This is a genomic window from Streptomyces sp. NPDC005775, from assembly GCF_042871565.1.
In the GTDB taxonomy this organism is placed as follows: domain Bacteria; phylum Actinomycetota; class Actinomycetes; order Streptomycetales; family Streptomycetaceae; genus Streptomyces.
In genome coordinates this window covers 302,158-356,148 of sequence record NZ_JBIAIU010000009.1, presented here as the reverse complement: position 1 = coordinate 356,148, position 53,991 = coordinate 302,158, and the positions used below count along the sequence as shown (strand labels likewise).

59 protein-coding genes and 1 pseudogene (1 of these 60 only partly in view) are annotated in these 53,991 nt (G+C 71.6%); 41 read left to right on the top strand and 19 right to left on the bottom strand.

Annotated features, from left to right (window positions below):
• Nucleotides 1–245 carry the 5' end (the start) of an enoyl-CoA hydratase gene (locus tag ACFYPA_RS22580; RefSeq protein ID WP_359083668.1) on the bottom strand. 604 nt of this gene lie to the left of the window's left edge, so 245 of the gene's 849 nt are visible here — the first part of the coding sequence; it begins with the start codon at nt 243–245; its stop codon lies beyond the left edge, outside the window.
• 46 nt (nt 246–291) lie between these two features.
• Here ACFYPA_RS22580 and ACFYPA_RS22575 point away from each other — a divergent pair, with 46 nt between their 5' ends.
• Genes ACFYPA_RS22575 through ACFYPA_RS22560 form a run of 4 tightly spaced genes read left to right on the top strand, consistent with a single transcriptional unit; the run spans nt 292 to nt 4,029 of the window.
• Nucleotides 292–1,458, top strand: coding sequence for an acyl-CoA dehydrogenase family protein (locus tag ACFYPA_RS22575; RefSeq protein WP_389133799.1), 1,167 nt, complete (start codon nt 292–294; stop codon nt 1,456–1,458).
• Nucleotides 1,455–2,240 carry an SDR family oxidoreductase gene (locus ACFYPA_RS22570; RefSeq protein ID WP_359083665.1) on the top strand — a complete coding sequence of 262 codons (786 nt, stop codon included), beginning with the start codon at nt 1,455–1,457 and terminating at the stop codon, nt 2,238–2,240. The genes ACFYPA_RS22575 and ACFYPA_RS22570 overlap by 4 nt, the downstream gene beginning before the upstream one ends.
• Nucleotides 2,237–2,839, top strand: coding sequence for a TetR/AcrR family transcriptional regulator (locus ACFYPA_RS22565; protein ID WP_359315577.1), 603 nt, complete (start codon nt 2,237–2,239; stop codon nt 2,837–2,839). The genes ACFYPA_RS22570 and ACFYPA_RS22565 overlap by 4 nt, the downstream gene beginning before the upstream one ends.
• Nucleotides 2,840–2,871: 32 nt before the next feature.
• Nucleotides 2,872–4,029 (top strand): acetyl-CoA C-acetyltransferase, encoded by a 1,158-nt coding sequence (locus ACFYPA_RS22560; protein ID WP_389133795.1) that lies wholly within the window; start codon nt 2,872–2,874, stop codon nt 4,027–4,029.
• Nucleotides 4,030–4,194: 165 nt separating this feature from the next.
• Here ACFYPA_RS22560 and ACFYPA_RS22555 read toward each other — a convergent pair whose 3' ends face one another.
• Nucleotides 4,195–4,977 (bottom strand): oxidoreductase, encoded by a 783-nt coding sequence (locus ACFYPA_RS22555; protein ID WP_389133792.1) that lies wholly within the window; start codon nt 4,975–4,977, stop codon nt 4,195–4,197.
• A 79-nt stretch (nt 4,978–5,056) separates the two neighbouring features.
• Entirely contained in the window at nt 5,057–5,635 is a 579-nt protein-coding gene (locus ACFYPA_RS22550; protein ID WP_359083661.1) for a TetR/AcrR family transcriptional regulator, read from the bottom strand.
• Between the two features lie 103 nt (nt 5,636–5,738).
• Between ACFYPA_RS22550 and ACFYPA_RS22545 the strand changes: the two genes are divergently transcribed.
• The 6 genes from ACFYPA_RS22545 to ACFYPA_RS22520 all read left to right on the top strand — a co-directional run bounded on the left by ACFYPA_RS22545 (nt 5,739) and on the right by ACFYPA_RS22520 (nt 10,900).
• A complete protein-coding gene (locus ACFYPA_RS22545) occupies nt 5,739–6,680 on the top strand; it encodes a DUF4862 family protein (RefSeq protein ID WP_389133789.1) in 942 nt (313 codons plus the stop codon).
• Between the two features lie 275 nt (nt 6,681–6,955).
• Nucleotides 6,956–7,132 (top strand): hypothetical protein, encoded by a 177-nt coding sequence (locus ACFYPA_RS22540; protein WP_219569054.1) that lies wholly within the window; start codon nt 6,956–6,958, stop codon nt 7,130–7,132.
• Between the two features lie 10 nt (nt 7,133–7,142).
• Entirely contained in the window at nt 7,143–7,862 is a 720-nt protein-coding gene (locus ACFYPA_RS22535; RefSeq protein ID WP_359315591.1) for a hypothetical protein, read from the top strand.
• Nucleotides 7,859–8,878, top strand: a complete 1,020-nt coding sequence (locus ACFYPA_RS22530) for a DUF6895 family protein (RefSeq protein WP_389133786.1) — start codon at nt 7,859–7,861, stop codon at nt 8,876–8,878. Before ACFYPA_RS22535 ends, ACFYPA_RS22530 begins: the two co-directional genes overlap by 4 nt.
• Nucleotides 8,879–8,921: 43 nt before the next feature.
• Entirely contained in the window at nt 8,922–9,845 is a 924-nt protein-coding gene (locus tag ACFYPA_RS22525) for a DUF6895 family protein (RefSeq protein ID WP_359083655.1), read from the top strand.
• Nucleotides 9,842–10,900, top strand: a complete 1,059-nt coding sequence (locus tag ACFYPA_RS22520; RefSeq protein WP_389133784.1) for a serine hydrolase domain-containing protein — start codon at nt 9,842–9,844, stop codon at nt 10,898–10,900. The genes ACFYPA_RS22525 and ACFYPA_RS22520 overlap by 4 nt, the downstream gene beginning before the upstream one ends.
• 79 nt (nt 10,901–10,979) lie before the next feature.
• On the opposite strand, the gene ACFYPA_RS22515 is transcribed toward ACFYPA_RS22520, so the two are convergent.
• Nucleotides 10,980–11,546, bottom strand: coding sequence for a TetR/AcrR family transcriptional regulator (locus ACFYPA_RS22515; RefSeq protein ID WP_359315596.1), 567 nt, complete (start codon nt 11,544–11,546; stop codon nt 10,980–10,982).
• A gap of 87 nt (nt 11,547–11,633) precedes the next feature.
• Between ACFYPA_RS22515 and ACFYPA_RS22510 the strand changes: the two genes are divergently transcribed.
• Nucleotides 11,634–12,095 carry a nuclear transport factor 2 family protein gene (locus ACFYPA_RS22510; RefSeq protein WP_359083651.1) on the top strand — a complete coding sequence of 154 codons (462 nt, stop codon included), beginning with the start codon at nt 11,634–11,636 and terminating at the stop codon, nt 12,093–12,095.
• 22 nt (nt 12,096–12,117) lie between these two features.
• Here the strand turns inward: ACFYPA_RS22510 and ACFYPA_RS22505 are convergent, their stop codons facing one another.
• Both ACFYPA_RS22505 and ACFYPA_RS22500 read right to left on the bottom strand, forming a co-directional pair.
• Nucleotides 12,118–13,080, bottom strand: coding sequence for a DUF6215 domain-containing protein (locus tag ACFYPA_RS22505; protein ID WP_389133780.1), 963 nt, complete (start codon nt 13,078–13,080; stop codon nt 12,118–12,120).
• A 177-nt stretch (nt 13,081–13,257) separates the two neighbouring features.
• A complete protein-coding gene (locus ACFYPA_RS22500; RefSeq protein ID WP_389133778.1) occupies nt 13,258–14,625 on the bottom strand; it encodes a M64 family metallopeptidase in 1,368 nt (455 codons plus the stop codon).
• 215 nt (nt 14,626–14,840) lie between these two features.
• On the opposite strand from ACFYPA_RS22500, the gene ACFYPA_RS22495 reads away from it, so the two are divergent.
• Entirely contained in the window at nt 14,841–16,277 is a 1,437-nt protein-coding gene (locus ACFYPA_RS22495) for a helix-turn-helix domain-containing protein (protein WP_359315605.1), read from the top strand.
• Nucleotides 16,278–16,376: 99 nt separating this feature from the next.
• Here ACFYPA_RS22495 and ACFYPA_RS22490 read toward each other — a convergent pair whose 3' ends face one another.
• From ACFYPA_RS22490 to ACFYPA_RS22475, 4 genes are read right to left on the bottom strand one after another with little or no spacing between them, the layout of a single operon-like run.
• The gene (locus ACFYPA_RS22490) at nt 16,377–17,444 is read right to left on the bottom strand and encodes an NAD(P)H-dependent flavin oxidoreductase (RefSeq protein WP_389133775.1); all 1,068 of its coding nucleotides are present in this window, start codon (nt 17,442–17,444) and stop codon (nt 16,377–16,379) included.
• The gene (locus ACFYPA_RS22485; protein WP_359083645.1) at nt 17,441–18,220 is read right to left on the bottom strand and encodes a CoA-transferase; all 780 of its coding nucleotides are present in this window, start codon (nt 18,218–18,220) and stop codon (nt 17,441–17,443) included. The genes ACFYPA_RS22490 and ACFYPA_RS22485 overlap by 4 nt, the downstream gene beginning before the upstream one ends.
• The gene (locus tag ACFYPA_RS22480) at nt 18,217–19,065 is read right to left on the bottom strand and encodes a CoA-transferase (protein WP_359315809.1); all 849 of its coding nucleotides are present in this window, start codon (nt 19,063–19,065) and stop codon (nt 18,217–18,219) included. Before ACFYPA_RS22480 ends, ACFYPA_RS22485 begins: the two co-directional genes overlap by 4 nt.
• Before the next feature lie 14 nt (nt 19,066–19,079).
• Entirely contained in the window at nt 19,080–19,835 is a 756-nt protein-coding gene (locus ACFYPA_RS22475) for an enoyl-CoA hydratase family protein (RefSeq protein WP_389133772.1), read from the bottom strand.
• Between the two features lie 148 nt (nt 19,836–19,983).
• Between ACFYPA_RS22475 and ACFYPA_RS22470 the strand changes: the two genes are divergently transcribed.
• A complete protein-coding gene (locus ACFYPA_RS22470) occupies nt 19,984–20,904 on the top strand; it encodes an SDR family oxidoreductase (RefSeq protein WP_389133770.1) in 921 nt (306 codons plus the stop codon).
• Between the two features lie 58 nt (nt 20,905–20,962).
• Here ACFYPA_RS22470 and ACFYPA_RS22465 read toward each other — a convergent pair whose 3' ends face one another.
• Nucleotides 20,963–21,454 (bottom strand): nuclear transport factor 2 family protein, encoded by a 492-nt coding sequence (locus tag ACFYPA_RS22465; RefSeq protein WP_359083641.1) that lies wholly within the window; start codon nt 21,452–21,454, stop codon nt 20,963–20,965.
• Entirely contained in the window at nt 21,451–22,326 is an 876-nt protein-coding gene (locus tag ACFYPA_RS22460; protein WP_389133767.1) for a TIGR03619 family F420-dependent LLM class oxidoreductase, read from the bottom strand. The genes ACFYPA_RS22465 and ACFYPA_RS22460 overlap by 4 nt, the downstream gene beginning before the upstream one ends.
• A 217-nt stretch (nt 22,327–22,543) precedes the next feature.
• On the opposite strand from ACFYPA_RS22460, the gene ACFYPA_RS22455 reads away from it, so the two are divergent.
• Complete coding sequence (locus tag ACFYPA_RS22455; protein WP_359083639.1) at nt 22,544–23,152, top strand: TetR family transcriptional regulator; 609 nt, start codon at nt 22,544–22,546, stop codon at nt 23,150–23,152.
• Nucleotides 23,153–23,270: 118 nt separating this feature from the next.
• Nucleotides 23,271–24,047 carry an SDR family oxidoreductase gene (locus ACFYPA_RS22450; protein ID WP_359083638.1) on the top strand — a complete coding sequence of 259 codons (777 nt, stop codon included), beginning with the start codon at nt 23,271–23,273 and terminating at the stop codon, nt 24,045–24,047.
• Between the two features lie 77 nt (nt 24,048–24,124).
• Here the strand turns inward: ACFYPA_RS22450 and ACFYPA_RS22445 are convergent, their stop codons facing one another.
• Entirely contained in the window at nt 24,125–25,780 is a 1,656-nt protein-coding gene (locus tag ACFYPA_RS22445; RefSeq protein WP_389133764.1) for a class I adenylate-forming enzyme family protein, read from the bottom strand.
• Nucleotides 25,781–26,114: 334 nt separating this feature from the next.
• Between ACFYPA_RS22445 and ACFYPA_RS22440 the strand changes: the two genes are divergently transcribed.
• From ACFYPA_RS22440 to ACFYPA_RS22395, 10 genes are all read left to right on the top strand, one after another.
• Nucleotides 26,115–27,734, top strand: a complete 1,620-nt coding sequence (locus ACFYPA_RS22440) for an ABC transporter substrate-binding protein (RefSeq protein WP_389133761.1) — start codon at nt 26,115–26,117, stop codon at nt 27,732–27,734.
• A gap of 145 nt (nt 27,735–27,879) precedes the next feature.
• Complete coding sequence (locus tag ACFYPA_RS22435) at nt 27,880–28,848, top strand: ABC transporter permease (RefSeq protein WP_359083634.1); 969 nt, start codon at nt 27,880–27,882, stop codon at nt 28,846–28,848.
• Nucleotides 28,841–29,875: an ABC transporter permease gene (locus ACFYPA_RS22430; protein WP_359083633.1), complete on the top strand. Its 1,035-nt coding sequence runs from the start codon at nt 28,841–28,843 to the stop codon at nt 29,873–29,875. Before ACFYPA_RS22435 ends, ACFYPA_RS22430 begins: the two co-directional genes overlap by 8 nt.
• Nucleotides 29,872–30,930, top strand: a complete 1,059-nt coding sequence (locus ACFYPA_RS22425; protein WP_359315624.1) for an ABC transporter ATP-binding protein — start codon at nt 29,872–29,874, stop codon at nt 30,928–30,930. The genes ACFYPA_RS22430 and ACFYPA_RS22425 overlap by 4 nt, the downstream gene beginning before the upstream one ends.
• Nucleotides 30,927–31,922 carry an oligopeptide/dipeptide ABC transporter ATP-binding protein gene (locus ACFYPA_RS22420; RefSeq protein WP_389133757.1) on the top strand — a complete coding sequence of 332 codons (996 nt, stop codon included), beginning with the start codon at nt 30,927–30,929 and terminating at the stop codon, nt 31,920–31,922. Before ACFYPA_RS22425 ends, ACFYPA_RS22420 begins: the two co-directional genes overlap by 4 nt.
• A 16-nt stretch (nt 31,923–31,938) precedes the next feature.
• Entirely contained in the window at nt 31,939–33,165 is a 1,227-nt protein-coding gene (locus ACFYPA_RS22415; protein ID WP_359083630.1) for an NADH:flavin oxidoreductase, read from the top strand.
• Nucleotides 33,162–34,562, top strand: coding sequence for an amidase (locus ACFYPA_RS22410; protein ID WP_389133754.1), 1,401 nt, complete (start codon nt 33,162–33,164; stop codon nt 34,560–34,562). The genes ACFYPA_RS22415 and ACFYPA_RS22410 overlap by 4 nt, the downstream gene beginning before the upstream one ends.
• 81 nt (nt 34,563–34,643) lie before the next feature.
• On the top strand, nt 34,644–35,690 hold the full coding sequence (locus ACFYPA_RS22405; protein WP_359083628.1) for a Gfo/Idh/MocA family oxidoreductase: 1,047 nt from the start codon (nt 34,644–34,646) through the stop codon (nt 35,688–35,690).
• Nucleotide 35,691: 1 nt separating this feature from the next.
• Complete coding sequence (locus tag ACFYPA_RS22400; RefSeq protein ID WP_359083627.1) at nt 35,692–36,747, top strand: Gfo/Idh/MocA family oxidoreductase; 1,056 nt, start codon at nt 35,692–35,694, stop codon at nt 36,745–36,747.
• A gap of 230 nt (nt 36,748–36,977) precedes the next feature.
• On the top strand, nt 36,978–37,466 hold the full coding sequence (locus ACFYPA_RS22395; protein WP_359083626.1) for a DinB family protein: 489 nt from the start codon (nt 36,978–36,980) through the stop codon (nt 37,464–37,466).
• Nucleotides 37,467–37,568: 102 nt separating this feature from the next.
• Here ACFYPA_RS22395 and ACFYPA_RS22390 read toward each other — a convergent pair whose 3' ends face one another.
• Nucleotides 37,569–38,102, bottom strand: coding sequence for a CGNR zinc finger domain-containing protein (locus ACFYPA_RS22390; protein ID WP_389133751.1), 534 nt, complete (start codon nt 38,100–38,102; stop codon nt 37,569–37,571).
• A 134-nt stretch (nt 38,103–38,236) separates the two neighbouring features.
• On the opposite strand from ACFYPA_RS22390, the gene ACFYPA_RS22385 reads away from it, so the two are divergent.
• From ACFYPA_RS22385 to ACFYPA_RS22350, 8 genes are all read left to right on the top strand, one after another.
• Nucleotides 38,237–38,878, top strand: coding sequence for a LysE family translocator (locus ACFYPA_RS22385; protein WP_389133748.1), 642 nt, complete (start codon nt 38,237–38,239; stop codon nt 38,876–38,878).
• Between the two features lie 234 nt (nt 38,879–39,112).
• Nucleotides 39,113–39,964: a HipA family kinase gene (locus ACFYPA_RS22380; protein WP_359083623.1), complete on the top strand. Its 852-nt coding sequence runs from the start codon at nt 39,113–39,115 to the stop codon at nt 39,962–39,964.
• Complete coding sequence (locus ACFYPA_RS22375; protein ID WP_350993657.1) at nt 39,961–40,344, top strand: DUF3037 domain-containing protein; 384 nt, start codon at nt 39,961–39,963, stop codon at nt 40,342–40,344. Before ACFYPA_RS22380 ends, ACFYPA_RS22375 begins: the two co-directional genes overlap by 4 nt.
• A 216-nt stretch (nt 40,345–40,560) precedes the next feature.
• Nucleotides 40,561–41,322: a 3-oxoacyl-ACP reductase FabG gene (gene fabG, locus ACFYPA_RS22370; protein WP_219567929.1), complete on the top strand. Its 762-nt coding sequence runs from the start codon at nt 40,561–40,563 to the stop codon at nt 41,320–41,322.
• Between the two features lie 20 nt (nt 41,323–41,342).
• Nucleotides 41,343–42,098, top strand: a complete 756-nt coding sequence (locus ACFYPA_RS22365) for an SDR family oxidoreductase (protein WP_359083621.1) — start codon at nt 41,343–41,345, stop codon at nt 42,096–42,098.
• 118 nt (nt 42,099–42,216) lie between these two features.
• Entirely contained in the window at nt 42,217–43,797 is a 1,581-nt protein-coding gene (locus ACFYPA_RS22360) for an ABC transporter substrate-binding protein (RefSeq protein WP_359083620.1), read from the top strand.
• 128 nt (nt 43,798–43,925) lie between these two features.
• On the top strand, nt 43,926–44,609 hold the full coding sequence (locus ACFYPA_RS22355; RefSeq protein ID WP_359083619.1) for a uracil-DNA glycosylase: 684 nt from the start codon (nt 43,926–43,928) through the stop codon (nt 44,607–44,609).
• A 163-nt stretch (nt 44,610–44,772) separates the two neighbouring features.
• Nucleotides 44,773–45,258: a hypothetical protein gene (locus ACFYPA_RS22350; RefSeq protein WP_359315644.1), complete on the top strand. Its 486-nt coding sequence runs from the start codon at nt 44,773–44,775 to the stop codon at nt 45,256–45,258.
• A gap of 61 nt (nt 45,259–45,319) precedes the next feature.
• Here ACFYPA_RS22350 and ACFYPA_RS22345 read toward each other — a convergent pair whose 3' ends face one another.
• Nucleotides 45,320–45,748 carry a hypothetical protein gene (locus ACFYPA_RS22345; protein ID WP_359083617.1) on the bottom strand — a complete coding sequence of 143 codons (429 nt, stop codon included), beginning with the start codon at nt 45,746–45,748 and terminating at the stop codon, nt 45,320–45,322.
• A 280-nt stretch (nt 45,749–46,028) separates the two neighbouring features.
• Here ACFYPA_RS22345 and ACFYPA_RS22340 point away from each other — a divergent pair, with 280 nt between their 5' ends.
• Together ACFYPA_RS22340 and ACFYPA_RS22335 are read left to right on the top strand one after the other, a co-directional pair.
• Complete coding sequence (locus ACFYPA_RS22340) at nt 46,029–46,928, top strand: Gfo/Idh/MocA family protein (protein ID WP_389133745.1); 900 nt, start codon at nt 46,029–46,031, stop codon at nt 46,926–46,928.
• 101 nt (nt 46,929–47,029) lie between these two features.
• Nucleotides 47,030–47,386, top strand: a complete 357-nt coding sequence (locus ACFYPA_RS22335) for a hypothetical protein (protein WP_359083614.1) — start codon at nt 47,030–47,032, stop codon at nt 47,384–47,386.
• Nucleotides 47,387–47,398: 12 nt separating this feature from the next.
• Here the strand turns inward: ACFYPA_RS22335 and lnt are convergent, their stop codons facing one another.
• The 3 genes and pseudogenes from lnt to ACFYPA_RS22320 all read right to left on the bottom strand — a co-directional run.
• On the bottom strand, nt 47,399–49,051 hold the full coding sequence (gene lnt / locus ACFYPA_RS22330; RefSeq protein ID WP_359315646.1) for an apolipoprotein N-acyltransferase: 1,653 nt from the start codon (nt 49,049–49,051) through the stop codon (nt 47,399–47,401).
• A gap of 114 nt (nt 49,052–49,165) precedes the next feature.
• Nucleotides 49,166–49,675: a nuclear transport factor 2 family protein gene (locus tag ACFYPA_RS22325; RefSeq protein ID WP_359352895.1), complete on the bottom strand. Its 510-nt coding sequence runs from the start codon at nt 49,673–49,675 to the stop codon at nt 49,166–49,168.
• 47 nt (nt 49,676–49,722) lie between these two features.
• Nucleotides 49,723–49,830, bottom strand: a pseudogene (locus ACFYPA_RS22320) (universal stress protein); the annotation flags it as partial.
• An 83-nt stretch (nt 49,831–49,913) separates the two neighbouring features.
• Here ACFYPA_RS22320 and ACFYPA_RS22315 point away from each other — a divergent pair.
• From ACFYPA_RS22315 to ACFYPA_RS22305, 3 genes are all read left to right on the top strand, one after another.
• Nucleotides 49,914–50,300 carry a hypothetical protein gene (locus tag ACFYPA_RS22315; RefSeq protein WP_359315649.1) on the top strand — a complete coding sequence of 129 codons (387 nt, stop codon included), beginning with the start codon at nt 49,914–49,916 and terminating at the stop codon, nt 50,298–50,300.
• A 36-nt stretch (nt 50,301–50,336) separates the two neighbouring features.
• Nucleotides 50,337–50,957 (top strand): flavin reductase family protein, encoded by a 621-nt coding sequence (locus tag ACFYPA_RS22310; protein ID WP_359083610.1) that lies wholly within the window; start codon nt 50,337–50,339, stop codon nt 50,955–50,957.
• Nucleotides 50,958–51,169: 212 nt separating this feature from the next.
• A complete protein-coding gene (locus tag ACFYPA_RS22305; RefSeq protein WP_359083609.1) occupies nt 51,170–51,328 on the top strand; it encodes a hypothetical protein in 159 nt (52 codons plus the stop codon).
• A 202-nt stretch (nt 51,329–51,530) separates the two neighbouring features.
• Here the strand turns inward: ACFYPA_RS22305 and ACFYPA_RS22300 are convergent, their stop codons facing one another.
• Nucleotides 51,531–51,755, bottom strand: coding sequence for a hypothetical protein (locus ACFYPA_RS22300; RefSeq protein ID WP_359083608.1), 225 nt, complete (start codon nt 51,753–51,755; stop codon nt 51,531–51,533).
• 213 nt (nt 51,756–51,968) lie between these two features.
• Between ACFYPA_RS22300 and ACFYPA_RS22295 the strand changes: the two genes are divergently transcribed.
• The 3 genes from ACFYPA_RS22295 to ACFYPA_RS22285 all read left to right on the top strand — a co-directional run bounded on the left by ACFYPA_RS22295 (nt 51,969) and on the right by ACFYPA_RS22285 (nt 53,884).
• The gene (locus ACFYPA_RS22295) at nt 51,969–52,346 is read left to right on the top strand and encodes a VOC family protein (protein ID WP_359083607.1); all 378 of its coding nucleotides are present in this window, start codon (nt 51,969–51,971) and stop codon (nt 52,344–52,346) included.
• Between the two features lie 58 nt (nt 52,347–52,404).
• Nucleotides 52,405–52,590 (top strand): hypothetical protein, encoded by a 186-nt coding sequence (locus ACFYPA_RS22290; RefSeq protein WP_359083606.1) that lies wholly within the window; start codon nt 52,405–52,407, stop codon nt 52,588–52,590.
• Nucleotides 52,591–53,059: 469 nt separating this feature from the next.
• Nucleotides 53,060–53,884 (top strand): hypothetical protein, encoded by an 825-nt coding sequence (locus ACFYPA_RS22285; RefSeq protein WP_389133740.1) that lies wholly within the window; start codon nt 53,060–53,062, stop codon nt 53,882–53,884.
• Nucleotides 53,885–53,991 lie beyond the last annotated feature (107 nt).

Here is a 53,991-nt window from a genome sequence, read left to right as displayed (position 1 = left end):
TCGAACGGCAGATGCGCGTCCCGCTCGGGGGTCCCGATGTCGTGGCCGGCGGAGAAGTGCTTCCCCGCCCCGGCCAGCACGACCGTCTTCACCTCGCCGTCGTCGGCCGCGCGGTAGAACGCCCGGTCCAGGGCGTAGGTCATCGCGGAGTTCTGCGCGTTGCGGTAGTCGGGCCGGTTCATGGTCACGGTCGCGACCGGGCCCCGCTTCTCGTAGCGCACCGGTTCGTCATGGGCAGCGGACATCGGCCCCTCCTTCCCTAACAAGTGTTTGGTAGATTAACGTACCCGCATGAGCAGCGTCGAGGAGTTCCGCACCGAGATCCGTGGCTGGCTGGCCACCAACCTCACCGGCGCCTTCGCGGGTCTCCGGGGCCGCGGCGGACCCGGCCGTGAGCACGAGGCCTTCGCCGAACGGCTCGCCTGGGAAAGGCACATGGCGGCTGAGGGCTGGACCTGCGTGGGCTGGCCGAAGGAGCACGGGGGCCGGGGCGCGACCATCGAGCAGCAGGTCGCCTTCCACGAGGAGTACGCCCTGGCCGACGCCCCCGCACGGGTCAACCACATCGGCGAACAACTCCTCGGCCCGACCCTGGTGGCGTTCGGCACACCCGAGCAGCAGGCCCGATTCCTGCCGCCGATCGTCGCCGCCGAGGAGCTGTGGTGCCAGGGTTACAGCGAGCCGGACGCCGGCTCCGACCTGGCGAACGTACGGACCCGGGCCGAGCGTGACGGCGAGGACTGGGTGGTCACCGGGCAGAAGATCTGGACCTCACTCGCCCACGACGCCCAGTGGTGCTTCGTCATCGCCCGCACCGAACCGGGCTCCACCCGCCATGCGGGCCTGTCCTACCTCCTGGTCCCGCTCGACCGGCCCGGTGTGGAGATCCGGCCGATCCAGCAGCTGACCGGCACCTCCGAGTTCAACGAGGTCTTCTTCGACGGCGCCCGCACCCGCGCCGAGCACATCGTCGGCGAACCCGGCGACGGGTGGAAGGTGGCGATGGCCACCCTCGGCTTCGAACGCGGTGTCTCCACCCTCGGCCAGCAGGTCGGCTTCAGGCGCGAACTGGAAAGCCTCATCGACCTGGCCCGCCGCAACGGCGCCGCCAACGACCCGCTGATCCGCGACCGCCTCGCCCGTGCGTGGACGGGCCTGGAGACCATCCGGTGCAACGCCCTGCGCATGCTCGACGGCGTGGCGGCCGGCGCACCCGGCCCCGAGGCGTCCATCGGGAAGATCTTCTGGGCCACCTGGCACCGGGAACTCGGCGAACTCGCCATGAGCGTCCTCGGCGCCGGAGGCATGGCCGCCCCCGAAGCGCCCTACGAACTCGACGACTGGCAGCGGCTGTTCCTCTTCTCCCGCTCCGACACCATCTACGCCGGATCCAACGAGATCCAGCGCAACATCATCGCCGAGCGCGTCCTCGGCCTCCCCAAGGAGATCCGCCCGTGACCTCGCAGCCGCCCTACGTACCGGGCCACTCCCTCCTCGACGGACGCACCGCGGTGATCACCGCGGCGGCGGGCGCCGGAATCGGCGGAGCGACCGCCCGCAAGTTCCTGGAGGAGGGCGCCCGCATCGTCATCGGCGACGCCCACGAACGCCGCCTGAAGGAGAGCGCCGCCGCCCTCGCCGGGGAATTCGGCGCGGACCGGGTCGCCGCGCTGGCCTGCGACGTCACCGACCAGCACCAGGTCGACGCCCTCTTCGCGCTCGCCGCCGAACGCCACGGCGGCCTCGACATCGTCGTCAACAACGCCGGCCTCGGCGGCACCGCCGACCTCGTCGACATGACCGACGACCAGTGGGCGAAGGTCCTCGACGTCACCCTGAACGGCACCTTCCGCTGCACCCGCGCCGCCCTGCGCCACTTCAAGGACAGCGCCGCCGGAGGCATCGTCGTCAACAACGCCTCCGTCGTCGGCTGGCGGGCCCAGCGCGGCCAGGCCCACTACGCCGCCGCGAAGGCCGGAGTCATGGCCCTCACCCGGTGCGCCGCCCTGGAAGCGGCCGACTTCGGCGTACGCGTCAACGCCGTCGCCCCGAGCCTGGCCATGCACCCGCACCTGGTGAAGGTCACCACCCCCGAACTCCTCACCGAACTCACCGAACGCGAGGCCTTCGGCCGGTACGCGGAGCCCTGGGAGATCGCCAACGTCATCGTCTTCCTGGCCAGCGGCTACTCCTCGTACATGACGGGGGAGACCATCTCCGTCAGCAGCCAGAGGGCGTGAACGCGATCCCCGGGCCGGCGAACGCCGTACGCCGCGCCGAACTCCTGGCGACCGCCGCCGAGGTGTTCGCCGCCCAGGGCTACGACGCCACCACCGTCCGCCGCATCGCGGACGAGGCGGGAATGCTCGCGGGCAGCCTCTACTACCACTTCGACTCCAAGGAGTCGATGCTCGACGAGATCCTCTCGGCCTTCCTGGACGAGCTGTGGACGGGCTACGACACCGTCCTCGCCGCCGGACTCCGCCCACGGGAGGCCATCGGCGCCCTCGTCACCCAGTCCTTCCGGCAGATAGACCGGCACGGACCGGCGGTCTCCATCTACCAGCGGGAGTCCAGGCAACTCTCCGCCCAGCCACGCTTCGCCTACCTCTCCGACTCCCAGCTGAAGTTCGAGAACGCCTGGCTGCGCACGCTGGAACGCGGGGTCGCCGAGCAGGCCTTCCGCAGTGACCTGGACGTGCGCCTCGTCTACCGCTTCGTCCGCGACACCGTCTGGGTGGCCGCCTCCTGGTACCGCCCCGGCGGCACCCACAGCCCGGAGGAGATCGCCCGCCAGTACCTGTCGATGGTCCTCGCGGGCATCACCACGAACACCTGATCAGCCCTCACATCCCTCATGAAGGAGCAGTCATGGCCGAGGCCTACATCGTCGAAGCGGTACGCACCCCGGTCGGCCGGCGCAAGGGCGGGCTGTCCGCCGTCCACCCCGCCGACCTCGGGGCCCACGTCATCAAGGCGCTGGTCGAGCGCAGCGGGATCGACCCGGCCGCGGTGGAGGACGTCGTCTTCGGCTGCCTGGACACCGTCGGCCCGCAGGCCGGGGACATCGCCCGCACCGCCTGGCTCGCCGCCGGCCTGCCCGAGGAGGTGCCCGGCACCACCGTCGACCGGCAGTGCGGCTCCTCCCAGCAGGCCGTCCACTTCGCCGCCCAGGGCGTCATGTCCGGCACCCAGGACCTGGTCGTCGCCGGTGGCACGCAGAACATGTCGATGATCCCCATCGCCTACGCCAGCCGCCAGGCCGCCGAACCGCTGGGGCTCACCGAGGGCCCGTACGCCGGCTCCGAGGGCTGGCGCGCCCGCTACGGCGACGCGCCCGTCAACCAGTTCCACGGCGCCGAACTCATCGCGGAGAAGTGGGGCATCACCCGCGAGGACATGGAGCACTTCGCACTCCGCTCCCATCAGCGGGCCCTGCGCGCCATCGACGAGGGCCGGTTCGCCCGGGAGACCGTCGCGTACGGCGAGGTGACGGTGGACGAGGGGCCGCGCCGTGACACGTCGCTGGAGAAGATGGCCGGCCTCAAGACGGTCGTCGAGGGCGGCCGGCTGACCGCCGGCGTCTCCTCGCAGGTCTCCGACGGCGCCTCGGCCATGCTCATCGCCTCCGAACGGGCCGTGGCCGAGCACGGCCTCACCCCCCGGGCGCGCATCCACCATCTCTCGGTGCGCGGCGAGGACCCGATCCGCATGCTGTCGGCCCCGATCCCGGCGACGGCGTACGCGCTGAAGAAGGCCGGGATGTCCATCGACGACATGGACCTGGTCGAGATCAACGAGGCGTTCGCCCCGGTCGTCCTCGCCTGGCTGAAGGAGACCGGCGCCGACCCGGACAAGGTCAACGTCAACGGCGGCGCCATCGCGCTCGGCCACCCGCTGGGCGCCACCGGCACCAAGCTGATGACGACGCTGCTGCACGAACTGGAGCGCACCGGCGGCCGCTACGGCCTCCAGACCATGTGTGAGGGCGGCGGCCAGGCCAACGTCACCATCATCGAGCGCCTCTGATTCCTCCGGATCTGCCTGCCCCCGAACGCTTGGGCCGGGCAGGCGGATCCGGGATCGGTGCGCGATGCCGGGGCCACCTCCACCGGGGCCGTCCCGTCCCTCCGGATGCCACGCCGACGCAGGCGGGGTGGCTCCGGCTTACGCGGGGTTGCTCCGGCGCACGCCTCACACCGTCTTGATGCCGCCGCCCTCGACGACGTAGTCGGCGCCGGTGACGCCCGCGGCGCGGTCCGACACGAGGAAGGCGACGACGGCCGCGACCTCGTCGGGTTCGACCAGGCGGCCGATGGTCATGCCCATCGCCGCCGGCACCCCCGACACGAAAGCGTGGTGCTCGACTCCGTTCGCCCGGGCGAGGAGGGAGCCGAAGCCGCCGTCGTCCTCCCAGATGCCGGTACGTGTCGGGCCGGGGGAGACCGTGTTCACGCGGACGCCCCGCGGTCCGAACTCTTCGGACAGAGCCTTGCCGAACGCGTTGAGACCGGCCTTCGCGGCGCCGTACTCGATCGGGCCCGTGGCCGGAAGGCGCGCGGTCATCGACGAGATGTTCACCACGGAGCCGCGGCGTTCCAGGATGCTCGGCAGCAGTCGGCGCGTGACCCGGACCGTGCCGAACAGGTTCACCTCGAAGCTCTGCGCCCACAGGGCGTCATCGGTCGCGAGGAACCCGTCCAGGCTGAACGTGTCCCCGCCGCCCAGGTTGTTGACCAGGATGTCCACACCACCGAGTTCCGTGAGCGTCTGCGCCCCCAACTCCTCGGCGCCCTCCGGCGTGCTCAGGTCGACCGCGACCGGATGGGCTCCGGCCTCCTTCAGCTCGGCGGTGATCGTGCGGGCGGCACCGACCACGCGGACCCCCTCGGCGACGAGCTCACGCACGATCGCGAGGCCGATACCCCGACTGGCGCCGGTGACGACCGCGGTCTTTCCCGCGAGATCGAGTTGCATCCCAGACTCCTCGTAGATTCTTGAACTTCAGGTACAGAACTAGCCCACAAAAAAGAGGCCACCGATCGGTGGTGCCGAACTACAGCGACGCCATCACCGCGTCGACGACCCGCGTCAACTGCGTGGCGTCCTCGGCGGTCTTCGCGAGCACCCGCATGCCGATCACCGTCGCGAGCAGCGAGGCGGCCAGTGCCGCCGCGTCACGATCACCGTCGATCTCGCCGGCGCGCTGGCCTTCCTCGACGGTTGCCCGGAACGCACTCTCCGTGCGCGCGAACATCCTGCGCACGGTGTCGGTCGTCCCGTTGTCCGCGGGGGCCGACTCGGCGGCGGTGTTGACCGCCATGCAGCCGCGCCGGTCCGGATCGCCCAAGTCGAGCTCCACCAGTGCCTCCAGTGCGCCCCGCAGCCGGTCCTTCGCCGAACCGGGATGGTCGAGGAGTGCCGCCAGCCACGCGGCTTGTGATGCGCGGTACCGGGTGAGCGCCCGCTCGAACAACGCGTGCTTGCTGCCGAAGGCGTTGTACAGGCTGCCTTTGCCGATGCCGATCTCGTCGACGAGGTCCTGAGGTGTCGTCCCCGCATACCCCTTGCGCCAGAACACGTTCATCGCGCGCTCCACCGCCACGTCCGGATCGAACTGCTTCGGCCTGCCCATGTCGCCAACGTAGCAGCATTGTTGACCCGGAGGTCAAATATCGCCGCGGGCGCGCGGGCGACTCTAGACATATGACGTCTTACCTTCGGTAGAGTGCGGCACCATGACAACCGAACGGCCCGCCGCTCTCGTGGGCGCTTACGCGGCCCTGCCCTCTCTGCGCACCGACCAGGAACACTTCTACGAGGGGCTCGCCGACGCGGGCATCGCCGACGGGCTGGAGATCCCGTTCCGCGACGGCCTCGGTGAGGACGCCCGTTGGCTGGCGGCGCGGATGCGCGGCCGTTTCACGCGTTCGGTGATCACGCTGATCCCCGGGACGATGGCGCGCGTGGGCGCCTCGGGCACCTTCGGGCTCGCTTCCGGGGATGAGGACGGCCGGCGGGCGGCGCTCGCGTTCCTGCGCCAGGCCCGCGTCGCCGCCGAGGAGTTGAACCAGCTCACCGGCGAGCAGTCGGTCTCCGTCCTCCACGTCCACACCGCACCCTCGGTGACCGCCGTCGCGGCGATGTTCGCTCGCTCGCTCGACGAGATGACGGCGAGCGAACCCGCCACGGGCGCCTGGTCCACCCGCCTCGTCCTGGAGCACTGCGACGCGTACACGCCGGCCGTCCCGGGTGAGAAGCGGTTCCTGTCGCTGGAGGACGAGATCCCCCTCGCGCGTGATGCGGGGATCGGCGTCGCCGTCAACTGGGGCCGTTCGGCCATCGAGGCGCAGGACGCCGGCCGTCCCCTCGCGCAGATCACCCGGCTCGCCTCCGAGGGCCTGCTGGCCGGCGTCATGTTCTCCGGCGCCGGCCCGACCGCCAACGAGTACGGGGGCCCGTGGGCGGACGCGCACCTGCCCCTCGCCGAGGACGAACCCACCTCCCTCATGGACGCCGACGAAGTGCGCCGTTGTCTCCGCGCGGCCGAAGGTGCGATCTCCTACGCGGGGGCGAAGATCCAGGTTCCCGGCGATGCCGCGGTCGACGCGAGGCTCGCGATGCTGGGCCGCGTCATGCGGCTTCTTTCCGGGAGCGGGGCCGTCCCGGCGTCCGAGTAGAGCGCATTCGCTGTATTCGTTCCTGCGTCCGGTACCTGATTGATGGTCCGGATGTACGCCCCCAGACGCTGGATGCGCCCCGCGCACTACCCCCCATTCGATGAGCGAAATCAGCGTTGCCCCAGTTCAGCGCCGTGCGGCGAGGTCTTGAATTAATCATTCAATTGAATGGAAAAACGCCCTGACCGGCCTCCTTGGTTTGCGGATTCGCATTCCATGCATTCCACTCGAGACGTACGGCAACCCCCCATTTCCCACAGGACGGGGCAACACCCATGTACACCACAGAGACCACTGCCACCGACATCGAGCTGGACCTCGACGAGGCGCTCAACCCGGGCGAGGCCGAAGGCTTCTACCGCGACTCCCGCGAGTGCGCGTACCTCGCCCTCCTTGGAGGCGGCTCCGCACTTCTGCTCTCGCCTCCGACCCCGCGCCCGAAGAAGGGCTAGTCGGTAGCACATGGACCAGTCACATGCTCCGTCCCCCCTCGCGGGTGCCGTGCATGACCTGGCAACAGAGGTGGTCCTCGCTCTTCGGAGCGGGGACCACCTCGCCACGGTTTGCGGCGCGGCCGGAATCGACGAGGACAACCGGACGGGAATCGCCGCGGTACGCGTCATCGGAGCCGATCTGCTTCTGCCCAGTGTGCTGTACGGGCGCAATCCGCATCCGGGTGACATCGCCGTGCTCCACCGTGCCGTGCGGGAGTTCCCGCCCCGGCCCGACGCCTCCGACGCCGCGGTCTGGAGCCACTGGGGCATGATGTCCGCCCTGCACCGGACGGCATCCGCCCCCGCCACTCCCGGGCAGCCGCCGGCCACCGCACCCGGTGCCGGCGAGCCGAATGCGGCGTGGCTCGAAGGGGCCCCCTGGCAGGCCTTCACCCATCAGCTCTCCGTGCTGGCTCCGCTCGCCGTCCCCGCCGCTTCGTCGGCCGTGCACCGGGCCGCCGCCCACCGGGTCGTGGATCTGTCCCGGGGGTTCGTCCGAGCGGTGCGGCGGCGCAACTGGCTCCAGGCGGCGGGCACCGGCCGCTGGCTGGCCGCGCTGGACGGCCGGCCCGACAGCCTGGGCCTGGACCGCGGACTCGACTTCGTCGAGCTCATGGGCGGCGCGGACCCCCGGGTCGCCCTGCATGTACGGGCAGCCCGGATGATGGCCGAGGGGCGGGCGCGGTGACGGCATCGGTGGCCACCGCACCCGGCGTCACGGCGGGCGCGGCGTTGTCCGTCCTGCCCGCCGTACTGCGCAAGGCACTCGGCTGGGCCGACGCCCACCGTTCCGGATTCGTCCTCCCCCCGGACGTGCTGGAGCCGCACGCCAAGGTCAACCACACCCTCAAACCCCTTGGCGAACTGGCCCAGCTGTGCACCACCATTCACCGCAGCACCGCCCCGGGCACCCCGGAACACCGGACGGCCGGGGAACTCCTCACGTTCGCGTGGGACCAGGTGCACGCGGGCGACCTGCTCCTGGAACTGCTGCGCGGGGAGCCCTTCGCCGCGTACCCGTACGAGATCTACGCCGCCTTCGCCGGGAACGGACTGCGCCACGAGGGCTTCGAGTCCCTGGCCGGCACACTCTCCGCGACCAGGGGCTGGGCCCACACCGAGCAGCACGCCAACCGGGAGCTGGGGCTCATCAACTCGGAGCGCCGGGTCGGCGCCGCCCCGCACGCCGACGCCGGTGAGGTGCTCGCGCGCACCTGGCTGGGCGGGCTCTGCGAACCATGGATGTTCGAGGGGCCTTCCGGGTACGCGCTGACCCACACCGTCTTCCACATCACCGACTGGTGCTGTCTCCCCGAGCGGATGCCCGCCGACATCGACGCCTATCTGCGGGCCTGGCTGCCGCCCTGGATCGACGGCTGTCTGGAGAGCCGGCAATGGGACCTGACGGGCGAACTCCTCGCGGTCGCCGCAGCCCTGCCGGGGCCGCCGCCCACGGACCTGCTGGACGCGGCCTGGCCCGCGCTCGCCACCGCGCAGGCCCCGAGCGGTGCGGTACCGGAGACGGGCCCGGCCATCGCCCCGGCACAGACCCCTCGGGGCGCGGAGCCGGACCCGTACCCCTTTCTCGCCTGTTACCACTCCACCCTGGTGACCGCCTTCGCCGCCGCGCTGTGCCTCAACCGGCTCACCGCCCACCGGGCGGACGCCGACGCGGCGGACGGCACGACCGGGGCCGCCGTATGAACCGCACCGGCCTTCGGACCAGCCGCACGAGGGGAGTTGCCGCATGAACGGCATCCAGCAGATCCATGACGTCGGCGCGCGGGCCCTGGGATGGCTGTACGAGCACCGGTCGGGGTTCCGGCTGGACGACGACCCGCCTCCCGAGGTGGGGGTCCTGGACCGGTTCAAGCCGCTCGGTGAACTGGCACTCATCAGCAAGGTCATCTTCCGCGAGGGGGTCGCCGGTTCCCGGCAGGCCGACCTGGCACGCAAGCTCCTCGACCACGCCTGGCACGAACTGCTGGGATCCGGGGCCCGCCTCCTCGACGGCCAGCGGCGCGAACCGCTCTGTCCCGTACCGATGGAGGTCTACGTACCGTTCCAGGAGCTCGGGTTCCGGGAGCCGTCCCTGGAGGCGGCTGTCCGGCTCAACCACCGGCTGGGCAGCTGGGCCGCGCTGGAGGTCGTGCCGGTGCGCCGGCTCGGACTCAGCGCCATGGAACGCCGCTTCGGGCTGGAGCCGAGCATGCCGCTCGACGAGGCGTACCGGCGCACCTGGCTGTCCCGGCGGCCAGAGCCCTGGACGGTCGAGGGGAACATCGGTTACGACATCACCCACACGGTCTTCCATCTGACCGACTGGGGCGCCAACCCGGCCGGGCTGCCCGCCGACGTGGCGGACTACCTCGCCCTCTGGCTGCCGGTGTGGCTCGACGACTGGCTCGACCTCGGGCGCTGGGACCTGCTGGGCGAACTGCTCGTCGTGGACGCCTGCCTCCCGGAACCGACCCTCGACCCGGCCGCCTGGGAGGGCTTCGCCGCGGCCCAGCAGCCGGACGGAGCGATGCCGGTGATGGGCGGAATGCCGGAAGGTGACGAGGAATCCGTCTTCGACCTCGTCTACCACCCCACGCTGGTGGCGGCGTTCGCTTCGGCGCTGGCCCTGTCCCGCGCCCTGTCGGACCTCGCCGCCCCGGCCCCCGCGTGACGGCCCCGCAGGAGGCCCGCCGGACCTCGCCCGGCCCGCCGCCCCAGGACTACGGCGAGCGGGCCCGGTTGCTGGCCGATGCCGCCCGGACCATCGGCGCACCCGGCCTCGTGATCGCGCTCAGCCACCGGGCCCGGCGCACCTACCGGCTCGACGCGGGCGCGCGGCCGGGCGACGCACCCCGCTACGAACTCGGTTCCGCGTCCAAGCCCTTCACCGGGCTGCTCCTGGCCGCACTCGTGGCGGCGGGACGCGTGCGGTACGAGGACCCCGCGGCCGAACTGCTCGCTCCCGGGCATCCGGTGCACCCCGCCGTCCGCGCGATCACCCTGCGCCATCTGATCACCCACACCTCCGGCCTCCCCGCGCTGCCGGCCGACTTCTATCCGCAGGCGCTGCCCCGGTGGTCGACGGCGCCGTACAGCCGCTACCCGGCCGACCGCCTCGTCCGGGCGTTCCTGCGTGCCCGCCCGCGCCACCGGCCGGGCACCCGCTGGCACTACTCGAACTTCGCCGTCTCCGTACTCGGCCACACGCTGGCCGCCGCCACCGGTACGCCCTGGGAGACGCTGCTCCAGCAGGAGGTGCTGGACCCGCTCGGCCTGCACGGCACACGACTGCGGCCGGGGCCGCCGGCCGGCGACGCGGTGGGGCACCGGCGCGACGGCACACCGCTGCCCGCGCTGGACGTCGGCGGTTTCCTCGCGGCCGGAGCGGTCCGGGCGACGCCCCCGGACCTGCTCACCTTCCTGGAGGCGCACCTCCCGGCAGCCGCCGCGCCCACGCCCTCGCTGACCGCCGCGTTCGCGGACGTACGGCGCCCCCTGCTGCGGCGCGGACTGGGGCACGCGCACACGCACACGCTCACCTGGTTCCGCCATCCGTCACCGCGCGGACCGGTCTGCTTCCACGCGGGAGCCACGCTCGGACAGCAGATGTTCCTCGGCTTCCGCCCGGACACCGGTACCGCGGTGGCGGCGATGTGCACCCGGCGGGTGCACCGGACGGACCCGTTCATCGCGACGATGCACGCGCTGCTGACGGAGAAGCTCTGACACTCCGCTCCGTCGTCCCCGGGGGCCCGTGCGCACGCCTGCCGGGACCGAGCCGGGCAGCATCATCCTCGGCGGGGCCTCAGGGCGCCCCGAGGAGGGTCGCGGCGGCTGCCCGTGCGTGGTGGGCCGGGGCCGGGTCGCCGCTGATGCCCGCCGTCACGACGGCTCCTTCGGCGAGGAGGAAGACCGGATCGGCCACCGACGCCCCGGTGGCGTCGACCCATGCGGTGATCTGGGCGTGGAACGCCCACTTGTGCGACCGGACTTCGCTGAGCACCGCCTCGGACGACGTGCCGAGTTCACCGTAGGCGTTGACCCAGGCGCATCCGCGGAAACCGGGCTCGGAAAACCACTCGGCAAGCCAGTCGAAGACCGCGAGTACGCGCTCCCGGGGGTCCTGGACCTGCTCCACGTGGGCGGCGAGGTCCCCCCTCCACCGCTGGTCACGACGCTGGAGCACGGCCACGACGAGATCCTCCTTCGCCGGGAAGAACCGGTAGATCCGCTTCAGCGGCAGACCGGATGCCGTGCGCACGGCATCCATTCCGACGGCTTGGATGCCCCGCTCGTAATAGAGCTTCTCGGCCGCGTCGAGCAGCGCTTCGCGGTCCAGGCGGCTGCGCTCCTGGGTGAGGGGGGCCGGCATCCGAGGCTCCTTGACATCGAGAACGTACGTTCCCTACCTTAAGCGGCATCGATGGAGAACGAACGTTCTCAACGCGAGGAGGCAGCAATGTCGGAGGATCGACCGCCCTACCCGCCGTTCACGCGGGAGACGGCCCTGCGGAAGGTCCAGGCCGCCGAGGACGCGTGGAACACCCGTGATCCCCGACGGGTGGCACTGGCCTACACGCCGGACTCGATCTGGCGGAACCGGGACACCTTCGTCACCGGGCGCGAGGAGATCGTCGAGTTCCTGACGCGGAAGTGGGAGCGCGAACTGGACTACGCGCTCCGCAAGAGCCTCTGGGCGTTCCACGAGAACCGCATCGCCGTCCGTTTCCAGTACGAGTGGCGCGACGCGGAAGGCCGGTGGTGGCGCAGCTACGGCAACGAGCTGTGGGAGTTCGACGAGCACGGGCTGATGCGGCGCCGCGAGGCGAGCATCAACGACATCGGCATCGCGGAAGCCGACCGGCGCCTCGACGGCCCCCGGCCCCCGCACGAACACGGGGCCGACATCCCCCTCCAGTAGCAGGCCAAGGCGCGGTGACGTCTCATCGGGCAGACCGGTCCGGGACCGCCGGGAGAACCTCCTCCGCGATCTCGACGAGCATGCTGTCGGGGGGGAGCGAAGTGAAGCTGCTCCATACGGTGATGTCGTAATAGCCGCCCCCGTCCTCCCGGTCGAAAGCGACGGACAGCGTCCTGGTCGGCGGGCCGTCCTCGACCGGGCCGCTTTTGCGGCTGAGGTCGATCTGCATGGTGTGATCCGAGGAGAAGACCGCGGGCCGCCCCAGAACCTCGTGGGTCCTGACCTCCTCGCCTCCGGTCTTCAGCATCTTCACGTACTGGGCAATCGACAGATGGTTGTACGTCGCCGAGAAGTGCACCGTGTACGAGTCGAACTGGACCTGCGCTTCCGGCTGGGCGACCTTTCCCCCGGTCAAGGGCGCGGTGCCGCTGGTGCCGTAGGCCGTGGTCGCCAACTCGTCAGGCCTTCCGAGGATGTCCGGCAGGTCGGGCCGGTTGAGCGCCGTGCACAGTTCGTCACCGGTGAGGGCCTTCGGTGTCCTGGCATACGCCTGCGACAGCTTTTCGTGTTCGCTGTCCGAGCAGGAGGCGGGCTCCGGGATGCCGCTGTCGTCCGACGTCATGTGGGGGGCCACCCACAGAGCGGCTGCGAGTGCCCCGAACAAGGCCACGGCCGCGAAGGCCTGCCCCCAGGCGTTGGGCTCCTTCCTCAACGGCCCCGGCCCGACTCCGGGCTGCTGCGGCACCGCGTCGGCCGGTGCGTCGACCGCGGCAACCGTCCGGTTCCGGCGTGCGCGCAGCGTACGGACCACCGTGTGGATGCGAAACGCGGCGCCCACGAGGAGGGCCAGGCCGATGCCGGCCGCGACCCAGGAGTGATCATGGAAGGCGAGATACATGATGCGTGCCCCGAAGACGGACCCGACCAGGATGAACACGGGCTCGCGGACCCAGAAGGGCAGGCGGCGAAGGAGGAGACCGAGCATCCGCTGATCTGACCAGAGAGTGTGTGCGGACGCTGTGATGGAAGCCATAATTCCGGGCAGGTGCAGGCCTTTTCGGCCAACCGCTTACCTGGATCACGCTGCGGACGCCTTTCGCCCCGGCGCCGCACCCGCCCCGGGCTGTGAGGGAGAGCGGGTGCGCCGCCGGCCGGCCGGCCGTCAGTGGTGCTTGGGGGCCTTGCGCCCGGAGGCCTTGACCGTCCAGGTCAGGCGCTCCGTGGCCTCGGCCCGGACCAGCGGGTCGCGGATCGAATCGGTCCGGTCCCGGGACTCGACCGTGACCGTGTGCGTCCTGCCGTCCGCGCGAACACCCAGCGCGGCGGGGAGGACACTGGTGAGACCCTGCGCCCGCTCGGCCTGGACGCCGTCGACGTACCAGCGCAGCTCCGGCGCGGCCAGGCCGGTCAGCTCGGCCTGGGAGACCTGGATGCGGCTGGTCCTGAGGACCGCGCTGCTCGTGCCGACCTTGCTGCTCAGCGCGTTGGCCTCGCGGTAGAAGCCGGCGATCATGGCCTCGCGTCCGGGCAGGTTGAACTCGCTGACGTTCAGGGCGCGCATGAGGGAGTTGGACGTCGGGCGGTAGATCCCGAACGGGTAGTAGCTGCTGCCTTCGTACGTACCGACGGTGCCGCCCGTGGGGTCGGTCTCGCCCAGCCAGCGGTACCACTTGCTCCGGTTGGCGGCCATCCGGTCCGCGGTGAAGGTACTGGAGTTGATGTCGGGGAGCTCGCCACCGGTCCAGGTGCCGTAGCTGTCGTAGGTGTACTCGTCCGCCAGCAGGCCCACCGAATGGGCGATCTCGTGGGCGGCGATCATGCTCGACTGCGCGTTGTCCGAGGAGAGGGTCGATACGCCGTCGAACGGGTAGCCCTCCGCTTCGAGACCCGAGTAGCCGGCGCCGCCGTACTTGGTGGAATGGGAGACGACGATGACCAGGTCGGCCTCGGGGGCCTTGGCGGCGTACGAGGCGACCTTGTCGATGTCGGCGCAGATCAGGCGCTCGGTCTCCGAGCACCAGAAATAGCTGCCGAGGGCGGTGTCCTTGGTGACGTCGGCGGTGGGGTCGCCCGTGATGCCGGACTCGGCCGACACCGCGTCGACGGTCCACACGTTCATCAGGCCCCGGTAGCTCGAGTAGGGCTCGATGCCGGTGATGTCCGCCCACTTCGAGGCCGCCGCGGTGTGGAAGGCGTCCTGCTGGCCGGCGGTGTAGCCGTCGCCCACGATCACCACGTCGAGCCGGTCGGCCGAAGGGCCGGTCACCGACAGCTTCCCGACCTCTCCGTCCGTCGTCTCCGCGGAGGGTGCCAGGCTCCGGGCGGCGGAACGGCCGCTCGTCACGGGTGTGTTGACCGGTACCTCGGTCTGTCGGCCCTCGCCGCCGGGCTCGGGGAAGTACTCCACGGCGACACGCGGTTCCTGGGCGGGCTCCGGGTCCACGGCGACCGCGGGAGTGGCGAGAGCCGCCCCCATGACCGCTGTGAGCGCGACGCCCACGGATATGGCGGCTGCTCTGGATGTGCGCATGCCAAGCCTCGCTCTGCTGTCCAGCCGGAATGAAGTAAAGCGGTCATGTAAATATGCTTAACTGCCCGCACAACCTAGGCTGGAGACGACCCGTTGGCAACAGTCCCGCAGGCCTCGGGGGAGTGGGGGCGCGGCCCCGCGGTGTCCGCGACGGTCTACCGAACGCAGAATGATCCAGCCGGTGACCACCGGCAGACGCAGGACGAGGGGCGGCCATGGCGGGAATCAGCAGGGCGACCGGCGAACCGCAGCGCACGGCCGGCGGCGAGACTCCCGACCCGCCGTACCGGGAACAGTCACTGGAGCAGGAGACGGCGGCTGCGATCGGCCGCCGGGTGAAGCGGCTCCGCAAGGCACGCGAACTGACGCAGCGGCAACTCGCCGAGCCCGCTTACACCGCCGCCTACGTCTCCACCCTGGAAGCCGGCAAGGTGCGGCCCTCCGAAGCCGCCCTCCGTCACCTCGCCGAGCGGCTCGGCGTCGGCCACGAGGAGCTCGCCACCGGCAGGCCCACGCACATCATCACGGTGCTCCGGATGGAACTGGCCGACGCCCAGCGGATACTGGCCGCCGAGGATGCCTCCGACGCCCGGACCGCCTATGAACGGATCCTCGGCCGGGCCGACGAGCACGGGCTCACCCAGGAACGGGCGGCGGCGCTCGTGGGCCTCGGGGAATGCGCGCTCGAGACGGGCGAACCGGCGGAGGCCCTGGCCCGTTTCGAGGCGGCCGAACACGCTCTGGCCGACGAGCCGCTCCCCGCCCGGGCGCGGGCGGTGCGGGGCAGGTCGGTCGCCCACTACCTGGCCGGTGAACTCCGTTACGCGTGCTACCTGCTGGAGAGCGCGATCGACGAGCTGAACACGTCCGGACTGCACGACCCGGGCGCCTTGCTCCAGCTCTACACGGCCTCGATCGCCCCGTACATGGACATGGGAGCCCACGCCCGCGCCGCGCAGGCCGCCGAACTCGCCCTCGCCCTGGTGTCGCAGGTGTCCGACCCCGCCCTGGTCGCCAAGATGCACCGGACCGTGGCCCGTACGCTGCTCGCCGAAGGCAAGGCCGACGCCGCGCAGGCGTCCCTGGCGCGGGCCACCGAGCTGTATCAGCAGCTCCAGATCCGTACCGAACTCGCCCACTGTCACTGGATGCGGGGATACGTCTGCGCCCAGCACGACGACCTGCCGCAGGCGGAGGCGGAACTGCGCACCGCGCGTTCGATGCTGGTGTCCAGGCGGGCGGCCCTGTACGTCTCACAGGTGGAGGTCGAGCTCGCCGACGTCCTTCGCAGGAGTGGGAAGTCGGCGGAGGCGGCGGAGCTGCTGGAGAGCCTGCTGGCCGGGCTCAAGCCGGGCCGCGGAGCGTTGCACGCCGGTGGCGCGCGCCGGCTTCTGGGGCTGATCGCCGAGGAGGCCGGCGACGTCGAGGCGGCCGAACTGCACTACGCCACCGCGCTCTCCCTGCTCGAACAGACGGGAGCCGCCGGAGACCTCGCCGACATCTGCCGGCTGCTCGGGGACCTGCTGCGCAGCGAGGGCCGCACGGAAGCGGCACTGAACGCCTACCGGACCGGACTCGGACACCGCGCCGAACCGGGCACCACCACCCTTGGGCCCGCCCCCGCCCGGCCGCCGTTCGCACCCTGGGCCTGACGCCGAAGGCGTCGCGGAAGCCCGGGGCCCGGCCGCCGCTCCCCGTGCGTGGGCGTCCGCTCGCGGTGAGGGAGCGGCCCGCGGATCCCGACAGGCCCCTCAGTCCGCCCCCGGCAGCGACTTCAGGGCCGCCCGCGCCTCGTCCATGATCCGCTCGACCAGCTCCGTGCAGGACGGCAGATCGTCGATCAGGCCCGCCACCTGCCCCGAGGCCATCACCCCGATGTCCGTACGCCCCTCGACCATCGAGGCCCTCAGGAGCATCGGGGTGTTCGCGGCCAGCAGCGTCTGGCTCCAGGTCAGTTCCCTGCCGTGCTTCATCGCCAGTCCGTCGCGGACCAGTTGGGGCCAGCTCGCACCGGACTCCTTGCGGAAGGCCGAGGCATGGCGCAGTGCCCGCAGGGTCGAGGTGACGCGTCCCGAACGCTCCAGCGAGTCGACCATGGTGGTACGCAGCATGCGGTGCGGCAGGCCGTCCACCTGGTCCGTCACCGTGACGTCCTTGACCGTGGCGGCCAGGTACTTCGCCTTCACCGCCTCGGGGACGGTGCTGTCGGAGGTGAGCAGGAACCGCGTGCCCATGCCGATCCCGGCCGCCCCGTAGGCGAGCGCCGCGACGAGGCCGCGGCCGTCGTGGAAGCCGCCCGCCGCGATCACCGGGATGCCGACGGCGTCCACCACCTGCGGCAGCAGCACGGTGGTGGCCACGTCGCCCGTGTGGCCGCCGCCCTCGCCGCCCTGCACCATGACCGCGTCGGCTCCCCAGGCGGCGACCTTCTCCGCGTGCCGCCGGGCGCCGATGGAGGGGATCACGACCACACCGGCGTCCTTGAGCCGGGCGATCAGGTCCTTGGAGGGGGCGAGCGCGAAGGACGCCACCCGGACCCCTTCGTCGATGATGATCCGGACCCGCTCGCCCGCGTCGCCCGCGTCCGCCCGGAGGTTGACGCCGAACGGCGCGTCCGTACGGGACTTGACCGCGCGGACCGCCGCGCGGAGCTGCTCGACGGTCATCGTCGCGGAGGCCAGGATGCCGAGCGCCCCCGCGTTCGCCGAGGCCGACACCAGCCGGGGGCCGGCCACCCACCCCATGCCGGTCTGGACGATCGGGTACCGCACCCCGGTCAGCGCGGTGAGCGCGGTCGGGAACGGCGCGGGCCCGGTCATGCCGGAACCTCGCGCTCGCGGAGCTTCCTGGGGTCGATGACCTCGCGGATGAGGCGGAGTTCGTCCTCCGTGGGGTCCCGGGTGAACGGCACCTCGTCGGGCACGGTGAGGGCGAAACCGGTGGCCTCGGTGACCTGTCCGACGCTCACGCCGGGGTGCAGGGAGCGCAGCCGCATGGTGCGGTCGGGGGTCTCGAAGTCGAAGACGCCCAGATCGCTGACGACTTCGGGGATGCGGTGGTAGCGGGTGGCCGAGGGGCCGGCCGCTTCCGCACGGTCGTACCCGACGCCACTGACCATGTCGACGTGTTCCACGAACACCCGCGCCGAGTGCTTGGGCACCCAGTAACTCGTAGGGTTGTTGAGGGTGTTGACGGGAGCGCCGCGCACCCCGAGCAGCTGGCGGGTGGGCCTGGCCCAGTCGCCGATGCAGGAGATGTTCTGGTTGCCGTGCCGGTCGATCTGGCTGGCGCCCATCATCACGTGCCGGCGGCCCGTGGCGGTGAGCGTCAGGTGCTGGCGGAACGGCAGCCAGCCCTCGATGCTCCCCGGCTGCACCCCCACCGCCGGGGTGTCGCTCATCAGCAGCGCCTCCCCGTCGGTCAGCAGCAGTTCGGGGGAGAAGGTGAGCCTCGCCAGGCGTGCCCCGATGGCGGGGACGGTGCCCATGGGGCTGGCGAGGATCTCGCCCGCGCCCCTCCAGGCCTCGGCGCACGCCACCACGCAGTACTCGGCGCGGCTCGCCGTCTCGATGCCGGTGGTCTCGGTGCCGCTCATGCTTCCTCCTGGTGGAACGCGGTGACGGCGGCCTGGTAGGCGGCCTCGTCCCCGGACAGGAACCGGTCGACGAAGGCGGGCCAGGCCTCGGGGTCGCGGGCGGCCTTGACGTAGGCCCGCTGGAAGGCCTCGTCCCGGTCGTGGTCGGGCACGCAGGAGGTGAAGTGCGCGCCGTTGGGCGTCTCGACGACCCCGTCCACGAACATCCGCTTGATCAGCAACGTCTGCGGCCCGTGCTCCTTGAGCAGGTCCGCCGTCTCCACGATCCGCTCGCAGGAGACGAACCCCTGGTCGGCGGCCTCGCAGAACAGGTCGTCGAAGTACGGGTCGGGGCCCAGGTACTGCCCGTTGCCCTGTACGTCGGAACGGTTGAGGTGGACCAGGGCGGCGTCCAGGCGCAGCGCGGGAGCCGCGACCAGCTTCTCCCCGTCCTCGTACGGCGACGTGACCGTACGCAGGGCGGGGTTGACCTCCATCAGGTCCGAGCCCATGCCGGCGCGCACCGGCATGAACGGCAGTCGCTGCGCGCCCGCCGTCAGGCCCCACATCATCATGGCCTCGTCCATCTCGACCATCTCGAAGGCGCCGCGCTGCCGGGCCGCCGTGAAGTGCGGCTCCAGCGGAATCGAGTCGAGCGTCCCGAAGGCCGCGACCAGCTTGCGGATCTTCCCGGCCGCCGCGAGCAGCCCCACGTCGGGGCCGCCGTACGACACCACGGTCAGGTCGGTGATGTCGGACCGCAGCAGAGCCCGCACCAGAGCCATCGGCTTGCGGCGCGAGCCCCAGCCGCCGATGCCGATCGTCATGCCGCTCTCCAGCCGGCCGACGACGTCGTCGGCCGTCATCGTCTTGTCCTGTGTCACGTCTGCTGCTCCTTGTCCGTGCCGAAGGTGTCGCGCACACGGTCGGCGACGCCACTGAGGTTGGCCTCGAAGGTGAAGCCCTGCTCGAAGCGGTAGCTGCGGCGTACGTCGACGGGGTCGATGCCGTTGATTGCGGCCTTGGCCAGCCGGATCAGATAGCCGTCCTTCGCGGCGATCTCCCCGGCCAGTTCCAGGGCGGCCCCGGTCAGCTGCTCACGGGGCACGACCCTGAACACCGAGCCGTGCCGGTGCAGTTCCTCGGCCGTCACGGTGCGCGAGGTGTAGTACAGGGTCCGCATCAGGTGCTGCGGCACCAGCCGGGCCAGGTGTGTGGCCGCGCCGAGCGCGCCCCGGTCCAGTTCCGGCAGGCCGAAGGACGCGTCGTCGGACGCCACGATCACGTCGGCGTTGCCCACCAGGCCGATGCCGCCGCCGAGGCAGAAGCCGTGCACGGCGGCGACGACCGGGACCTCGCACTCGTAGACCGCCGCGAACGCCTCGAAGCAGCCCCGGTTGGCGCCGATCAGCGCCTCGGGTCCGTCGGCGCGCTGCATCTCCTTGATGTCCACGCCCGCGTTGAAGCCCCGCCCCTCGGCGGTGAGCACCACGCAGCGGATGTCCGGATCGGCCCCGGCGGCGCGTACCGCGGCGGCCAGGTCGTACCAGCCCCGCACGGGCAGGGCGTTGACCGGAGGGAAGTCCACGGTGACGACGGCGACGCCCTCGCGTGGGACGGAGGTGGAGACACCCATGAGCAGATCAGCTACCTTTCCACCAAACGTTTGTTAGGCCCAAAAGGTAGCAGCGATACGAACGCCGCGGGAGGGTGTCATGCCACTCAGTGGTACCCGGCGCCCCGATCCCGCCGATCGCCCGTCGCCCGTCGAAAGGACACCCGTCATGACCTCACCGACCGCCCTGTGTGCCGGACGCGTCGCCGTCGTCACCGGCGCAGGCCGTGGACTCGGCCGTGCGCACGCCCTGGCGCTCGCCGCCGAGGGCGCGAAAGTCGTCGTCAACGACCTGGGCGTGGGCCTCGACGGCTCCGGCTCGGGCACCGGCCCCGCCCAGCAGGTCGTGAAGGAGATCCGGGTGGCCGGGGGAGAGGCGGTCGCCCACAACGGCGACATCGCCACGTCGGAGGGCGCGGCCTCCCTCGTCGCCGCCGCGCTCGACTCCTTCGGCCGGCTCGACACGCTCGTCAACAACGCCGGATTCCTCCGTGACCGGATGCTGGTCAACCTGGACGAGGACGACTGGGACGCGGTGATGCGCGTCCACCTCAAGGGGCACTTCCTGCCGCTCAAGCACGCGGCGGCGCACTGGCGCGCCGAGGCGAAGGCCGGCCGGACGCCCGAGGCCCGGGTCGTCAACACCAGTTCCGGGGCGGGCCTGTTGGGCAGCGTCGGCCAGGGCAACTACGCGGCAGCCAAGGCCGGCATCGTCGGCCTGACCCTGGTGGCCGCCGCCGAGATGGGCCGTTACGGGGTCCAGGTCAACGCGATCGCCCCGGCCGCCCGGACCCGGATGACCGAGGCCACCTTCGCCGAGACGATGGCGGCCCCCGGGGAGGGCGCCTTCGACGCGATGGCCCCGGAGAACGTCTCGCCGCTCGTGGTCTGGCTGGGCTCCGCCGCGTCCGCCGGGGTGAGCGGCCGGGTCTTCGAGACCGAGGCCGGACGGATCACCGTGATGGAGGGCTGGCGGCCCGGCCCCACCGCCGACAAGGGGGTCCGCTGGACCCCGGCCGGGGCCGGGGAGGCGGTGACCCGTCTGCTGGCCGCGGCACAGACCCCGCAGCCGGTGTACGGCGCCTCCTGACGCACCGCCGCGCGGGGCGGTGGCCGGGGCGCCACCACCCCGCGGGGGGCAGGGGTGTTCAGGAGGCGGCCGGCTCGCCCCGTACCCCGGCGACCAGCAGGGCGGGGGACTCCGTGCGGCCGTCCAGGATGCGATTCGTCCGGGTCACGACCTCCCAACCCGACGGCATGCGGCGCAGCCGCCAGTGGTTGGCCGTCGCCCGGCGCACCACGTACCGGCCCGACTCGTTCACCACCATCAGGGAATGGCACACCGCCACGGCCTCGTCGCCGTCCACCGTGATGTGCGGCGGACCCACGATGTGGGCGCAGCCCTGCCGTATCCAGCCCTGGTGCGCGGGGGAGCGGACCATCTCACGGATCCGCTCCCTGCCCGCGAGGAAGATCTCGTCGATGTCGTACACCCCGTCCGGCGCCCAGAGCGAGGCGACCCCGTCCGCGTCGCCTCCGTCCACCAGTGGCCCGTACGAGGCCATCGCGCGCGCGATGTCGCGCTCGTCCTCCAACGCCCTGAGCCGGGCCTCCATCGCGGCGAGCCGGTCCTCGCTCATGCCCGTGCCTCCTCGATCGTGGTGAGGCCCGCGATGACGGCGAGGGCCTCCAGCTGTTCGACGTAATGACTCGCGGACCCGGCCGTCAGCGAAGCGCTGACCAGAGTGGCTCCGGCCTCGGACACCTTCCGCAACGCCTCGGAGGTACGGTCCGGGTCACCCGAGGGATCGAGCGGGCGGCCCGCGCTCAGGACCACCTCGAAGCCGTCCGGGAGCGAGACCGCGCCGAGCATCTCGCGCAGCCGCTCCAGCGGCAGCCCGAACGGCACCCATCCGTCCCCGTACGCCACCGCCCGGCGCAGCGACCGCGGGGTGCGGCCACCGATCCACAGCGGCACCCGGTCCTGCGCCGCGTGCGGTTCCACCACCAGCCCCTCGTAGTGGAAGTGAGCGCCGTGGTAGGCGGGTTCGCGGCGGGACAGGGAGGCCCGCAGGGCCGCGAGGGCGTCGTCGGCGATCGCGCCCCGGCCCTCGAAGGCGGCGCCGAGCAGCCGGAACTCCTCCTCCAGACTGCCCACACCGAGCCCCAGGACGAGCCGGCCACCGGAGACGCGGTCCAGCGTGCCGTAGCGCTTGGCTATCTCCAGCGGATGGTGGTAGCCCAGCACCAGGACCTGGGTGGCGAAGCGGAGCCGGGCAGTCCAGGCCGCCAGGTACCCGAAGGTGGACAGCGGATCCCAGTACGTGCCGCCGCGCTGTTCCGCGATGTCCGCGGGCACCGCCACGTGCTCCGAACACGTCATGTGGTCGAAGCCGAGCCGGTCCGCGGCTTCGGCGACCGCCCCCAGCTCCTCGATGCCGGCCGTGCGCTCCCACGGGGAATGGACACCGGGGACGGCCGTGACGACGGGACTGTTGATGCCGAGCCGCATAGGGGCACCTCTCTGGAGCAGAACGTGACGGGACGGAACGCTGGAGTTCATCCAAGTCCGGCGCCCCGAGGCGTGCGGGCCCCGTCCCGGTGGGCGGGAAGCGCCTCCGGAGCGCGGGCCCCGGCCCGGTCCCACTCAACGGAACGACGCCCACCGGCCCCGGGCGGCACACGGGAACATCGGCGGCCGGCGGAAGGACGTCAGCACCGTGCCCCGAATGAACTGCGAGAGAACCCCCGCGCACCCCAGCTCGCCCAACCAGCACCGGCGCTACGCCGGAATCCTGCGGTCCGCGGCGCACCTCGGAGCCGTACACGGTCTCGAAGGCGTGCAGATGCACGACGTGGCCCGGCGGTCCGGCGTCGCGATCGCCACCCTGTACCGCTACTTCCCGTCCAAGACCCATCTGTTCGCCGCCGTGCTGCACGACCAGGTGCGGCGCCTCGACGACGGCACCCCGCCACCGCCGCCCGGTACCGGTCCGGTCGAGGCGGTGAGCGAACTGCTCACCCGGGCGAGCCGGCAGCTCTTCGAACAGCCGCTGCTGGCCCTGGCGATGATCCAGTCCAACAACGTCTCCCACCGCGCCGACGGCGGCACCGGCCGCCACACGGACGAGATCATCGCGGACCTCGTCCTGCGCACGGCGGGGGTGTCCGACCCCTGCGACCAGGACCGGCGCGTGGTCCGCATCCTGGAGCAGGCCTGGTACGGCCTGCTCAGCACCGTCCTGTACGAGCGCTCCTCGGCGGAGGCGGCGCAGGACGGCATCCGGCTGGCCTGCCGCCTCCTCCTCGGCCCGGTCCTCGCCGAGCGGCGCGCCTGACGCCCGGCGCCGGTCCGGTCAGCGGGTGCGTCCGGTCAGCGGGACGGCAGGCGCTGTCCGCGCACCGAAGCTCCTACCGTGCCGGGGCCAGCAGTACCGGCCCACCCGAGGAGTACCCATGCCGCGCAACGTCGTCGTCACCGGATCCGGTTCCGGGATCGGTGCCGCCCTCACCGCTCTGTTCCGCGACCGGGGAGACCGGGTGATCGGCGTGGACCTCCACGGCGGTGACATCGAGGCCGACCTGTCCACGCCCGACGGACGCGCCGCAGCCGCGTCGGCGGCCGCCGACGCGGCAGGCGGGGTGGTGGACGCGATCGTCACCTGCGCCGGAACCTCCGTACCGGGCACCGCGATGATCACCGTCAACTACTTCGGCACCACCGAGTTCCTGACGGCGATGCGACCCGCCCTGGCCGCTGCCGAGCAGCCCCGCGTCGTGGCCATCGGCTCGATCTCCGGCACCCGGACGCATGACCCGGAGGTCGTCGCTGCCTGTCTGGCCGGCGACGAGACCACGGCCCTGCACCACGCGGAGCTGGCCGTGGCCGACGGCCGCGCGCGGCAGCTCTATCCCTCGTCCAAGGCGGCCCTCGCCCAGTGGGCGCGGCGCACCGCGGTCGCCGAGGGCTGGGCGGACGCCGGCATCCCCGTGAACGTCGTCGCCCCCGGCATCGTCCTCACCCCGATGAGCGCGGGACTCTTCGACGACCCGCAGATGAGGAAGGTCATGGACGCGGCGGTCCCCATGCCGCTCAACGGCTATCTGCGCCCCGAGGACGTCGCACGGGCCGTGCTCTTCCTGGCCTCCGAGGACAACAGCCACATCACCGGGCAGGTGGTGTACGTCGACGGAGGCGCCGAGGTCACCCTGCGGGGGCCCGCCGACTTCTGAGCCGCCGCGCGGCTGTCGCGAAGGTGCCCCGGCCGTGTCACACGGCCGGGGCACCTTCGCGTGCGCGGGAGGGGGCGTCAGATGTGCACCTGGGGCCGCAGTACCTTGCCGGTCGCGTTGCGGGGCAGCGCCTCGGTGGTCAGCCGCCACTGCTTGGGCACCTTGAAGTACGCCAGTTCGGCCGCCACGTGCTCCCGCAGCGTCTCCTCCGTCGCCGTCGAGCCCGCCGCGAGCACCACGACCGCGGCGACCTCCTGGCCGAGGTCGGGATGCGGCACTCCCATCACCAGGCACTCACGGACGTCCGGGTGCTCGACGAGCACCGTCTCGATCTCGGCCGGGTAGACGTTCTCGCCGCCGCGAATGATCAGGTCCGAACGGCGGCTGCTGAGATACAGCCGGCCCTCGCGCAACTGCCCGAGATCCCCGGTGCGCAGCCAGCGGTCCGCGTCGATGGCACCGGCGGTGGCCTCGGGGTTGCGCCAGTACCCCAGCATGTTGAACTGGCTGCGGACCCAGACGTCGCCCTCCTCGCCCTCGCCGAGCACCTCGCCGAAGGGGTCGCGAATCTCCAGCCGTACGCCGGCGACCGGCCGGCCGAGCGTGCCGGGCGCCGCCGCCAGCTCCTGCGGGCTCGCCGCGGCCACGGCCGTGCAGGTCTCGGTCAGCCCGTAGCTGTCCACCAGCGAGTCCTTCGCGAACGGCAGGTTCTGGCGCAGCCGCTCCTTGAACGCGGTCGACGAAGGGGCGGAGGCCAGGGCGAACGCCGTGAGCGACGAGGTGTCGTAGCGGTGCGCCCCGCCGTGTTCGAGCATCCGGTGAGCCATCGTCGGCACCGCGCCCCAGTTGGTGATCCGTTCGCGCTCGACCATGCCCAGCACGGCGTCCACGTCGAACGCCCCCTGGTGCAGGGCGATCTTGCTGCCGGTGGCCAGCCGCGGTACGGCCAGGTTGTGCAGGCTCGCGATGTGGAACAGCGGCAGGGTCAGCAGGTAGACGCGGTCCTGCGGGGGCAGCGGGTCGCCGAACTCGTGGAGCAGCGCGTCGTTCATACGGTGGTACTCGACGACCGCCAGCAGGTTGCGGTGCGTGTGCACGACGCCCTTGGAGCGACCCGAGGTCCCCGACGTGTAGAGGATCACGGCCGGGTCGTCCTCGGCGACATCGGCGGACGGCAGAGGCGCCTCGGGGTGCGCCGTGACGAGGCGGCGGATGTCGTTCTCCATGGACAGCACCGGTACCGCGCAGTCGGCCGGCATCGCCAGCCGTTTCGCGTCGGCCACCACCAGCGCCGGTTCCGCGTTCTCGATGCCGTACGCCATCTCCCGCGCCGACCACCAGGCGTTGAAACCGACGACCACCGCGCCGATCGACACGGTGGCCCAGAACGTCTGGATCCACTCGGGGGAGTTGGCGGCGGCGATGGCCACCCGGTCGCCCTCGGCGATGCCGTACTCCTCCCGCAGCACCTGTGCCAGCGAGGCGACCTGGGCGGCGTGCTCGGCGAAGGTGATCCGCCGGTCCGCGGTGACGATGTACTCACGGTCGGCATGGGCGACGGACGTGTGCAGCACCTCGTGCAGTGCTCGCTGCCGGTGGGTGAACACCGGCAGCCGGGCCCCCAGCACGTCGGCTTCCGACAGCTCGAAACGGCCGCCCGGGCCGATGAGCCGACCGATGATCTCGGCCGGTCCGGCGGGAGCGGCCGAGCGGTGATCCGTATCGCTGGACATCAGGTGACTCCTGGTGCGTCTCGAACTCCATGGGGATCGCGGTCGAGGCTCAGTGTCGGCAGTGCCGGGCCCCGGCTCCATGGCTGATTCCGGTCACTGGGACACCGTCGCACGGCGCCGACCCGGCGACAACGGCGACGACCGGCGTGCGGACGGGGCGGCACAGGGCTCCCGGTGAGTGGGATAGGCCACGTCGGCCGGATTTCGGCGGCCGTAGCGTCCCCCCACCTGCTCCGGCCCCGGGCCTCCGCGCCCGGGTGCCACCTGCCTTCAGGCACCCGTTTTTCCCACCTTCCGGCACCGGTCCGACCGGCCCGGGCTCATGGAGGAAGAAATGAAGCGAGCACCACGGCCGAGAGCCCGTCTCGCCGCCACCCTGGCCGTCGCGGCGATGCTCACCTCCGCGTGCGTGGCGTCCGACGCCGGCGAATCCGACAGCGGGAAGACGCAGAAGACCGAACGCGGCCGCTACACCTTCGGTCTCGTCGGCGCCCGGCCCGACGGGGGCGAGCCCGTCGAGGGCGGCACCCTGCGCATCGCCGACTACGCCGAGGCCCGCAGCCTCAGCCCCGCCGTCACCTACGCCACCGGAGCCTCCGGCGGCTCCGCGCTCGCCGCCGTGTACGACGTACTGATGCGGTACGACACCGCGGCGAAGAAGTACGAACCCCAGCTCGCCAAGTCGCTGCGCGGCAGCGCGGACCTGAAGACCTGGACGCTGAAGCTGCGCGACGGCGTGAAGTTCTCCGACGGAACCCCGCTCGACGCCGACGCCGTGACCGCCTCGATCGCCTGGTACCAGAAGAACAAGGGCGCCGACACCGCGCTGCTCGCCCCGAACGTGGCGAAGACCGAGGCCACCGACGAGAACACCGTCGTCTTCACCCTCCGCACCCCCTGGGCGACGTTCCCCGCGATGCTCGCCCAGGCTCCCGGCATGATCGTGGCCCCCGCCGCGTACGCCGGGAAGACGTTCGAGCCCATCGGGGCCGGCCCCTTCGTCCTGGACAGGTACGCACCCCAGGAGGAGATGGTCCTCAAGGCCAACAAGAACTACTTCAAGGGCAAGCCCCACCTCGACGCACTCCGCTTCACCTGGCCGCAGTCAGACCGCACCAAGCTGGAGTCGTTGGAGGACGGCACCGCCGACGTGACGTACATGCGCAGCCCCGACGTCGTCGACGAGGCCGTGAAGGCGGGCCACCCCGGGGAACTGACCCTCACCGGTCTCGGCAACATGGTCGTCATCAACACCCGCGAGGGCCGGCCCGGCGCCGACCTGCGCGTCCGCAAGGCGATGGCCCTGGCCCTCGACCCCGAGCTCGACACCGAACGCGCCTACAAAGGCAAGGGCCTGCCCGGCAAGGAGATCTTCCCCCCGGAGTCACGCCTGCACTCCGACGTGAAGCCCCTGGGCGTCGACCTCGACCAGGCGAAGAAGCTGCTCGCCGAGGCCAAGAAGGACGGCTACGACGGCGCTGTCACCTACATGGACGGCACCGACCCCGTCGCCAGGGCCAAGGGCGTCGTCACCAAGGCCATGCTGGAACGCGTCGGATTCACCGTGAAGCTCGACCTGGTCTCCTCGATCGCCGACCGGACGTCGAAGACCTACGTGGAGCACGACTTCGACATCAGCCGAGGCGCGGCGAGCATCTCCGAGAGCGACCCGTACCACCGCCTCCAGAGCGTCCTGAACTCCACGAGCTACGGCAACCCCGGCGGGTACGCCAACCCCAGGATGGACGCCCTGCTGGTCAGGCTCCAGGCGGCGGAGAGCGACGCCGCGGCCCAGAAGATCCTCGACGAGGTCCAGACCCTCTTCAACGAGGACGTCCCGCTGGTGAACCTGGGCGCGAGCGCCGCCTTCACCGCCTGGGGCGAGAAGGTGCACGGCGTCGTGCCCACCGACGAGTACATGACCCTCTTCGGTGAGGCGTGGATCAGCAAGTGACATTTCGTGGGCCGGCCGCCCCCCGGGCTCCCGCCGACCGGGACACCGTTCCGCGCCGGCCGGCCCGCCCGTCCGTAGCTTCACCGCACCGCGACGCGCATCCCGTAGACCCGAGTGCCGCCACCGGGCAGATCTGGAGGAACCCATGAGTTTCGCTGCGCTGCGCCGACCGGCCATCAAGATCCTGGAACTGGTGGGCGTACTCCTTATCGCGAGCATCGGGGTGTTCTCCCTGGTGGTCCTGCTCCCCGGCGACCCCGCCGTCGACATCCTCGGGGGCGGCCGGTCGCCCGCCGAGTACGCCGAGCTCCGCACCGAACTCGGCCTCGACCAGTCGCTGGTCAGCCGCTACCTCGACTGGCTGGGCGGCGTCCTCACCGGGGACCTCGGCCAGTCCGTCGTACCGCCGCAGAGCGACGTCACCGACCGCGTCCTGTCCGCGCTCCCCGTCAGCTTCGAGATCGCCGCCCTCGGACTGCTCATCGCCCTGCTGCTCGCGGTGCCGCTGGCCATGTGGTCGGCTTACCGGGAGAACTCGGCCGCCGACCGGATCATCGGCGCCGGCACCTTCGGGGTGCTGTCCGTGCCGAGCTTCCTGGCCGGGCTGCTGCTGATCCTGCTCCTGGTCAACTCAGCCGGCTGGTTCCCGCGTTCCGAATGGATCCGGTTCGGCGACGGCGACCTGTGGGGCAACCTGCACCATGCGTTCCTGCCGGCGCTGACCGTGGCACTGGCCGAACTCGCCATGTTCACCCGGGTACTTCGCGGCGATCTCATCGTGACGCTGCGGGAGGACTACATCCTCGCCGCCCGCGCCAAGGGCATGCACCCGCTGCGCATCCTGTTCACCGACGCCCTGCGCCCCTCCTCCTTCTCCCTGGTCACCCTGCTCGGCCTCAGTCTCGGCCGGCTCATCGGCAGCACCGTCGTCGTCGAGTACCTCTTCGGACTGCCCGGCATGGGAACCGTCGTCGTCAACGCCGCGGGCCAGGGCGACTACCCGATGGTCCAGGGCGCCGTGCTCACCATCGCCTTGATCTACGTGGTGATCAACGCCGCCATCGACCTCTCCTACGGCTACCTCGACCCGAGGACGCGACGTGTCCATGTCTGACATCGTTCCGCGCACGCGGACCGCCATCCCGCCGCCCCTGCTCACCGCCCTGGCGCTCACCGTCGTCGGCCTCGTCCTGCTCGGCTTCGGCGCGACCTCGCCCCAACTCGTGACGCCCGCCAAGGCGGCCCTCGCCCTCCTCGGTCTCGGCCTGACGTTCGCCGGCGCCTCCCGGCTCGGCAAGCGCTGGGCCGGACCCGGCTTCGACCTGGTGTTCTGGTTCGGCGCGGGCTGGCTCATCCTGCTCGGCCTCGCGATCCTGCTCGCCCCGTGGCTGCCGATCGGCGAGGACCGCGACGTCGCGAGCACCGTCCTCGAACCGGTCTTCGCCCCACCGACGTTCACCGGAGCCAACCCGCTGGGCACCAACGCCTTCGGCCTCGACCTGCTCGCCCGCTCCCTGTACGGCGCCCGGTCCTCGCTGATCATCTCGCTGTCCGCGGTCGCCGTCGGCACCGTCGTCGGCGGTGCGATCGGCATGGTGGCCGGCTACTTCCGAAAGGGCGTGGACCGGGCGGTGGGCATCGCCACCAACTCGCTGCTCGCCGTGCCCCCGCTGATCCTGCTCATCGCACTCGCCACCGTGCTGGAGCCGCGTCTGCGCAACGTCGCCCTCTCCCTGGCGCTCCTCACGATCCCCGGCATGGTGCGGCTCGCCCGCGCCACCACCATGGCCTACGCCAACCGGGAGTTCGTCGTCGCGGCCCGGGCCATGGGCGCCACCCGCTCCCGCATCCTGCTGCGCGAACTGCTGCCCAACGTCCTGCTCCCGCTGCTGTCCCTGGCGGTGGTGATGATCTCGGTCCTCATCGTCGCCGAGGCCTCGCTCAGCTTCCTCGGACTCGGTATCCAGCCGCCCGAGCCCACCTGGGGAAACATGATCGCGGAGGGGGAGGGGCGGGTCTTCGAGGACCACCCGCACATCGTGCTCGTACCCGGCGCGTTCCTCTTCCTCACCGTCTTCGCCTTCAACATCGTCGGCGAGAAGGCTCGCGGGCGATGGGACTCCCGGAGCGTGAAACTGTGACCACCACCCCGCTGCCCACCGACGACACGGCAGCCGCCGCCGGAGCCGACGCCTCCGAGGTGCTGTCCGCCACGGGCGTGCACACCGCCTTCCACACACCGCGCGGGCCCGTGCGGGCCGTCGACGGCGTCAGCCTGTCACTGTCCGAGGGCGAGACCCTCGGCATCGTCGGCGAGTCCGGCTCGGGCAAGTCGGTGCTGGGCCGCACCCTCATGGGCCTGATCACCGACGGCCCCGGCACCACCGTGTCCGGCACCGTCCTGCTCGGCGGCAAGGACGTCCACGCTCTCAGCCCGTCGGGCCGCAGATCCCTGTGGGGCACCGAGGCCGCCATGGTCTTCCAGGACCCGATGACCTCCCTGAACCCGGTGAAGAAGGTCGGTACGCACCTGTCGGAGAGCGTTCGCGCGCACCTGGGCCTGAGCCGCGCCGACGCCCGGGAACGCGCCGTCGACCTTCTCCGGCAGGTCGGCATCCCCGAACCCGCGCGGCGGGCCGCCCAGTACCCGCACGAGCTCTCCGGCGGCATGCGCCAGCGCGTCGTCATCGCCATGGCCCTGGCGTGCGGCCCGCGCCTGCTCATCGCCGACGAGCCGACCACCGCGCTCGACGTCACCGTGCAGAAGCAGATCCTGGACCTCATCCAGTCCCTGGCGCGGGACCTGCGGATGGCCACCATCCTCATCAGCCACGACCTCGCCACCGTCGCCGGACGCACGGACCGGGTCGCGGTCATGTACGCGGGCCGCCTCGTCGAGTACGCGACCACCGAGGCCGTGTTCGCACGTCCCCGGCACCCGTACAGCAGCGCCCTGATCGCTTCCGTACCCCGCATCGACCTGCCCCCGCACACCCTGCTGCCCACCATCGAGGGCCGTCCGCCCAACCTGCTCCACCCGCCCCCCGGCTGCCGGTTCGCCCCGCGCTGCACGACGGCCACCGACCACTGCACCACCGAGCCGCCCCCGCTCACCGGCTACGCGGGTGACCGCGACGCGGGCGGCCTTGTCGCCTGCCACCACCCGCTCGGCGCCGTCGAGGAGGCCGCCGTATGACCACCACCAGCACCCCGCGCTCAGCGCGGGCGCCCGCGCTGAGCGCGGAGAACCTCGTCGTGGAGTTCCCGGCAGGCCGGGGCCGCAAGGTGCACGCCGTCTCCGGAGTCGGCCTGGACGTCGCGGCCGGAGAGACCCTGGGCATCCTCGGCGAGTCCGGCTGCGGGAAGTCCACCGTCGGCCGGTCCCTGATCCAGCTGCCGCCCCCGGACTCGGGGACCGTACGCCTGGGCGAGGTGACCCTCACCGGTCTCGCCCCCGGCGAACTGCGGCGGGCCCGCGCCCGGATGCAGATCATCATGCAGGACCCGGTCTCCGCCCTGAACCCGCGCCGCAAGGTCAAGGACCTGGTGTGGGAGGGCCTGTCGATCTGGGGGAGCGGCGACGACGCCCGCGACAAGGACGCCCGGATCGACGCGGCCCTGCGCGACGTCGGCCTCGACCCGGCGACCGTACGCGACCGCAGACCGCACGAACTCTCGGGCGGCCAGTGCCAGCGCGTCTGCATCGCCCGCGCCCTGCTCCTGGACCCCGAGGTGCTGATCTGCGACGAACCCGTCTCCAGCCTCGACGTGTCCGTACAGGCGCAGATCCTCAACCTCCTGGAGACGGCGACGCGGCGGCGCGGGCTGAGCATGGTCTTCATCGCGCACGACGTGTCCGTGGTGAAGAACATCAGCGACCGCGTGATGGTGATGTACCTCGGCAAGGTCTGCGAGGTGCTGCCCAGCGACGGGATGCAGGACGAGGCCGTCCACCCCTACACGCGGCTGCTGCTCGCCTCGCTCCCCGAGGCCCAGCGCGGCCCCGGCGCCGTCGAGGACACGGCCGCGCCCGACGGCGCGGCCGGCGAACTCCCCTCGCCCCTGGATCCGCCGTCGGGCTGCCGCTTCCGCACCCGCTGCCCGCTGGCCACCGGCCTGTGCTCCGAGGCGGAGCCACCGCTCAGGGACATCCGGCCCGGCCACCGGGTCGCCTGCCATCACGTATAACCGAGAGGAACCACGCGTGACCACCACCGAGACGCCCGATGTACTGGCCCCCGCCCAGCTGGGCCCGCTCAAGCTCCGCAACCGCATCATCAAGGCGGCCACCTACGAAGGGCTCAGCCACAAGTCGCTGGTGACCCAGGACCTCGTCGACTTCCACGTCGCCTACGCGCGGGGCGGCGTCGGCATGACGACGGTCGCGTACCTCGCCGTCGCGAAGGAGGGGCGGACCGACCGGCACCAGATCCACTGGACCGACGAGTCGATGCCCGGCCTGCGCGTCCTCACCGACGCCGTGCACGCCGAGGGCGCCGCGGTCTCGGCACAGATCGGCCACGGCGGACCCGTCGCCAACCCCAAGGGCAACGGCGCCCCGGCCCTCTCCCCGTCCAAGCACTTCCACGCCACCACCATCAGCTGGGCCCAGGAGGCGTCCCTCGACGACCTCCGGCGCATCACCGAGGCGCACGCCGAGGCCGCCCGCCGTGCCATCGAGGCGGGCTTCGACGCCGTCGAGGTGCACCTCGGCCACAACTACCTGGCCAGTTCCTTCCTCAGCCCCAAGGTCAACCACCGCACCGACGCGTACGGCGGCAGCCTGGAGAACCGGGCCAGGTTCGCCCGGGAGATCATGCGGGCCGTCCACGACGCGGTCGGCGGCCGGATCGCCGTCATCGCCAAGATGAACATGGACGACGGGGTACCCGGCGGCTTCTGGCTCGACGAGGCCATCCCCGTCGCGCAGTGGCTCGAACAGGACGGCACCGTCGACGCCCTGGAGATGACCGCGGGCAGCTCGCTGCTCAACCCGATGTACCTCTTCAAGGGCGACGCCCCGCTCGCCGACTTCTCCGCGATCATGCCGCAGCCGATCAAGCTCGGGGTGAAGCTGGTCGGCAAGCGGTTCCTGCGCAGCTACCCGTACCGGGACGCCTACCTCCTGGAGGACGCGCGGCAGATACGCGCCGCCGTGAAGCTGCCGATGATCCTGCTCGGCGGCATCACCGACAAGCCGGCCATGGACCTCGCCATGCGCGAGGGATTCGAGTACGTGGCCATGGCCAGGTCCCTGCTGCGCGAGCCCGACCTCGTGAACCGGATCAGCAAGGACGCCACCACCCCGTCCCTGTGCATCCACTGCAACAAGTGCATGCCGACCAACTTCACCGGCACCCGCTGCGTGCTCGTCGACCGGGGCACCACCCGCCGCGAGACCTGGGGCAAGCCCGACGGGTACGTGGGATGAGGGGCCGGGACGCCGTCGCCACGGCCGAGGCGGTCAGGAGCGGCGACACCGACGCCCGTACCGTCACCGAGCAGGCGATCGCCCGCATCGAGCAGCACAACCCACGCCTCAACGCCGTGATCCACACCTGTTTCGAGGCCGCGCTGGCGGAGGTGGCGGCCGGTCTGCCGGACGGCCCGCTGCGCGGAGTCCCCGTGCTGGTCAAGGACCTCGGCACCGAGGTGGAAGGGCTGCCGGCGACGGGCGGCAGCCGCCTCTTCGCCGACGCGCCCGCCCGGCGCGACAGCGAACTGGTGGCCCGCTACCGGCGCGCCGGAGCCGTCGTCCTCGGCACCACCAACACCCCCGAACTGGGCCTCAACGCCTCCACGGAGCCGGTCCTCTTCGGCCCCACCCGCAATCCCTGGAGCACCGACCGCTCACCGGGCGGCTCCAGCGGCGGCTCGGCTGCCGCGGTGGCGGCCGGCATGGTCCCGGTCGCGCACGCCAGCGACGGCGGCGGCTCGATCCGCATCCCGGCCGCCGCCTGCGGCCTGTTCGGCCTCAAGCCCAGCCGGGGACGCGTCTCGCCCGCGCCCCGCCCCACCACCCTGTCGGGCCTGGTCTCGGGTCACCACGCCGTCACCACGACCGTCCGCGACAGCGCCCTGCTCCTCGACGTCGTCGCCGGACCCATGCCCGGGGACGCGTACGCCGCTCCGGCTCCGGCGGCGTCCTTCGCCGAACTGGCCCGCCGCGTCCCGGGACGGCTGCGGATCGGTCTGCTCACCGCACTCCCGGACGGCCCCGACGTGCACCCGGACTGTGCGGGGGCGGTCCGCGAGGCGGCACTCCTGTGCGAACGCCTCGGCCACGAGGTCGTCGAGACCACCGCCCGCTACCGGCCCGGCGACGTCGCCGGCACCTCGGCCGTCCTGATGGGCGCCGACCTCGTCGCCCAGATCGACGCCCGGCTCGCCGCGCTGGAGCGACCCCTGGCCGACGACGACGTAGAACCGTTCACCCGCGTCCTGTACGACACCTACCGCGCCCTGCCGGCCGCGGACGTCAGCCGGGCGCTGCGCCGCGCGCAGGAGATCGGCTGGGAGGTCGGCGCGGCGTTCGACCGGTTCGACGTCCTGCTCAGTCCGACCCTCGCCCAGCCCACCCCGCTGCTCGGCACCCTCGACACGACGGTCCCCGAGTCGATCTACCGGCACGCGTCCGTCCACTCCGCCTTCACCAGTGTGTACAACGTGACCGGAATGCCGGCGATGTCGGTCCCCTTCGGCCACGACGCGGAGGGGCTGCCCCTGGGTGTCCAGTTCGCCGCCCCCCTCGGCGGCGAGGGAACCCTGCTCGCGCTCGCGGCCCAGCTGGAACGCGAGGCCCCCTGGGGCGCACCGCCCGCCGGGTGAGGTGAGGGCCCGGGGTGTCCCCTCCTGGACATCGGACATAAGATGTCTGATGTCTAGGAGCCCTTGAGTGAGGAGTCGCGGATGAGCCACGTCCCAGTGCCCGGAGCGAAGAAGGCACGCGACCCCGGAAAGCGGGGCGACGACCACCGCGTGGCCGTCATCGGCGCGGGAGCCATCGCCCGCGACCACGTCACCGCACTCGCGGGAGTCCCGGGACTGCGACTGGCGCACGTCGTCGACCGCCACCCCGAACGGGCCGCCGCGCTGGCCGCCCTCGCCGAGGGGGCCACCTGGTCCACCGACCCGGCGACCGCCTGGTCCGACGCCATCGACGTCACCGCCGTGTGCACCTCTCCCGAGTCGCACGCCGACCTCACCGTGGCCGCACTCCGGGCCGGCCGGGCGGTCCTGCTGGAGAAGCCCGCCGCGCTGAGCGTCCCCGACACCGACCGGATCCTCGCCGCGGCGAAGACCGCCGGCCGGCCCCTGCTCGTGGCCCAGACCGCCCGGTTCCAGCCCGTCCACCTGGAGATGGCCCGGGCCGTCTCCTCGGGGGCGATCGGCACGCCCCGGCTCGCCCACCTCACCTGGTACACCGGGCACGTCTGGCCGGGCGGCTGGCGCGGCTGGCAACTGGACGCGTCCCGCTCCGGCGGCCACGTGGCCCACAACGGCGTGCACGCCCTCGATCTGCTGACCTGGCTCATGGACGACGAACCGGTCCGCGTCTTCGCCCGCCCCTGCCGCACCTGGGCACCCGGGATGCCGACCCCCGACAGCTTCCAGATCCTCGTCCGCTTCGCCGGCGGAGCCCTCGCCACCATCGAACTCTGCTACGCCCTCGCCGCACGCGGCACGTTCGTGCGCCGCCTCATGCTGGCCGGCACCACCGGCACCCTGCACCACAGCAGTGAGGACGAGCCCCGGACGCATTCCGCGTCGCCCCTCGCCCCCGCCTCCATCGAGGGCGCGATGACCGAGCAGACCAGGCACCTGCGCGATGTGCTGGACGGCACCGCGGCCCCGCTCACCGCGCCGCACCAGGTCCGCGCCGCCCTCGCCGCAGCCCTGGCCGCCCAGCTCAGCGCCGACCAAGCCCGCCCCGTCGACGTCAAGGAGGTCTGCTGACATGAGAATCCTCATCGCATCCGGGGTCCGGCACGCCCGCGACTACGTGCCCCTGCTCCGCTCCCTGCCCGGCATCGAGGTCATCGGCTGCGCCGACGCCGCCGACAGCCCCTTCCACGAGGACAGCGCCGCCCTCGCCCGTACGACCGGCATCCCGCTGCTCGACCTCGATGAAGGGCTCGCGGCCTGCGACATCGCCCTCGTGTGCAGCGAGCCCACGCGCCACGTCGACCTCGCCGTGACGGCACTCGACGCGGGCCGCCACGTCATCGTCGACAAACCGGCCGCGACCGGCACCCGCGAGGCCCAGCGCCTCTGGGACGCGGCCGACCGCTCGCGCGGGCTGCTCACCGCCGTGCACCGCCTCCACTCCCCACAGATCGCCCGGGCCCGGCGCACGATCGACTCCGGTGCGATCGGCCTTCCCCTGGCCGTCGACGCCGAGTGGCTCGCGGCCGGCGGCCTCGACGGGGCCACCGTCGAGCGCCCCGAACTGGTCTGCGACCCCGCCCTGTCCGGCGGCGGCGAACTGATGAACTTCGGCTGGTACCCGGCCCTGGCGATCCGCTATCTGACCGGCCTGGAGGTGGAAGAGGTCGTCGCCTTCAGCAGCGCGGCACCGCACGCGCCGCTCTTCGACGGCCCGCACGGCGGGTACGGCGTCGAGGACGCCGCGGTCCTCTCGCTCCGCCTGAGCAACGGAGTCGTGGCGACGGCCACCGTCGCCCGCACACCCGCCGGCGTCGGCCCGGCGGCGGTCTCCTCCAGCCTGCGCGTGCTCGGCTCGCACGGCCACGTGCTCGCCGACGAGGACGCCCCGTCGATCACCGTGCGCGCGGTGGGCGGCCGCGGCACCGCCCACCCGGTCGCCGGACCCGCGTCGACCACGGCGCTGCGCCTGCTGTTCACCGAGTTCTGCGACGACATCCGCTACGGGCGCACCCCGTTGGTGACGGCGCAGGACATCCACGCGGCCGTCGCGGTCGTCGAGGCCGCACTGTCCTCCGGCCGCGAGGGCGGGACCCCGATCGCTCCCGCCGTCCGCTGCTTGATGTAGCTGATCCTCCCCAGGGCTCCCCAAGCCTTCGAATCCTCCCCAAATCCGTGCTTTCACGGGTTGTCCGTCGGGGGCGCGCCGTCGCCGTGCGGCAGGCTCACCCCCGGCGGCAGCACCGGTGGGAGCCGAAAGGGTGTCGAGGCCGTCAACGAGTGGCTGTGACCCGCGGGCCGTCACGTGGTGGGCAGATTGCCGCCGCGCTTGTCAGTGGCTACTGGCACCATGCGCGCATGAACTCAGACGGCAAGGAGAAAAAAGCTCTGTCGGCGTTCCTCGCGGCACAGCGAGCCAGCGTGCTGGCCATTGTCGACGGGCTCGACACGCAGGCACTGACCACACCGGTCCTGCCCTCCGGTTGGACGCCCCTCGGACTCATAGAACATCTGGGGCACGCTGAGAGGCACTGGTTCCAGGAGGTCGTCCTCGGGGCGGCCGAACCGTTGGCATGGTCCGATGACCATGCCCCGCTGACGACATCGCGAGAGCCGGAGGTGGTCTTCTCCTTCTACGAGGATCAGTGTCGCCGTTCCGATGCCGTGATCGCCCGCACGCCGTTGTCGGCGACCCCGCGGGGTCGTCACCCCGAACCCCTGGGGGACGAACTCGCTGACCTGCGCGGGATTGTCATGCATGTGATCGAAGAAACCGCGCGGCACGCTGGTCATTTGGACATCGCTCGCGAACTCCTTGACGGCCGAACAGGACTTGGGCCTCGCTGAGCACCGGCCCGTGGCCCCGCCCGGTACCGGCCTCCACTTCCGTGACACGCCCCAGGTGCCGTAGCTGTCGTCGTGCGCCCGCCAGGGACTACGGGAGCGCCCTCAACTGTCGGCACCAGCCGCCCTGCGACTGCGAAATGCCGCTACACGTGTGCGGTTCTGACAGGTCACCGAGCAGAAGCGGCGTCGGCCCGCGGGGGACTGGTCGACGTAGACGTCGGCACAGTGGCCGCCGGTGCAGACGCCGATACGCGTGAACCCGCGATCGGCGAGGAACCGGCGCAGAGTGGTCGCGGCCGCCGCGACCAAGGCGTGATCGGCGTCGTCGACGCTCCAGACGGCGCGCGGCGCGCCATCGGCTCCCGTCTCCAGGGCGGGGCGCACGCCACTACTGGTCAACAGTTGCGTCAGACTCTGGGCGCACGCTGCCCCGGATTCGGCGCGGAAGACCCCGTGGAGGTGGTCGGCAGCCTGGGCAAGCGCCTGCGGTGTGAGCGCGGCGCTCACGTACGGGGGCAGACGGAGGCGCGCCGCGATGTCCGCGACGGGACGGTGAGGGGTATCCCCTCTGCCGTCCTCCTGGCGCGGCGGCGTGCCCCAGCCGTTGACGAGTTCCGTCAGCGTATCGAGGGACATTTCCGTAAGCATCACTCCCATGCATTCGATCGTAACGCGCTAAGGGTCTCCTTTGCGTTGCACCGACCCCTCCTGAGGCGGTAACGTAATGAAGCGTACATACGCGTTACGTCCTCCGTACTCGGAAGGCCGCCATGCTGGATCTCACTCTCCTGCCGGCCTACCTGGCAGCAGTCGCCATCATCACCGTTGCTCCAGGGCCTGACGCCGCGTACATCGTGGCCGTCGCCCTCGAACGCGGTCCGCGAGCGGGTCTGGTCTCCGCCACGGGAATGGCTCTGGGAATGGTCGTCCATGTGACGGCCGCGGCGCTCGGCCTCGCCGTCCTGCTGCGCTCGGCACCGGCCGTGCTGGCCCTCGTGGAACTGGCCGGCGGCCTCTACCTCGGATGGTTGGCGGTCACCACGATCCGATCGGCCAGGAACACCACAGGAAAAGCTCCCGAGACGCCTCCCGAGCGTCAGGTCCTGCGTCGTGCCGCCCTCACCAATCTGCTCAACCCGAAGACCGCGCTCTTCTTCGCCGCGTTCCTGCCGCGGTTCACCGCCCCCGAACGCGGGCACCTGTGGCTGCAGTTGCTCATCCTCGGTCTGATCTTCCTGATGATGGGCCTCGTCTGGGACAGCGTGATCGGCCTGTGCGCCGGCCGGCTTGGCCGGGGACTCGCGCAAGGCCGCCGCACGGCCGCACTTGTCAACCTGGCCGCCGGCGTCACCTTCGTCGTTCTCGCGGCGTTTCTGCTGACGGACGCGCTGAGGACCGCCATGGTGCCCTGAGCTCTTCGCGCTCCTCGCCCGCGATCACCCTCGGTTACTATGCTCGCTTCATGTCGGATGCCGGCAGCAAGGGGCGGGGCGCCATCGACGGATTGCTCGGGGAGCGGGGGAGGGCGGCGCGCCAGTCGAACTCCCCAGACTCTCCCCAGCCTCGTCGACCGCTGATTCCCGCCCCTCCACCCCGGAGGAGCCGTCCGTGAATTGCAAGGCTGTAGAGATGGGTGGCCTGGGAAAATGCTGCAAGAGGTCGTAGCGACCCGCTATGTCACGCCTTTGCGTGAGGGTGGGTCGCTCCCAGGGATCGTCGAGGCCGACGACCTGGGCACGTACGTCATGAAGTTCACCGGAGCCGGACAGGGGCGCAAGACGCTCGTCGCGGAGGTGATCTGCGGGCAGCTCGGGCGGCGGCTCGGGCTGCGCGTGCCCGAACTCGTACAGATCCAGCTCGACCCGGTGATCGGTCTCGCCGAGCCCGACCAGGAGGTGCAGGAGCTGCTCAAGGCCAGCGGCGGGCTCAACCTCGGGATGGACTTCCTGCCCGGCTCGCTCGGATTCGACTCGCTCGCCTACGAGGTGGACCCGCGCGAGGCCGGACGCGTCGTCTGGTTCGACGCGCTGATCAACAACGTCGACCGGTCCTGGCGCAACCCCAACATGCTGATCTGGCACGGCGACCTGTGGCTCATCGACCACGGCGCCACCATGATCTGGCACCACAACTGGCCCGGCGCCCAGGCGTCCGTCGCCAAGCCGTACAACGCGTCCGACCACGCGCTGGCACCCTTCGGACCCGACATCGCCGCGGCCGCGGCCGAGCTCGCCCCGCTGGTCACCGAGGAACTGCTCACCGAGGTCGCGGCCGACGTCCCCGACGAGTGGCTGGTCGACGAGCCGGGTTTCGAGACGACGGACCAGCTGCGCCGCGCCTATGTGGAGGCGCTGCTGCCGCGCGCCGCCACCATCCACGAGCGGATCGTCCTGGACGCGCCGACCGCCTCCAAGCCCTCCCAGGCCCCGGGCTGGCTCATCGAACGCCTCGCCCCGCGGCATGACGACGAGAACACCGACAAGGGCGGCCGGCCGTGAGCAAGCGCGATGTCTTCGAGTACGCCCTCCTGCGCGTGGTGCCACGGGTCCAGCGCGGCGAGTTCTTCAACGCCGGGGTGGTGGTCTACTGCCGCGCCAAGGGGTTCGTCGCCGCACGCACCGAGCTCGACGAGGGCAAGCTCCGGGCCCTGGACCCCGGCGCCGACGTGACCGGAGTGCGGGCGGCGCTGTATGCCGTCGAGGGTGTCTGCCGCGGCGGTGCGGACGCGGGCCAGGCCGCCGGGGACGACGCGGGGCGGCGCTTCCGCTGGCTGATCGCGCCGCGCTCCACCGTCATCCAGCCGAGCCCGGTGCACAGCGGGCTCACCACCGACCCCGCCGCCGAGGTCGAACGGCTGCTCGACCTGCTGGTGCGCTGATCGCGGCTTCCCCGGCGCCGCCCCGCGTCGCGCGCGGGCGGCGCCGTCGGGTGTGACATGCGCCGCTGCCTCCGTGGGCCGTTGACACCGGGTGCCAGGGCTTCTAGCGTCTCGTCTGCTGAAGGTACTAAGCGGTTGCTCAGTTATCGGGAACGTTCTTCGGGAATGCGCCTGACGTCCGCTGAGCCGCGATCCAAGGGCGAGGAGAGCCAAAGCATGTCCACCACCGAGCAGCGCGTAGCCATCGTGACCGGAGCCGCACGGGGCATCGGTGCCGCCACCGCGGTACGCCTGGCGGCCGAGGGCCGCGCCGTCGCCGTACTCGACCTCGACGAGGCGGCCTGCAAGGACACCGTCGAGAAGATCACCGCCGCCGGCGGCCGGGCCCTCGCCGTCGGCTGCGACGTGTCGGACAGCGCCCAGGTGGAGGCCGCCGTCGCGCGGGTCGCCGCCGAGCTCGGTGCCCCGACGATCCTCGTCAACAACGCGGGCGTGCTCCGCGACAACCTGCTGTTCAAGATGAGCGAGTCCGACTGGGACATCGTGATGAACGTGCACCTCAAGGGCGCGTTCCTGATGGCCAAGGCCGTCCAGAAGCACATGGTGGACGCCAAGTTCGGCCGGATCGTCTCGCTGTCCTCCTCCTCGGCCCTCGGCAACCGCGGCCAGGCCAACTACGCCGCGGTCAAGGCGGGCCTCCAGGGCTTCACCAAGACGCTCGCCAAGGAGCTCGGCAAGTTCGGCATCACCGCCAACGCCGTCGCGCCCGGCTTCATCGTCACCGAGATGACCGCGCAGACGGCGGAGCGCGTCGGCATGGGCTTCGAGGAGTTCCAGGCCGCCGCCGCCACCCAGATCCCGGTGCAGCGCGTCGGCTTCCCGGAGGACATCGCCAACGCCATCGCCTTCTTCTCGGGCGACGACGCGGGCTTCGTCTCGGGTCAGGTCATGTACGTCGCCGGCGGACCGCTCAACTGACCCGAAGGGCTAGGGACATCATGACTGTGCAGGACAGTGGCAAGGTCGCGCTGATCACCGGTGCGAGCCGGGGCATCGGCTACGGCATCGCCGAGGCGCTCGTCGCCCGCGGCGACCGGGTGTGCATCACCGGACGCGGCGAGGACGCCTTGAAGGAGGCCGTGGAGGCGCTCGGCTCCGACCGGGTCATCGGCGTCGCCGGCAAGGCGCACGACGAGGCGCACCAGGCGGTGGCCGTCGAGCGCACCATGGAGGCGTTCGGCCGGGTCGACTTCCTGGTCAACAACGCCGGCACGAACCCGGTCTTCGGGCCGATCGCCGAGCTCGACCTCAACGTGGCCCGGAAGGTCTTCGAGACGAACGTGATCTCGGCGCTCGGCTTCGCCCAGCAGACCTGGAAGGCCTGGCAGAAGGAGAACGGCGGGGCGATCGTCAACATCGCCTCCGTCGCGGGCGTCTCCGCCTCGCCCTTCATCGGGGCGTACGGCATGAGCAAGGCGGCCATGGTCAATCTGACCCTGCAGCTCGCGCACGAGTTCGCGCCGGTCGTCCGGGTCAATTCGATCGCTCCCGCGGTCGTGAAGACCAGGTTCGCGCAGGCGCTGTACGAGGGCCGCGAGGCGGAGGCCGCCGCCGCCTACCCGCTGGGCCGCCTCGGCGTCCCGTCGGACATCGGCGGGGCCGCGGCCTTCCTCACGTCGAGCCAGTCCGACTGGATCACCGGACAGACCCTCGTGGTCGACGGCGGGATTTTCCTGAATGCCGGCGTGGGCTGAGAACGGCCTGGGCCGGTTTGGCCCTGATTGACTCAAGTGCCCCGCCGGGCCGACGGATTGACCCGGCGGGGCGCTGCGGTATGGTCTGCCGACCCATGGCTGATCGAGGAGCGTGCGCGTGTTCTACCGGGCCAGTCTGCAGGCTGCTGCAGCCCTTGCATCCCTGTCTTTGCTGGCCGGCTGCGGTCTGCTTCCCGGCGGCGGTTCGGACGTGGAACAGAAGCTGTCGGTCGGAACCACCAGCGAGCCGTCCACCCTGGACCCCGCCGCGGCGTGGGACGGCTCCTGGGAGCTGATGCGCAACGTGTTCCAGACCCTGGTGAGTTTCCCCACCGGCAGTACGAGCCCCGAGCCGGACGCCGCTGAGAACTGCCGGTTCACGGACACCACCAGCACCGCCTACCGGTGCGAGCTCCGCAAGGGTCTGAAGTTCTCCAACGGGGACAAGCTCGACGCCGAGGCCGTGAAGTACTCCATCGACCGGATCAGGTCCATCGCGGTCAAGGGCGGCCCGGTCGGCATGCTCGGCTCGCTCGACCGCGTGGAGACCAAGGGCGACGACGTCGTCATCTTCCACCTGAGCAAGCCGGACGCCACCTTCCCGTTCGTACTGGCCACACCCGCCATGTCGCTGGTGGCGCCCAGCGCGTACTCGAAGCACAAAGTCCGCGAGGACGGCGAGGTGACCGGGTCCGGTCCCTATCTGCTGGACGACTACAAGCAGGGTGACCGTTCCGTGCTGGTGCGGAACCCCGACTACAAGGGCTTCGCCGATCGCAAGAACGACGCGGTGACCATCCGGTACTTCAAGGAGTCCGGCGCCATGGTCGCGGCGCTGAAGAAGAACGAGATCGACGCCACCTACCGCGGCCTGGGTGCCGAGGAGGTGGTGAACCTCGAGGACAACAAGGACGCGAACAGCGACCTCCAGATCGTCGAGTCGGTCGGCGCCGACATCCGCTTCCTGGTCTTCAACCCGGAGGACCCGGCAGCCGGGAACCCGGCCGTCCGGCGGGCCATAGCCCAGCTCGTGGACCGTGACGCCCTGGTGGCGAAGGTATACAGGGGCACCGCCGAGCCGCTGTACTCCATGGTGCCCAAGGGCATCGCGGCGCACACGACCAGCTTCTTCGACTCGTTCGGCGACCCGGACAAGAAGAAGGCCAAGAAGATCCTCACCGAGGCGGGTATCACCGAGCCGGTCGCGATGACGTTCTGGTTCACGACCGACCGCTACGGATCGTCCACGGCTCCCGAGTTCGCCGAGCTCAAGCGCCAGCTGGAGGCTTCCGGACTGTTCAGGATCACCCTGAAGAGCAAGCCCTGGAAGACCTTCCAGGAGGGCTTCACCAAGGGTGAGTACCCCGTCTTCGGCCGAGGCTGGTTCCCGGACTTCCCGGACCCGGACAACTTCATCGCCCCCTTCGTCGGCAAGGACAGCGTCACCGGCATGCCCTACGTGAAGGACGAGATCACGAAGGAACTGCTGCCGCAGTCCCGCAAGGAGAGCGACCGAGGCGCGGTCAGCAAGCAGTTCGAGCGGGCCCAGAAGATCCTGGTCGACGACGTCCGCCTGCTGCCGCTGTGGCAGGGCAAGCTCTACGTCGCCGCGGGCGAGGACATCGGCGGCGGCGAGCGCGCGCTGGACCCGCAGACGGTCATGCAGATGTGGGAGCTGTACCGCAAGGCCAGCTGGTAGCGGCAGCCCCACGGGGCCCGGCGGCCGAGTCGCCGTGCGGGCCCCCGGAGGGCTCCCCGGAGCCCGTTGTCAGTGGCTCCCGGTAGGTTCGGGGATCAAGAACCGATTGCTTACCGGAGGTTGTTGACGTGACCGACACCTACTCGCTGCCCGAGTCCTGGCGCGGCGTCCTCGGCGAGGAGCTCGAGAGCCCGTATTTCAGGGAGCTCACCGAGTTCGTCGAGAAGGAGCGGGCCGAGGGGCCGGTCTATCCGCCCCGGGATCAGGTGTTCGCGGCTCTGGAAGCCACCCCGTACGACAGGGTGAAGGTCCTGGTCCTCGGCCAGGACCCGTACCACGGCGAGGGCCAGGGCCACGGCCTGTGCTTCTCCGTGCGGCCGGGTGTGAAGACACCGCCCTCGTTGCGCAACATCTACAAGGAGATGAAGGAGGAGCTCGGCCTGCCGGTCCCGGACAACGGGTATCTGATGCCGTGGGCCGAGCAGGGCGTACTCCTGCTCAACGCGGTGCTGACGGTGCGTGCGGGGGAGGCCAACTCCCACAAGGGCAAGGGCTGGGAGAAGGTCACGGACGCCGTGATCCGCGCCGTCGCCGCGCGACCCGACCCGGCGGTCTTCGTGCTCTGGGGCAACTACGCGCAGAAGAAGCTGCCGCTGATCGACGAGGAGCGCCACGTGGTGGTGAAGGGCGCCCACCCCTCGCCCCTGTCGGCGAAGAAGTTCTTCGGCTCCCGCCCGTTCACGCAGATCAACGAGGCGGTCGCGGCGCAGGGACACCGGCCCATCGACTGGCGCATCCCCGACCTGGGCTGAGGCGCGCCGGAGCCTGAGTGCGCATGCCCGCCACGACGACTAGCGTCGGAAGCGGCCACAACCGGATGAAGCCGGCGGAAATGGTAAGAATCCGTCAGGGGTAGCCGGGGCAGGCCGAGGCCGATCGGCCGGGTGCGGGTGGACAGGTGCGAGGGAGACCGCGGTGACGGAGCAGCAGGAGGCGTCGCAGGACGTCGTCGCGACCAGAATCGGTCAGGCGATCATGTTGCTGCACGGCGGTGACCGCGAGGAGGCCCGCAACCGCTTCGGCGCGCTCTGGGCGGAGATCGGCGAGAGCGGGGACGCATGGCACCGGTGCGCCCTCGCGCACTACATGGCCGACACCCAGGACGACCCCGGCGACGAACTGGCCTGGGACCTGCGCGCCCTGTTCGCCGCCCAGGCGCTGTCCGACGAGGGCGTGGCCCCTCACCGGGGCCCGCTCGCGGTGCGGGCCTTCTATCCCTCGCTGCATCTCAACCTCGCGGCGGACTACGTGAAGCTCCGCCGTCCCGCCGCCGCCCGGATCCATCTGGACCGGGCCCGGGACGCCTCGGGCATCCTCGCGGACGACAGTGAGGACGACGGGTACGGGGGAGGGGTCCGGGCGGCCATCGGACGGCTGGAGCGGCGGCTGCGGGAGTTCTAGCGGCCGCCGCCCAGGAGGTGCCCCGTGCGGGTCGCGCGGGGACGGGGCGTGGCCCGCCGCGTCAGCGGCCGTAGGTGTCGTCACAGATCCGCGACTGCGGACTGCCCGCGGGCCAGTGCCCGTAGCCCCGGCCGAGCGCGCACACGTCCGCTCCGGTGACGGGAGCCGGCACGGCGGGAACGGGGACGGACGCGGGCGGACCGGCCCGGCGCGGCTGCGGACGGGACTGCCCGGAGCGCTGCTGCTGCGGGGGCCGCGGCCCGTCGCGCCGCGCTGCCGGGGTGGCCGAGGGCGAAGGCTTCGGATCCGGCAGGGCCTCCAGCGTGTCGCGTACCGGGGGCCGGACGATCTGCGGGGCCAGGTGCTGCGCCGGCCGGCTGCTCTCCGGAGGTGCCGGCGGGCTCGGCTGCGGTTGTACGGACACACACCCGGACAGGGCCGTGACGGCCACGCCGGCCAGGAGCTTCGCGGTGGTTCTGGTTCGATGCACCTGATCAACTCTGGAGGGTGGACGGGCCCTCGGGTGAGCCGGGAAGCCAGGATTGGCCCGCACGAGTGACCCGGTCAGGGTGACGCCCCCGCGTGTCGCCCCGGGTCAGGTCGCGGGGGGAGGCGTGGGGCGTCCGGAAGTCCGGCCGGGCACATCGCCGGCCGGCGGCCCCCCGAGCACACGTATGCTGCCCCGACGAAGGACGCGCCGACCCGGCGGCGGTAGGCCTCTACGGAGGAGGACCGCCACGCGCGGCGCTGAACAGCGAGAAGGAGACCCTGTGAAGGTCGGCTGCATCGGGCTCGGCGACATCGCGCAGAAGGCGTACCTGCCGGTACTCACCACCCTGCCGGGGGTCGAACTGCATCTGCAGACCCGGACCCCCGCCACCCTGTCCTCCGTCGCCGCCGCTCACCGCATCCCGGCCGGGCAGTGCCACACCGACCTCGACTCGCTGCTCGCCCGGGGCCTGGACGCGGCGTTCGTGCACGCCCCGACGGCCGTCCACCCGGAGATCACCGGCCGGCTCCTCGACGCGGGCGTCCCCACCTATGTCGACAAGCCGCTGGCCTACGAATTCGCCGAGTCCGAGCGCTTGGTGGAACTCGCCGAGGCACGTGGTGTCACCCTGGCGGTCGGCTTCAACCGTCGGGTCGCGCCCGGCTACGCGCAGTGCGTCGAGCACCCCCGCGAGCTGATCCTCATGCAGAAGAACCGGGTCGGCCTGCCGGAGGAGCCGAGGACCATGGTCCTCGACGACTTCATCCACGTGGTCGACACCCTGCGCTTCCTGGCCCCCGGCCCCATCGAGCACACCGTCGTCCGGGCCAGGATCCGTGACGGCCTGATGCATCACGTCGTGCTCCAGCTGTCCGGGGACGGTTTCACCGCGATCGGGGCGATGAACCGGCTCAGCGGCTCGACCGAGGAGCGGCTGGAGGTCTCGGGCCAGGACTCCAAACGCGAAGTGGTCAACCTCGCCGAGGTGATCGACCACAAGGGCCAGCCGAGCCTGCGGCGGCGCGGGGACTGGGTGCCGGTGGCCCGCCAGCGCGGCATCGAGCAGAGCGTGTGGTCGTTCCTGGACGCCGTCCGGGCCGGAAAACTGCTGAGCGCGCGGGACGCCCTGGAGACGCACGAGCTGTGCGAGCGGGTGCTGCGGGACCTCGACTGCGCGTAGCGCCGTGGCCCGCCGGCCGCACGGGAGACCGCTCCGGATGCGTGCGGAACGGCCCCGATGCAGGCTGGGGGGATGGACCGCCGGGCCGTGGAGGTGACCTCGTGAAGCCCCACCGCGAACCAGAGGGCTGGGGTGCTCTCCAGCCGCCCCCGGGGTACTACTCGGCGGACGGCCGGCCGCCCGACGCCGTACAGCGCGCCCTGATCCTCGACTGGGCGGTCAATCAGCGCATCGCGAGCGGCTGGCGTGTGGAGTCCCGCTCCGAGACCCAGGTCGTCATGGTCCGTGGCCGGCCGCTGAACCATGTGCTGCACGCCGTACTCACCGCGTTCACCTGCTTCCTCTGGGGCGTGGTGTGGCTGGTCCTCGGCGTGACGCACAAGGTCGAGCGGGTCGCGCTCACCGTCGACGCCATGGGCGACATCGTCACGGTGCACGGACCGGCCCGTACCGCCTGAGCACGGCCTGCCTCACTGCGGCGCGGACTCTGCCGGGGCCTCCTCCGGCGTACGGGCGGCGCCCACCGGCCCCGCACCACCCGGCGTGGCCGGCGCGGAGACCGCCCCTGCCGGTTCCATCCGCGCCCGCCCGCGCACGGACCGCACGCCCTCGACGGCGCAGAAAGCGGCCAGTACCCCCAGCGCGCCGTACAGCGGCCAGTCGCCCAGCCGGACGTACAGCGTCGTGCCCCGGGCCAGCGGCACGTCGTACACGGCGGCCCCGCTCGTATCCGTACCGAGAGGGGAGCCGACACGCTGCCCCTGGGGGCCGTACACCGCACTGACGCCCGTGAGCGTCGCGTGCACCATGGGGCGGCCGTTCTCGGCGGCCCGCAGCGCGCCCAGCGAGGCGTGCTGGCCGGGCGCCCAGCCGTGCTGGAAGGACGACGTGGACGACTGGGCGATCAGGAGCTGTGCGCCGTCCCGGGTCAGCCGTCGGCTCATGTCGGGGAACGCGGACTCGAAGCAGACCAGCGGACCGAAGCGCAGGCCGTCCGCACCGGGCAGCGTCATCGTCACCGGACCCGTCCCGCGCAGCCGGTCCTCGCCCGCGGCCTTGCCCATCGAAGTGGCCCAGCCGAGAGCCGCGCGGGCCGGGATGTACTCCCCGAACGGCACCAGGCGCATCTTGTCGTAACGGTCCCCGGTCAGCCCCCGCGGACCCACCAGCACGGCGCTCTTGAAGATTCCGGTCCGGCCCGCCGCGTCGGTCTGCCGGGCATCGACGTTCACCAGCACATCCGCGCCCACCAGGCGCGACAACGCGGCGATCCGGGCGGTGACTTCGGGCCGCCGGACCGGATCGACGCCGACGCTGCTCTCCCCCCACACGACCAGGTCGAGGTCCCGGCCCGCCAACGAGCGCGTCAGCTCCTCGCTGCGCGCGAAGCGGCGCTGCACGCTGCCGGGCCCCTCGATGACGCCGGGCTGCACGACGGCGATCCGTGCCGTCCCTGACCGCTCGGGCCGCGGCGCCCACGTCCACACCGATCCCACGGCCACGGCGGCCGCCACAAGCGTGACGGCGGACACCGTGCGGGCGGTGGGGGCCGCGAGCAGCAGGGCGAGCGCCGAGTTCACCGCGACCACCAGCAGGGTCACCAGCCACACCCCGCCCACCGAGGCCAGCCGGAGCGCCGGGGGCACCTGCCACTGGCTCGCGCCCAGGAGCCCCCAGGGGCCGCCGAGCCCCTCCCAGGACCGGACCGCCTCGATCATCAGCCAGCCGCACGGGATGACGATCACGGCCGCGACGACTCCGCCGCCGGACGCCCGTCCGCGCAGGAGCCGGGAGACCAGCACCCCCCACGGCGCCCACAGCAGACCGAGCAGGGCCGCCAGCACCACGATGAACACGTGCAGGCTCGGCATCAGCCAGTGGTGGACCGCCAGCATGTAACCCGTCCCGCCGAGCCAGCCGTCGAGCGCCGCCCTGCGCCCCGTACCGGCGGACCGGATCAGCAGCAGCAACGGAACCAGGGCGACGTACGCGAACCACCACAGTCCCGGTGCGGGGAACGCGAGCGCGGGCAGGGCGCCCGCGAGGAGCGCGGCGCCCGCGCGCCCAAGGGCCGAGTCGAGTATCCGTTCGGCGCGCCCGCGCCCCACGACCCCGCTCGGCATGCCGCGCCTCCTCATGCCGCGCCTCCTCCGGCCTGCCGGCCGGCAGGCGTCATTCGCGATCCCGTTCCCCTGTTGTTCCCCCAGTGTGGGGCAGCGGAAGCGGAGCGGGGCGGATCACCCGGCGATGGGGGCGGCCGACACGTCCCGCCACTTCTCATGGACCGTCACGCCCTGGATCCGCCAGCCGCCGTCGGTACGCAGCAGTTCGAAGGCGTAGCGCCCGCCGGAGACGAAGTTCGGGGCGGTCGGACGGTCCCCGGAGGCGGAGTCCCCGCTCCGGTCCCCCTCCGCCTCGCGCACGAGCCGCATCGGGTTCATGTAGTCGGCCTGCACCCGGGCGCGGTCGCCCGGGTAGCCGCCCAGGTCCTGGAGGTCCAGGCGACGGTTGACGATCAGGTGCTGCCGTACGGGAAACAGCAGCATGGTCTGCGAGAGCCATTGGGCGACCTCGGCGGCGGACCCCTCGATGCCGCCCGCGGTGCGGTAGTCGGCGCGGCCGTCCGCGGTGAACAGGGCCCGGTAGTCCGGCCACGCGCCGTCGTCCACCGCCACCGCGTAGCCGGTGATCACTGCATCGATGGAGAGCCGGTCCATCACGGTCGAGAGATCCACACGCTGCGTCATCGGGTCAGTGTGGGCCCACGGGCGCCAGGGGCCAAGGGCCGTGCGCCCTCGGCGGCGTCGGCCGCCGCGTCGAGGTCGAGGACGGGGCCGCCGGAGAGCATCGACGAGAACGTCGTCCAGCCGGGCACGATCCGCAGCCGGGCGCCGGGGCGGGAGCCGTGGTCCGCCGGCCCGGCACGGCGGGCCCCTGACGCTTGTCGTTCTCGTCGACCGGTGCGCCTGCACCTATGCTCGCGGGATGGAGCAGAGCGAAGTCGTGAAACGTGTGATCGGCATCCTCACCGAAGCGGGCGAGATGCGCCGCCTCTTGGAGGAGGACCCGGACCGTGACGACCCCAGCAACGATTCGACCGTGGTGACCGCCCTCCTCAACGAGACGATGCCACGGATCGCGATCCCCGAGGACGCCACGATCGAGGACGTGGTGGTTCTGGTCGGCCGGGAGGTCGGCGGCGCGGTGGAGCAACTCGTGGGCGCGTTCACCCTGGCGTTCGCGATGCTGGCGCAGGTGCACGACTCGGGGCAGACGGACGTGACGTCCGCCGATGTCCTCCAGGACCTGGCCCTGCGGGCCGAGCAGTTCGGTTCCGAGGGACCGGGAGACCCGGGGGACGCGCAGGCGTAGGAAGGCGGGGGGGGCAGGGACGCCATACTCGGCGTCATGCGCATCGACATCGATCCCGGGGCCACCGACACCGGCACGTTCTACCGGCTGCTCACCGCCGTGGTCGTCCCCCGGCCCATCGCCTGGGTCTCGACCGTCACCCCGGACGGCGAGACGGCCAACCTGGCCCCCCACTCCTTCTTCACGATCGCCTGCGTCAGCCCGCCCGTCGTGCAGTTCACCTCGGTCGGGCGCAAGGACACCCTGCGCAACATCGAGGCGACGGGCTCCTTCGTGGTGAACTTCGCCCCGGAGAAGCTCTTCGAGCAGATCAACGCCACGGCGACCGACTTCCCGCGCGGCATCAGCGAGTTCGAGGCCGTGGGCGTCGAGCAGGAGCCCAGCCTGCGGGTGAAGCCGCCGCGCGTGGCGGGCTCGCCGGTCGCGCTGGAATGTGAACTGCACAGCACGGTCCTGCTCGGCGACTCCACCGTGGTGTTCGGCCGCGTGGTGCACGCCGCGGTCGACGAGGACGTCATGAGTGACGGGCATCCGGAGGTCACCGCGCTCCGCCCGTTGACCCGGCTCGGCAAGGACGAGTGGGGCACGTTCGGAGGTGTACGGGAGATCTCCCGCGTCCCGTACACCCGGTGGCAGGAGGACCGCGACGCCCGCTGACGCGGCTGTGCAGGCGAATCGCGAACGGGCCGCAGGACGGTGCCGACCGCCGGCCCCGCGACAACGGATAGTCTCAGCAGGCCTCGTCGGATACCGGTGCCCTGGTGGGTGTGGGGCCGGGACGGTGCCACACCCCCGTCGCCGCCGCGTTCCGAGGACCGGACGGCGCCCCGGGGCCCTCACAAAGCAACTGCGAAACAACAGGAGACCCGATGGCTGATACCCCGCCCCGCCAGGTGCAGCGGCGCTCGGACGAGAGCACGGCGGGCTCGGCGTCCGAAGCCCCGGGCCGCGCCGAGGCCGTTCCGACCCCGCGCTACCAGGGGCTGTTCGTCGAACCCGATCTTCCGCCCTTCGTCGAGACCGAGTGACACCACCCGGTCGAGGCCCGCGCTGCCCCCGTACCCGCTCCGGCGGGGCCGGGGGCCGCGCGGCACCCGGGGACCACGTCCGCGCGGGCACTTGCTCTCGGTGGTTCCCGCGCCACCACCTGTTCGCCCCGGCGGCGGACCACACCGAGCCCGGGCACCGAAAGATCAAGAGCGCTACCGGCCATCCGACTCCCGCTACGCCTCAGCCCGCGGCGAAGTCATGAGCGGCGGCGCCCTGCCACTCGACGAGGGACGGGGTGTCGAGGGCGCGTGCCGGGTCCGCCATGCCGGCGTCGGCGAGGAACACGATGACATCGTGATCGCTGTGCGCGAGCCCGAGTCTCTCCTCGCGGCCTGCGATGTGCACGGTGACGAGCCGCGCGCCGGACGGGTTCGGTCGGTGGATCACAATCGGGGGAGTAGCCATACATCCAGCGTGGCCCCAGGTCCGCGTGCCCGCATCCGGTTCCCGTGCGGGCACGGGCCGTGGCACGGGGAGGGGGTACGGCCCGGGCGCCGAGCCCGGCCGGCTCGGCGTCACACCGTGATGGGGCCGCATCGACGCCGCGCCGCGAGGCTGATCGCGCGATCCGGGGTAGTGAGGGCCGGGCCCCCTGCCGGGCCACCTAGGATCCGACGCATGATTGCTGATCTTCAATGTGTGGTGCTGGACTGCCCGGACCCGGTGGGACTCGCCGAGTTCTACGGGGCGGTGCTCGGTGGGACCGTCAATCAGCAGGATGGACGGTGGGCACTCGACGACGGCTGGGCAACGCTGCACACGGCCGCGGGTCTCGTTCTCGCCTTCCAACGGGCAACCGACTATCGGCCGCCTCTGTGGCCGGACCCGGCTCGTCCCCAGCAGTTCCACATGGACTTCGCTGTCGCTGACCTCGACCGCGCTCAAGAACAGGTGCTGGCCATGGGGGCGACCGTATTGGACGGCGGTCCCGAGGGGCGGAGCTGGCGCGTCTATGCCGATCCCGCGGGGCACCCGTTCTGCCTGGTTCGTCACTGAGGGCAGCCCGCCGCCTCCTGAGTCGCGGGCGGCCGTGCGGCGACGTAGACCAGAGGGTATGAGCGAGGAACAGACGACATGGCACCCGGGCGAGATCGTCCCCGAGAGCGGGATCTACGAGTGTGACCGCGGTGGGGACCATCACTGGAGCACCGATGTGAAGGGCCATCGCTTCCCGCCGTTGCCGGCAGGCTGCCCGGGCACCGGATGGGCCTTGAAGACGGACGCCCATCCGGCCACCTGACCAGCCCTGACCGGCCACGGAATGAGCCCCACTGGTGCAGGGGCCTTCTGCGGAGGCCGAGGTCACGCGGGCCTGGAGGCTGTACAGGGGGGCGTGCCGGCAGCCGTGGCAGCTGCGGTCGCATGGCTGAAGGATGGCTGATGCGTCCCAGGTCGCGGGCTGGCCAGGTAACGCTCCGGCTGCTACGGCTTCACCGTCGTTACCCCGGCCTCCGGCTCACTACGCAGCAGTACTGCCATCGAATCCCTTGCGCCTGCGGGCTGTTGCGTGCCGGGGTGTGTTCACGAACACGGTCCGGTGCACCACGGCCTCCGAGTGCTCACCGCATGCCGTGGTGATCGAATCGTTGCCGCACCGCGTACAACCGCGCACAGCCCTCTGCTGTCCCACAGGCAGCCGAGAAGACAGGCTTCCGGCCGGTGCGCCTACGCGTCCGGTCCAGGTCGCAGGGGAAGGGGCGAGCTCGAATATGGGCAGGACGATGTGGAAAGCGGTGGTCGCCGGTGGAGCGGCGCTTGTGTTCACAGGGGTGGCGGGGGTGCCTGCCGGGGCGGCGGAGGGCGGGGTCGCCTTCAGCCGGGTCTCGGTGAACGGCGGGAAGCCGATCGTGATCGGGGGCCAGGAGCGGGTCGAGGTGCACGCGGTCTTCCGGATGACGACCAAGCTCAGGTACGACCTCGGGCCGATGGTGTTTCCCTACCGGGGGACGACGGAAAACGCGGAGACCGTGCAGAGCGCCATCATCGGCAGCGACTGCAAGGTCGTGGACAGCGCCAAGGGGATCTGCGACTTCGAGGAATGGCTGTACATCGACCCGCGGGATCTCGACTTCGGGAATGAGGACGCTGGCACCTGGCGGACTGCTGCGCAGGTCTATCTCCCCGGTGACACCCAGGACATTGACGACGTGAATCTCCCGCTGCGGATCCAGCGGGCCACACGCGTCACCGTCGACGCGTCACCGGAGCCGGTCGCGGTGGGGAAGACGATCACCGTGACCGGGCGGGTCACACGGGCGAACTGGGACACCCACACGTACCAGGGGTACGCGGGCCGTACCGTCAGCCTGCAGTTCAAGGCGTCGGGCGCCTCCTCGTACAAGACGGTCAGGACCGCGACGTCGAGTGCGACAGGGGCCCTCAGGACCACGGTGAAGGCCACCGGGCCGGGAACGTGGCGGTGGACGTACTACGGCGACACCACCTCCGCGGCGGCGTCGTCGGCCGGGGACTACGTCGCCACTCAAGTCCGAGTGCTGCACTCGGCGTACCGGCGAGTGCTGCACTCGGCGTAGACCCTGGGCGTGGGGGGGGGGGAGCCGGGGGGGAGTGGGACCCCCCCGCCCCCGGGCCCGCGCCCCCCCCCCCCCCCCCCCCCCCCCCCCCCCCCCCGGGCGGGGCG

What these genes read in the sequence shown, in the direction of transcription:
- ACFYPA_RS22575 (WP_389133799.1), top strand. Translation starts at nt 292, where the DNA reads ATGAGCAGCGTCGAGGAGTTCCGCACCGAGATCCGTGGCTGGCTGGCC.
- ACFYPA_RS22560 (WP_389133795.1), top strand. Translation starts at nt 2,872, where the DNA reads ATGGCCGAGGCCTACATCGTCGAAGCGGTACGCACCCCGGTCGGCCGG.
- ACFYPA_RS22555 (WP_389133792.1), bottom strand. Translation starts at nt 4,977, where the DNA reads ATGCAACTCGATCTCGCGGGAAAGACCGCGGTCGTCACCGGCGCCAGT.
- ACFYPA_RS22550 (WP_359083661.1), bottom strand. Translation starts at nt 5,635, where the DNA reads ATGGGCAGGCCGAAGCAGTTCGATCCGGACGTGGCGGTGGAGCGCGCG.
- ACFYPA_RS22545 (WP_389133789.1), top strand. Translation starts at nt 5,739, where the DNA reads ATGACAACCGAACGGCCCGCCGCTCTCGTGGGCGCTTACGCGGCCCTG.
- ACFYPA_RS22540 (WP_219569054.1), top strand. Translation starts at nt 6,956, where the DNA reads ATGTACACCACAGAGACCACTGCCACCGACATCGAGCTGGACCTCGAC.
- ACFYPA_RS22535 (WP_359315591.1), top strand. Translation starts at nt 7,143, where the DNA reads ATGGACCAGTCACATGCTCCGTCCCCCCTCGCGGGTGCCGTGCATGAC.
- ACFYPA_RS22525 (WP_359083655.1), top strand. Translation starts at nt 8,922, where the DNA reads ATGAACGGCATCCAGCAGATCCATGACGTCGGCGCGCGGGCCCTGGGA.
- ACFYPA_RS22515 (WP_359315596.1), bottom strand. Translation starts at nt 11,546, where the DNA reads ATGCCGGCCCCCCTCACCCAGGAGCGCAGCCGCCTGGACCGCGAAGCG.
- ACFYPA_RS22510 (WP_359083651.1), top strand. Translation starts at nt 11,634, where the DNA reads ATGTCGGAGGATCGACCGCCCTACCCGCCGTTCACGCGGGAGACGGCC.
- ACFYPA_RS22505 (WP_389133780.1), bottom strand. Translation starts at nt 13,080, where the DNA reads ATGCTCGGTCTCCTCCTTCGCCGCCTGCCCTTCTGGGTCCGCGAGCCC.
- ACFYPA_RS22500 (WP_389133778.1), bottom strand. Translation starts at nt 14,625, where the DNA reads ATGCGCACATCCAGAGCAGCCGCCATATCCGTGGGCGTCGCGCTCACA.
- ACFYPA_RS22495 (WP_359315605.1), top strand. Translation starts at nt 14,841, where the DNA reads ATGGCGGGAATCAGCAGGGCGACCGGCGAACCGCAGCGCACGGCCGGC.
- ACFYPA_RS22490 (WP_389133775.1), bottom strand. Translation starts at nt 17,444, where the DNA reads ATGACCGGGCCCGCGCCGTTCCCGACCGCGCTCACCGCGCTGACCGGG.
- ACFYPA_RS22485 (WP_359083645.1), bottom strand. Translation starts at nt 18,220, where the DNA reads ATGAGCGGCACCGAGACCACCGGCATCGAGACGGCGAGCCGCGCCGAG.
- ACFYPA_RS22480 (WP_359315809.1), bottom strand. Translation starts at nt 19,065, where the DNA reads ATGACGGCCGACGACGTCGTCGGCCGGCTGGAGAGCGGCATGACGATC.
- ACFYPA_RS22475 (WP_389133772.1), bottom strand. Translation starts at nt 19,835, where the DNA reads ATGGGTGTCTCCACCTCCGTCCCACGCGAGGGCGTCGCCGTCGTCACC.
- ACFYPA_RS22470 (WP_389133770.1), top strand. Translation starts at nt 19,984, where the DNA reads ATGACCTCACCGACCGCCCTGTGTGCCGGACGCGTCGCCGTCGTCACC.
- ACFYPA_RS22465 (WP_359083641.1), bottom strand. Translation starts at nt 21,454, where the DNA reads ATGAGCGAGGACCGGCTCGCCGCGATGGAGGCCCGGCTCAGGGCGTTG.
- ACFYPA_RS22460 (WP_389133767.1), bottom strand. Translation starts at nt 22,326, where the DNA reads ATGCGGCTCGGCATCAACAGTCCCGTCGTCACGGCCGTCCCCGGTGTC.
- ACFYPA_RS22455 (WP_359083639.1), top strand. Translation starts at nt 22,544, where the DNA reads ATGAACTGCGAGAGAACCCCCGCGCACCCCAGCTCGCCCAACCAGCAC.
- ACFYPA_RS22450 (WP_359083638.1), top strand. Translation starts at nt 23,271, where the DNA reads ATGCCGCGCAACGTCGTCGTCACCGGATCCGGTTCCGGGATCGGTGCC.
- ACFYPA_RS22445 (WP_389133764.1), bottom strand. Translation starts at nt 25,780, where the DNA reads ATGTCCAGCGATACGGATCACCGCTCGGCCGCTCCCGCCGGACCGGCC.
- ACFYPA_RS22440 (WP_389133761.1), top strand. Translation starts at nt 26,115, where the DNA reads ATGAAGCGAGCACCACGGCCGAGAGCCCGTCTCGCCGCCACCCTGGCC.
- ACFYPA_RS22435 (WP_359083634.1), top strand. Translation starts at nt 27,880, where the DNA reads ATGAGTTTCGCTGCGCTGCGCCGACCGGCCATCAAGATCCTGGAACTG.
- ACFYPA_RS22430 (WP_359083633.1), top strand. Translation starts at nt 28,841, where the DNA reads ATGTCTGACATCGTTCCGCGCACGCGGACCGCCATCCCGCCGCCCCTG.
- ACFYPA_RS22420 (WP_389133757.1), top strand. Translation starts at nt 30,927, where the DNA reads ATGACCACCACCAGCACCCCGCGCTCAGCGCGGGCGCCCGCGCTGAGC.
- ACFYPA_RS22410 (WP_389133754.1), top strand. Translation starts at nt 33,162, where the DNA reads ATGAGGGGCCGGGACGCCGTCGCCACGGCCGAGGCGGTCAGGAGCGGC.
- ACFYPA_RS22405 (WP_359083628.1), top strand. Translation starts at nt 34,644, where the DNA reads ATGAGCCACGTCCCAGTGCCCGGAGCGAAGAAGGCACGCGACCCCGGA.
- ACFYPA_RS22400 (WP_359083627.1), top strand. Translation starts at nt 35,692, where the DNA reads ATGAGAATCCTCATCGCATCCGGGGTCCGGCACGCCCGCGACTACGTG.
- ACFYPA_RS22395 (WP_359083626.1), top strand. Translation starts at nt 36,978, where the DNA reads ATGAACTCAGACGGCAAGGAGAAAAAAGCTCTGTCGGCGTTCCTCGCG.
- ACFYPA_RS22390 (WP_389133751.1), bottom strand. Translation starts at nt 38,102, where the DNA reads ATGTCCCTCGATACGCTGACGGAACTCGTCAACGGCTGGGGCACGCCG.
- ACFYPA_RS22385 (WP_389133748.1), top strand. Translation starts at nt 38,237, where the DNA reads ATGCTGGATCTCACTCTCCTGCCGGCCTACCTGGCAGCAGTCGCCATC.
- ACFYPA_RS22380 (WP_359083623.1), top strand. Translation starts at nt 39,113, where the DNA reads ATGCTGCAAGAGGTCGTAGCGACCCGCTATGTCACGCCTTTGCGTGAG.
- fabG (WP_219567929.1), top strand. Translation starts at nt 40,561, where the DNA reads ATGTCCACCACCGAGCAGCGCGTAGCCATCGTGACCGGAGCCGCACGG.
- ACFYPA_RS22365 (WP_359083621.1), top strand. Translation starts at nt 41,343, where the DNA reads ATGACTGTGCAGGACAGTGGCAAGGTCGCGCTGATCACCGGTGCGAGC.
- lnt (WP_359315646.1), bottom strand. Translation starts at nt 49,051, where the DNA reads ATGCCGAGCGGGGTCGTGGGGCGCGGGCGCGCCGAACGGATACTCGAC.
- ACFYPA_RS22325 (WP_359352895.1), bottom strand. Translation starts at nt 49,675, where the DNA reads ATGACGCAGCGTGTGGATCTCTCGACCGTGATGGACCGGCTCTCCATC.
- ACFYPA_RS22315 (WP_359315649.1), top strand. Translation starts at nt 49,914, where the DNA reads ATGGAGCAGAGCGAAGTCGTGAAACGTGTGATCGGCATCCTCACCGAA.
- ACFYPA_RS22310 (WP_359083610.1), top strand. Translation starts at nt 50,337, where the DNA reads ATGCGCATCGACATCGATCCCGGGGCCACCGACACCGGCACGTTCTAC.
- ACFYPA_RS22305 (WP_359083609.1), top strand. Translation starts at nt 51,170, where the DNA reads ATGGCTGATACCCCGCCCCGCCAGGTGCAGCGGCGCTCGGACGAGAGC.
- ACFYPA_RS22300 (WP_359083608.1), bottom strand. Translation starts at nt 51,755, where the DNA reads ATGGCTACTCCCCCGATTGTGATCCACCGACCGAACCCGTCCGGCGCG.
- ACFYPA_RS22295 (WP_359083607.1), top strand. Translation starts at nt 51,969, where the DNA reads ATGATTGCTGATCTTCAATGTGTGGTGCTGGACTGCCCGGACCCGGTG.
- ACFYPA_RS22290 (WP_359083606.1), top strand. Translation starts at nt 52,405, where the DNA reads ATGAGCGAGGAACAGACGACATGGCACCCGGGCGAGATCGTCCCCGAG.
- ACFYPA_RS22285 (WP_389133740.1), top strand. Translation starts at nt 53,060, where the DNA reads ATGGGCAGGACGATGTGGAAAGCGGTGGTCGCCGGTGGAGCGGCGCTT.